Origin of the sequence: Pseudoxanthomonas sp. PXM01 (genome assembly GCF_014851815.1) — a bacterium.
In the GTDB taxonomy this organism is placed as follows: domain Bacteria; phylum Pseudomonadota; class Gammaproteobacteria; order Xanthomonadales; family Xanthomonadaceae; genus Pseudoxanthomonas_A.
This window is the reverse complement of record NZ_JACVAJ010000002.1, coordinates 1463659-1520211: the sequence shown is the minus strand read 5'-3', so window position 1 is coordinate 1520211 and position 56553 is coordinate 1463659. Positions and strand designations below refer to the sequence as shown.

51 protein-coding genes and 1 pseudogene (1 of these 52 only partly in view) are annotated in these 56553 nt (G+C 68.6%); 22 read left to right on the top strand and 30 right to left on the bottom strand.

Annotated elements, in window-relative coordinates:
* Positions 1 to 1228 precede the first annotated feature (1228 nt).
* From IB230_RS16545 to rpmB, 6 genes are all read right to left on the bottom strand, one after another.
* Positions 1229 to 1720, bottom strand: a complete 492-nt coding sequence (locus tag IB230_RS16545; RefSeq protein WP_192273871.1) for a hypothetical protein — start codon at positions 1718 to 1720, stop codon at positions 1229 to 1231.
* A gap of 28 nt (positions 1721 to 1748) precedes the next feature.
* On the bottom strand, positions 1749 to 5216 hold the full coding sequence (locus IB230_RS16540) for a PAS domain-containing hybrid sensor histidine kinase/response regulator (RefSeq protein ID WP_192273870.1): 3468 nt from the start codon (positions 5214 to 5216) through the stop codon (positions 1749 to 1751).
* A 63-nt stretch (positions 5217 to 5279) separates the two neighbouring features.
* On the bottom strand, positions 5280 to 6674 hold the full coding sequence (locus IB230_RS16535; RefSeq protein WP_192273869.1) for an FAD/NAD(P)-binding protein: 1395 nt from the start codon (positions 6672 to 6674) through the stop codon (positions 5280 to 5282).
* Between the two features lie 49 nt (positions 6675 to 6723).
* Entirely contained in the window at positions 6724 to 8142 is a 1419-nt protein-coding gene (gene cls, locus IB230_RS16530; RefSeq protein ID WP_192273868.1) for a cardiolipin synthase, read from the bottom strand.
* A 106-nt stretch (positions 8143 to 8248) separates the two neighbouring features.
* Positions 8249 to 8413: a 50S ribosomal protein L33 gene (gene rpmG, locus IB230_RS16525; protein ID WP_027070918.1), complete on the bottom strand. Its 165-nt coding sequence runs from the start codon at positions 8411 to 8413 to the stop codon at positions 8249 to 8251.
* Positions 8414 to 8426: 13 nt separating this feature from the next.
* Positions 8427 to 8663: a 50S ribosomal protein L28 gene (gene rpmB / locus IB230_RS16520; RefSeq protein WP_192273867.1), complete on the bottom strand. Its 237-nt coding sequence runs from the start codon at positions 8661 to 8663 to the stop codon at positions 8427 to 8429.
* Positions 8664 to 9022: 359 nt separating this feature from the next.
* Here rpmB and IB230_RS16515 point away from each other — a divergent pair, with 359 nt between their 5' ends.
* A complete protein-coding gene (locus IB230_RS16515) occupies positions 9023 to 9577 on the top strand; it encodes an ECF-type sigma factor (protein ID WP_192273866.1) in 555 nt (184 codons plus the stop codon).
* Positions 9574 to 12351 (top strand): serine/threonine-protein kinase, encoded by a 2778-nt coding sequence (locus tag IB230_RS16510; RefSeq protein WP_192273865.1) that lies wholly within the window; start codon positions 9574 to 9576, stop codon positions 12349 to 12351. Before IB230_RS16515 ends, IB230_RS16510 begins: the two co-directional genes overlap by 4 nt.
* 321 nt (positions 12352 to 12672) lie before the next feature.
* Here the strand turns inward: IB230_RS16510 and IB230_RS16505 are convergent, their stop codons facing one another.
* Positions 12673 to 12855 (bottom strand): hypothetical protein, encoded by a 183-nt coding sequence (locus IB230_RS16505; protein WP_192273864.1) that lies wholly within the window; start codon positions 12853 to 12855, stop codon positions 12673 to 12675.
* On the opposite strand from IB230_RS16505, the gene IB230_RS16500 reads away from it, so the two are divergent.
* A complete protein-coding gene (locus IB230_RS16500) occupies positions 12854 to 14788 on the top strand; it encodes a YadA-like family protein (protein WP_192273863.1) in 1935 nt (644 codons plus the stop codon). The genes IB230_RS16505 and IB230_RS16500 overlap by 2 nt on opposite strands.
* A gap of 84 nt (positions 14789 to 14872) precedes the next feature.
* Here IB230_RS16500 and IB230_RS16495 read toward each other — a convergent pair whose 3' ends face one another.
* The 5 genes from IB230_RS16495 to IB230_RS16475 all read right to left on the bottom strand — a co-directional run bounded on the left by IB230_RS16495 (position 14873) and on the right by IB230_RS16475 (position 19974).
* Positions 14873 to 16636: a DUF885 family protein gene (locus tag IB230_RS16495; protein ID WP_343227338.1), complete on the bottom strand. Its 1764-nt coding sequence runs from the start codon at positions 16634 to 16636 to the stop codon at positions 14873 to 14875.
* Positions 16637 to 16812: 176 nt separating this feature from the next.
* Entirely contained in the window at positions 16813 to 17709 is an 897-nt protein-coding gene (locus IB230_RS16490) for a ParB/RepB/Spo0J family partition protein (protein ID WP_192273861.1), read from the bottom strand.
* Positions 17709 to 18506 (bottom strand): AAA family ATPase, encoded by a 798-nt coding sequence (locus tag IB230_RS16485; protein WP_192273860.1) that lies wholly within the window; start codon positions 18504 to 18506, stop codon positions 17709 to 17711. Before IB230_RS16485 ends, IB230_RS16490 begins: the two co-directional genes overlap by 1 nt.
* Before the next feature lie 185 nt (positions 18507 to 18691).
* Positions 18692 to 19348, bottom strand: coding sequence for a 16S rRNA (guanine(527)-N(7))-methyltransferase RsmG (gene rsmG / locus IB230_RS16480; protein ID WP_192273859.1), 657 nt, complete (start codon positions 19346 to 19348; stop codon positions 18692 to 18694).
* Positions 19345 to 19974, bottom strand: a complete 630-nt coding sequence (locus IB230_RS16475) for a 4'-phosphopantetheinyl transferase superfamily protein (RefSeq protein WP_192273858.1) — start codon at positions 19972 to 19974, stop codon at positions 19345 to 19347. Before IB230_RS16475 ends, rsmG begins: the two co-directional genes overlap by 4 nt.
* Positions 19975 to 20149: 175 nt before the next feature.
* On the opposite strand from IB230_RS16475, the gene IB230_RS16470 reads away from it, so the two are divergent.
* Positions 20150 to 20407 carry a GlsB/YeaQ/YmgE family stress response membrane protein gene (locus IB230_RS16470; RefSeq protein ID WP_192273857.1) on the top strand — a complete coding sequence of 86 codons (258 nt, stop codon included), beginning with the start codon at positions 20150 to 20152 and terminating at the stop codon, positions 20405 to 20407.
* 116 nt (positions 20408 to 20523) lie between these two features.
* Here IB230_RS16470 and xth read toward each other — a convergent pair whose 3' ends face one another.
* The 4 genes from xth to IB230_RS16450 all read right to left on the bottom strand — a co-directional run bounded on the left by xth (position 20524) and on the right by IB230_RS16450 (position 24982).
* Positions 20524 to 21294: an exodeoxyribonuclease III gene (gene xth, locus IB230_RS16465; protein WP_192273856.1), complete on the bottom strand. Its 771-nt coding sequence runs from the start codon at positions 21292 to 21294 to the stop codon at positions 20524 to 20526.
* 28 nt (positions 21295 to 21322) lie between these two features.
* On the bottom strand, positions 21323 to 22882 hold the full coding sequence (locus tag IB230_RS16460; protein ID WP_192273855.1) for an MFS transporter: 1560 nt from the start codon (positions 22880 to 22882) through the stop codon (positions 21323 to 21325).
* 75 nt (positions 22883 to 22957) lie between these two features.
* The gene (locus tag IB230_RS16455) at positions 22958 to 23449 is read right to left on the bottom strand and encodes a hypothetical protein (protein WP_192273854.1); all 492 of its coding nucleotides are present in this window, start codon (positions 23447 to 23449) and stop codon (positions 22958 to 22960) included.
* A 6-nt stretch (positions 23450 to 23455) separates the two neighbouring features.
* Entirely contained in the window at positions 23456 to 24982 is a 1527-nt protein-coding gene (locus IB230_RS16450) for a coniferyl aldehyde dehydrogenase (RefSeq protein WP_192273853.1), read from the bottom strand.
* A 61-nt stretch (positions 24983 to 25043) separates the two neighbouring features.
* On the opposite strand from IB230_RS16450, the gene IB230_RS16445 reads away from it, so the two are divergent.
* Entirely contained in the window at positions 25044 to 25592 is a 549-nt protein-coding gene (locus tag IB230_RS16445; protein WP_192273974.1) for a gamma carbonic anhydrase family protein, read from the top strand.
* Between the two features lie 38 nt (positions 25593 to 25630).
* Positions 25631 to 26008 carry a VOC family protein gene (locus IB230_RS16440; protein WP_192273852.1) on the top strand — a complete coding sequence of 126 codons (378 nt, stop codon included), beginning with the start codon at positions 25631 to 25633 and terminating at the stop codon, positions 26006 to 26008.
* Between the two features lie 10 nt (positions 26009 to 26018).
* On the opposite strand, the gene IB230_RS16435 is transcribed toward IB230_RS16440, so the two are convergent.
* Positions 26019 to 26663 carry a Pr6Pr family membrane protein gene (locus tag IB230_RS16435; protein ID WP_192273851.1) on the bottom strand — a complete coding sequence of 215 codons (645 nt, stop codon included), beginning with the start codon at positions 26661 to 26663 and terminating at the stop codon, positions 26019 to 26021.
* Positions 26664 to 26673: 10 nt separating this feature from the next.
* Positions 26674 to 26958, bottom strand: a complete 285-nt coding sequence (locus IB230_RS16430; RefSeq protein WP_192273850.1) for a YkgJ family cysteine cluster protein — start codon at positions 26956 to 26958, stop codon at positions 26674 to 26676.
* A gap of 163 nt (positions 26959 to 27121) precedes the next feature.
* Between IB230_RS16430 and IB230_RS16425 the strand changes: the two genes are divergently transcribed.
* The 7 genes from IB230_RS16425 to IB230_RS16395 are packed head-to-tail and all read left to right on the top strand — an operon-like array spanning position 27122 to position 34875.
* The gene (locus IB230_RS16425; RefSeq protein WP_192273849.1) at positions 27122 to 27802 is read left to right on the top strand and encodes an RDD family protein; all 681 of its coding nucleotides are present in this window, start codon (positions 27122 to 27124) and stop codon (positions 27800 to 27802) included.
* Positions 27799 to 28797, top strand: coding sequence for a stage II sporulation protein M (locus tag IB230_RS16420; RefSeq protein ID WP_192273848.1), 999 nt, complete (start codon positions 27799 to 27801; stop codon positions 28795 to 28797). The genes IB230_RS16425 and IB230_RS16420 overlap by 4 nt, the downstream gene beginning before the upstream one ends.
* Positions 28787 to 30355 (top strand): DUF4129 domain-containing protein, encoded by a 1569-nt coding sequence (locus IB230_RS16415; protein ID WP_192273847.1) that lies wholly within the window; start codon positions 28787 to 28789, stop codon positions 30353 to 30355. Before IB230_RS16420 ends, IB230_RS16415 begins: the two co-directional genes overlap by 11 nt.
* Complete coding sequence (locus tag IB230_RS16410) at positions 30352 to 31551, top strand: DUF4350 domain-containing protein (RefSeq protein WP_192273846.1); 1200 nt, start codon at positions 30352 to 30354, stop codon at positions 31549 to 31551. The genes IB230_RS16415 and IB230_RS16410 overlap by 4 nt, the downstream gene beginning before the upstream one ends.
* Entirely contained in the window at positions 31548 to 32549 is a 1002-nt protein-coding gene (locus tag IB230_RS16405) for a MoxR family ATPase (protein ID WP_225589540.1), read from the top strand. Before IB230_RS16410 ends, IB230_RS16405 begins: the two co-directional genes overlap by 4 nt.
* On the top strand, positions 32546 to 33844 hold the full coding sequence (locus IB230_RS16400; protein ID WP_192273845.1) for a DUF58 domain-containing protein: 1299 nt from the start codon (positions 32546 to 32548) through the stop codon (positions 33842 to 33844). The genes IB230_RS16405 and IB230_RS16400 overlap by 4 nt, the downstream gene beginning before the upstream one ends.
* An 8-nt stretch (positions 33845 to 33852) precedes the next feature.
* Positions 33853 to 34875: a DUF4380 domain-containing protein gene (locus tag IB230_RS16395; RefSeq protein ID WP_192273844.1), complete on the top strand. Its 1023-nt coding sequence runs from the start codon at positions 33853 to 33855 to the stop codon at positions 34873 to 34875.
* A 10-nt stretch (positions 34876 to 34885) separates the two neighbouring features.
* On the opposite strand, the gene IB230_RS16390 is transcribed toward IB230_RS16395, so the two are convergent.
* The 4 genes from IB230_RS16390 to aroE all read right to left on the bottom strand — a co-directional run bounded on the left by IB230_RS16390 (position 34886) and on the right by aroE (position 37526).
* On the bottom strand, positions 34886 to 35659 hold the full coding sequence (locus tag IB230_RS16390) for a ThuA domain-containing protein (protein WP_192273843.1): 774 nt from the start codon (positions 35657 to 35659) through the stop codon (positions 34886 to 34888).
* A 79-nt stretch (positions 35660 to 35738) separates the two neighbouring features.
* Positions 35739 to 36089: a hypothetical protein gene (locus tag IB230_RS16385; protein ID WP_192273842.1), complete on the bottom strand. Its 351-nt coding sequence runs from the start codon at positions 36087 to 36089 to the stop codon at positions 35739 to 35741.
* 58 nt (positions 36090 to 36147) lie between these two features.
* Positions 36148 to 36672 (bottom strand): hypothetical protein, encoded by a 525-nt coding sequence (locus tag IB230_RS16380; RefSeq protein WP_192273841.1) that lies wholly within the window; start codon positions 36670 to 36672, stop codon positions 36148 to 36150.
* A gap of 5 nt (positions 36673 to 36677) precedes the next feature.
* Positions 36678 to 37526, bottom strand: coding sequence for a shikimate dehydrogenase (gene aroE, locus IB230_RS16375; RefSeq protein ID WP_192273840.1), 849 nt, complete (start codon positions 37524 to 37526; stop codon positions 36678 to 36680).
* A gap of 369 nt (positions 37527 to 37895) precedes the next feature.
* Between aroE and IB230_RS16370 the strand changes: the two genes are divergently transcribed.
* Positions 37896 to 38633, top strand: a complete 738-nt coding sequence (locus tag IB230_RS16370; RefSeq protein ID WP_192273839.1) for an outer membrane beta-barrel protein — start codon at positions 37896 to 37898, stop codon at positions 38631 to 38633.
* A 61-nt stretch (positions 38634 to 38694) separates the two neighbouring features.
* Here IB230_RS16370 and IB230_RS16365 read toward each other — a convergent pair whose 3' ends face one another.
* The 4 genes from IB230_RS16365 to IB230_RS16350 form a co-directional block, all read right to left on the bottom strand.
* Positions 38695 to 39153: an N-acetyltransferase gene (locus IB230_RS16365; RefSeq protein ID WP_192273838.1), complete on the bottom strand. Its 459-nt coding sequence runs from the start codon at positions 39151 to 39153 to the stop codon at positions 38695 to 38697.
* Between the two features lies 1 nt (position 39154).
* The gene (hemB, locus tag IB230_RS16360; protein WP_192273837.1) at positions 39155 to 40144 is read right to left on the bottom strand and encodes a porphobilinogen synthase; all 990 of its coding nucleotides are present in this window, start codon (positions 40142 to 40144) and stop codon (positions 39155 to 39157) included.
* Positions 40145 to 40241: 97 nt separating this feature from the next.
* A complete protein-coding gene (locus tag IB230_RS16355; protein WP_162338986.1) occupies positions 40242 to 40490 on the bottom strand; it encodes a hypothetical protein in 249 nt (82 codons plus the stop codon).
* 72 nt (positions 40491 to 40562) lie between these two features.
* A complete protein-coding gene (locus IB230_RS16350) occupies positions 40563 to 41588 on the bottom strand; it encodes a pteridine-dependent deoxygenase (protein WP_192273836.1) in 1026 nt (341 codons plus the stop codon).
* A gap of 132 nt (positions 41589 to 41720) precedes the next feature.
* Here IB230_RS16350 and IB230_RS16345 point away from each other — a divergent pair, with 132 nt between their 5' ends.
* The 3 genes and pseudogenes from IB230_RS16345 to IB230_RS19785 all read left to right on the top strand — a co-directional run bounded on the left by IB230_RS16345 (position 41721) and on the right by IB230_RS19785 (position 48209).
* A complete protein-coding gene (locus IB230_RS16345; RefSeq protein WP_192273835.1) occupies positions 41721 to 42191 on the top strand; it encodes a hypothetical protein in 471 nt (156 codons plus the stop codon).
* Positions 42192 to 45659: 3468 nt separating this feature from the next.
* A pseudogene (locus IB230_RS19790) lies at positions 45660 to 45776 on the top strand (energy transducer TonB); the annotation flags it as partial.
* Between the two features lie 33 nt (positions 45777 to 45809).
* Positions 45810 to 48209, top strand: a complete 2400-nt coding sequence (locus tag IB230_RS19785) for an alpha-2-macroglobulin family protein (protein WP_225589640.1) — start codon at positions 45810 to 45812, stop codon at positions 48207 to 48209.
* Between the two features lie 49 nt (positions 48210 to 48258).
* Here IB230_RS19785 and IB230_RS16335 read toward each other — a convergent pair whose 3' ends face one another.
* The 3 genes from IB230_RS16335 to IB230_RS16325 all read right to left on the bottom strand — a co-directional run bounded on the left by IB230_RS16335 (position 48259) and on the right by IB230_RS16325 (position 51729).
* The gene (locus IB230_RS16335; RefSeq protein ID WP_192273833.1) at positions 48259 to 48696 is read right to left on the bottom strand and encodes a cytochrome c oxidase assembly factor Coa1 family protein; all 438 of its coding nucleotides are present in this window, start codon (positions 48694 to 48696) and stop codon (positions 48259 to 48261) included.
* 25 nt (positions 48697 to 48721) lie between these two features.
* Positions 48722 to 50947, bottom strand: coding sequence for a S9 family peptidase (locus IB230_RS16330; RefSeq protein ID WP_192273832.1), 2226 nt, complete (start codon positions 50945 to 50947; stop codon positions 48722 to 48724).
* 65 nt (positions 50948 to 51012) lie between these two features.
* On the bottom strand, positions 51013 to 51729 hold the full coding sequence (locus IB230_RS16325; protein WP_192273831.1) for a glutathione binding-like protein: 717 nt from the start codon (positions 51727 to 51729) through the stop codon (positions 51013 to 51015).
* A 109-nt stretch (positions 51730 to 51838) separates the two neighbouring features.
* On the opposite strand from IB230_RS16325, the gene IB230_RS16320 reads away from it, so the two are divergent.
* The 4 genes from IB230_RS16320 to IB230_RS16305 all read left to right on the top strand — a co-directional run bounded on the left by IB230_RS16320 (position 51839) and on the right by IB230_RS16305 (position 55741).
* Positions 51839 to 52459, top strand: coding sequence for a TIGR00645 family protein (locus IB230_RS16320; protein ID WP_192273830.1), 621 nt, complete (start codon positions 51839 to 51841; stop codon positions 52457 to 52459).
* 3 nt (positions 52460 to 52462) lie between these two features.
* Positions 52463 to 52963, top strand: a complete 501-nt coding sequence (locus tag IB230_RS16315) for a GNAT family N-acetyltransferase (protein ID WP_343227337.1) — start codon at positions 52463 to 52465, stop codon at positions 52961 to 52963.
* Between the two features lie 49 nt (positions 52964 to 53012).
* On the top strand, positions 53013 to 55214 hold the full coding sequence (uvrD, locus tag IB230_RS16310; RefSeq protein ID WP_192273829.1) for a DNA helicase II: 2202 nt from the start codon (positions 53013 to 53015) through the stop codon (positions 55212 to 55214).
* A gap of 80 nt (positions 55215 to 55294) precedes the next feature.
* Positions 55295 to 55741 (top strand): universal stress protein, encoded by a 447-nt coding sequence (locus tag IB230_RS16305; protein ID WP_192273828.1) that lies wholly within the window; start codon positions 55295 to 55297, stop codon positions 55739 to 55741.
* Between the two features lie 10 nt (positions 55742 to 55751).
* Here IB230_RS16305 and IB230_RS16300 read toward each other — a convergent pair whose 3' ends face one another.
* Positions 55752 to 56048, bottom strand: coding sequence for a DUF2782 domain-containing protein (locus IB230_RS16300; protein ID WP_192273827.1), 297 nt, complete (start codon positions 56046 to 56048; stop codon positions 55752 to 55754).
* A gap of 106 nt (positions 56049 to 56154) precedes the next feature.
* On the opposite strand from IB230_RS16300, the gene polA reads away from it, so the two are divergent.
* On the top strand, positions 56155 to 56553 hold the 5' end (the start) of the coding sequence (gene polA, locus IB230_RS16295) for a DNA polymerase I (protein ID WP_192273826.1). It continues 2379 nt past the right edge of the window; 399 of the gene's 2778 nt are visible here — the first part of the coding sequence; it begins with the start codon at positions 56155 to 56157; the stop codon falls past the right edge of the window.

Sequence of the window (56553 nt, the reverse complement as noted above, 5' to 3'; positions counted from 1 at the left end):
AGAGACGATGGCGGGTGACTGCACTTGACCGGAGCGACTAATGACAAACGAGACCTGGGCTTTGCCAGAGAACTCGTTGTGCAGCCGAGGCGGCAGCTTTGGCGGAACGGTCGATGTAGGAGTAAGGCCAGAAGAACAGGCCGGATGCGGCTCGGCAGCAGCGGATGCACCAAGTGTGATGCCAAGAAGTAGGACTACCAGACTGCAGATTCTTCTCATGGCAGGTCTAACGCCTGAGTTAAGCCGACCCGCGAAGCGGGTTCGGCTTGAATGAATTGTTAGGGGGCATCTTGCGGCCGTCCTTGGAGGTTGTACAGCATGCCGCCAGATGGAGCAGATGGGTCGCTGATACCGGGTTGCAGAACGACATTGATGGTGCGACCACCGATCGTTGTTGCAGAGTGGAGCACCTTTACTCGCTTGGCCTCCAAGTACTCAACCCGGATCAGAGAACCGTTGGCCCAACGAACGTTGATGCCATATGCCTGGTCGCTCCGAGTAGCCCCATAGAGCTGAGCGAGGGACTTTGAGACATTGCAGTTACCGCCATGAGGGGCGAGGCATACGTCGTAGGAGAACGAGGTTGTGGTGCCACCATTCGACTCAATTACAACCGCGTCGATGGCGCCGTCCGGTGATATTGCTCGCGCCACGGCATAGTGCGAAGAATCTGCAGCAATGCAACCGACTAGCAGCGGAAGCAGTAGCACGCCGAGAAACCTCATCAAGTGCCCCCTAACGCCTAATAGACCCCAAACTGGGGTGATAACGCGGAGTATTCAGCTGGCACAGACAGGGCGTCAATGCTTTGGGGCCTTTCCAATCAGCAGCTTACCGTTTGCTTGTCTAGGAGGTTCGATTCGCGGCACCGGCAATATTCTGTGGAGATGCGGTGTCGGTTGGATATCAGGGCGTACTGGCGTGATAACGCGGTTCGCCGGCGGCTCCGGGAATGCGGAATGATCGCGGACGTTGGTGCCTGGATCGCAGCCGTTCGAAAGGAGGACGGCAAGCCGGCGGTCAGCCCGGTGCCGCGTGGTCGTTCAGATGCCGAGAGTGAGTGGGCCACCGACGTCCGACCAAGCCGCCGCCAGTCAGGGCGCAGCCACTGTTACGCCTTCAAGAAGGCTGGTGGCAACGCGGGATACGCGGCTCTGGTGAACGGGCGATGTTCCTGCTTCGCGTGCGCCGACAGGGAGATCCCGTTGAGGCGGGAGGCGTGTACCGACTATGGATGACGGGACGGATCAAACGCGACCGGGATGCCGTTGAACAGGCCGTTGGCATCGTAGAGATAGAGGTGACCCATCAGACGCTTCGAGTGCGAGGTGCTCCAGCCCGTCACCACGAGCCTGGCGTTGCCCGCGCCCAGCGGGAACGTGGCGATCATCAGGTCTTCGTGGAGGCTGACGTCGGCGGGTGTCGCCACGAGTGTCTGGCGTTTTCCGCCGCCGAGCTCCCGAACCAGCGTGACCGTTCCGTCCTTCCGGATCTCAAGGCGATCCCTTGGCGGCGTGCTGAAGAGCCGCACCAGCGACGCGGAAAAGCCCTGCGGTTCCGGACTGATCCATGCCCCGATCCTGTCGCGCGCATCGAGTGTCGCGGCGGATGCCAGGCAGGAGAGCGCATACAGCAGCAGGGCAAGAATGATCTTCATGGCGTCCGGCTTCCTCGCATAAATCCATGTTGCAAAAGGAACACTGAAACGTAGGTCACTCATCAAGCGGGTGTGAGGGGCGCCCCCCCGCTCACTCTGTCGTGGGTGACGGCGTAGGCAGATGATGCGCCGCCAGGAACGCACGCAACGACGCAGGCTTCACCGGCTTGGTGAGCAGCCGGTAACCGCGTTCGCGGGCTTCGCGCTTCAGCTCGTCGCGTCCGTCGGCGGTGAGCAGGGCGCCGGCAATGGGGCCGGGGCTGGCCGCACGCAGCGCGTCTAGCGTGGCCAGGCCGTCGAGCCGGTCATGCAGGTGGTAGTCGACCAGCATCACCGCCGGGCCTTCGGCGATCTTCTCCAGTGCCTCGTCCACCGTCGTGGCGGTGATGACGTCCACCTGCCAGCGACCGAGCAGCGCCTGCATGCCGTCGATGATCTCGCGGTCGTTGTCCACGCACAGCACGCGCAGGCCGGACAGCGACTCACTGGACAGCGTGCGGCGCGACGATGTGCGTCGTTCGCTGAGCGGAGCACCGCGCGGCACGACGATGGAGAACATGCTGCCGCGGTCCACCGTGCTGCGCGCATCCAGTTCGTGCTGCAGCAGGCGCGAGATGCGCTGGCAGATCGACAGGCCCAGGCCCAGCCCGCGCTCGCCCCAGTCGAACGGCTGCTGGTAGCGGTGGAACTCGTTGTAGATCTGCCGCATGTGATTCTCGGGGATGCCGGGACCGGTATCCCAGACCTGCAACGCAATGCGCTCGCCATGCGCACGCATGCCGATCACGATGCGGCCCTCGCGGGTGTACCGCAGCGCGTTGGCGAGGAAGTTCTGCAGCACACGGCGCAGCAGGCGGCGGTCGCTGCGCACCGGGATCGCGCGCGCGTGCACGTGCAGCTTCAGGCCGCGGCCGGCCGCCACGGGCGCGTACTGCGCGGCGAGCTCGCGCAGCAGTTCGCCCGCGTCGAAGTCGGTGATCTGCGTGTGCAGGCCGCCCGCGTCCAGGCGCGAGACGTCGAGCAAGCCGTCCAGCAGTTCTTCGGCGGCGCGTAGCGAGGCATCGACGCGCTCGGCGAGATGCTTGCGTTCCTGTGCCTGCTCGTCCGCACCCTGTTCGCTGTCGCGCAGCGCACTGACGAACAGGCGCGCCGCGTTGAGCGGCTGCAGCACGTCGTGGCTGATCGCCGCCAGGAAGCGCGTACGCGACTGTTGCGCATGCTCGGCGGCCTCGCTGCGCTCGGCGACGCGCTGCTCCAGTGTCTCGTTGGTTTCCAGCAGCTGCGCTTCGGCATGCTTGAAGTCGGTGATGTCGTTGTAGCTGGTGACGTAGCCACCGCCCGGCAGCGGCTGGCCGCGCATCTCGATCACCTGGCCGTCGGCGCGCACGCGTTCGAAGATGTGCGGCGAGCCCGCGCGCATGTAGCGGATGCGCTTGTTGATCTGCGCGTCGATGTCGCCGTCACCGAGTTCGCCACGCTCGGCGTTGTAGCGGATCAGATCGGCGACGGGACGTCCCACGTACAGCATGCCGTCGGGATAGCCGAACATCTGCTGGTAGCGGCGGTTCCATGCCACCAGGCGCATGTCCGGATCGACCACACTGACGCCGGCGCTGATGTTCTCCAGCGTGGTCGACAGGATTTCGCGGTTGAAGCGCAGTTCCTGGCCGGCCTGGTCGAGTACCGCGACCACTTCGCCCAGTTCCATGCCCGAGCCGCGCAGCACGCTGGTCAGCACGATGCGCGCGGAAGCGGCACCGATGGCGGCGGCAAGCAGGCGCTCGGTGAACTGCACCCAGGCGCGGTCGGCCGGCGCATGGGGCTGGAATTCGCGTTCGAGCACCTGCGCCTGTTCGGCGAACGCGCGACGCGCGTGCCGCTCGCCGACCACGCGCTCGGCCAGCGTGCGCAGGTCGCCGACGCGCACGCTGCCGGGCCATTCGCCCGCCACCAGTGCGGGACGTTGCGCGTACGGGTCGAGGAACGGCGCGGCACGCAGGCGTTCGTCGACGCCGGGGCGCGAGCGCGCCGACACGATCATCATCGCGCCCGTGTTGACCAGCAGCGACCAGAACGTGCCGTGCGTCAGCGTGTCCCAGCCGCTCAGGCCGAACAGCTGCTGCGGGCGCAGCCAGCGGATCCCGAACGGGCCGTCATGCAGCCACAGCAGGTCGAACCAGCCGGCCTGCGTCATCGTCGGCAGCAGCAGCGTGTAGATCCAGGTGGCGAAGCCGAGCACCATGCCGACCTCCACGCCGCGCCGGCTGGCACCGCGCCAGTACAGGCCGCCGATCAGGCCGGGCGCGAACTGCGCGACCGCGGCGAATGCCATCAGGCCGTACGACGCCAGCGTGCTGTCGTTGCTGCTGCTGCGGTAGTAGGAGTACGCCGTCAGCGCCAGCAGCAGGATCGCCACGCGACGGATCCACAGCACGCGCGAGGCGACGTCGGCTTCGGCATGGTGCTTGCCCCAGCCACGTCGCAGCAGCACCGGCATGATCAGGTCGTTGCTGACCATCGTGGCCAGCGCGATGCTCGCCACGATCACCATGCCGGTGGCGGCCGAGAAACCACCGACGTAGGCGATGATCGCCAGCGCAGTGCGCCCTTCCGCCAGCGGCAGCGCCAGCACGTAGCTGTCGTCGGCCACGCTGGTGCCGCCGAACAGCGATGCGCCCGCGGCCGCGACCGGTACCACCATCAGCGAGAACAGCGCCAGATAGCCGCCGAACAGCCAGCGCGCCTTGCGGATGTCGCCGACATCGCTGCATTCGACCACCGCCACGTGGAACTGGCGTGGCAGGCAGACGATGGCGAGGAAGCCCAGCAGGGTCTGCGCGATGAAGCCCACGGGGGGCGCGTTCTCGAACAGCGTGCGCGCCGAGTCGGTGACGCGGAAGGCGTTGTCGTCCAGCCACAGGTAGGCGAACACGCCCACGGCGATCATCGCCACCAGCTTGACCACCGATTCCAGCGAGATCGCCAGCATCATGCCGTGGTGGTGTTCGGTGGCATCGACCTGGCGGGTACCGAACAGCGCGGCGAACAGCGCCATCAGCAGCGCGACGTACAGCGCGGGATCGGTGAAGAAGCCGTGCGTGCTGTCGCCGCCGTCGCCGCTGAGCACGCTCAGGCTCATCGCCACCGCCTTGTACTGCAGCGCCAGGTACGGGACCACGCCGATCAGCGCGATCACCGTGACCAATGCCGCCAGCCGGCGCGAGCGGCCATAGCGGGAGGAGATGAAGTCGGCGATGGAGACGGTGTTCTCGCTGCGTGCGATCAGCGCCAGCCGCTCGATGATGCGCCAGCCGAACAGGAGCAACAGGACCGGGCCGAGGTAGATCGGCAGATAACCCAGGCCGTTGCGCACCGCGCTGCCGACCGCGCCGTAGAACGTCCACGACGAGCAGTACACCGCCAGCGCCAGGCTGTAGACCACCGGACGCAGCCAGGGGCGGTCGGGATACATCGGGCGGCGGTCGCCCCACCACGCCACGCCGAACAGCAGCGCGGCATAGCCGACCGACACCAACAGCAGGATCCAGCTGGAAACCAACGCCCTCTCCCGGCGCTCAGAACGCTGTCGAGTGTACCGGCTGCCGCGGGTCGCGGCGCCCGGTCAGGGCGTCGGGAACAGCAGCTCGTGCACGGCGGTCTCGGCCTGGCCGCGCAGTTCCGGAATGGCGATGCTTTCCCACACACAACCGATACGCAGGCTGCCGAGGATGAACACGCGCGGCTGCGCATTGCCGTCGGCATCGACCATGCGGCCATCGCGGGCCGCCTTCAGGCCGATGCCGTGCGGCCCCGGTTGCGCATGACCCTTGCCGAGCAGGTCGTGCAGCAGCGGGTTGCGCATGGTCTGCGCGCGCATCTCCACGCCGGTGGCGTTGACCACATAGTCGACATCGAATTCGTCGGTGCGGCCGTCGCGGGTATGCGTGGTCACGCGCAGGCCACGGCCCTCGTTCATCACGGTGTCCAGGCGGCCGCGATGCAGGCGCAACTGGCCGCGGTCGAGCAGGGCCTGCAGCGTGGCGTGCACTTCCGGCGCGATGCGGTGGCGGTGCACATCCCACTGGCGCACCACATGGCGCAGGAAGCGGCGCTGATCAGGCAGCGACATCGATTGCCACAGCGTCTGCCCGTGCGGGCGGATGCGTTCCATCGCGGCCTGCCACGGCAGACCGTCGGCGACGGCCTGCTTCGCTGCGTTGCGCAGGAAGCGCATGCGCGCGCGCAGGTCCATCGTCTGCAGTGGTGCGGGATCGAACGTCGCGGCAGCGCCATGGCAGTGCGGCAACGGCAGCAGCGCATGCCGGGACAGCACGTGGATGGTGCCCGTGTGGCCGTTGTCGGCCAGGCTGAGCACGGTGTCGACCATGCTGAGGCCGGAGCCGATGATGCAGAGCTCGGCATCGGCCGGCATCGCCTTCACCGCATCGAAGTCCCACGCCGCCAGCGAACGGCCGTCCGGCAGCTGAGGTGCGCCGCGTGCGGGCAATGGCTTCGGCGTGTTGCCGACGGCCAGCACCACGCCGCGTGCATCCAGCGGACCGTGCGCGGTCAGGTGCAGCGTCGAGCCGTCATCGCGCGCGTCGAGTTCTGCGACGGTGTCGTGCACGACCTGCAGCGAGGCCGGGCTGGCGGCGATCGCCTCCTGCAGCCGGGTGCGTAGGTACTCGCCGTAGCGGCGGCGTTCGATGAAAGCGTGCGCCAGCGTCTCGCGGTCAGGACCGCCGGGCGGCGTGGTGGCGACGACGTAGTCGAGGAAATCCGCGGGGCGGTCGTCGAACGCGCTCATGCGACCGGCGGGGACGTTCAGCACGTGCTCGCCATAGGTCGTCGCATAGGCCACGCCCTGGGCCAGCACGTCGCGGGGTTCGATCATCACGATGCGCAGCGGCGTGGTGGCACGGCGCAGTGCCTGCATCGCCGCCAGGACGCCACCGGCACCACCGCCGATGATCGCAAGGTCGCAGGGCGGCAGGGGTGTGTCGGTCGCGGCAGTCATGCCGCCATTGTAGGCGAACGGGCGTCGCCGTCCCTGCGGCGCGATGCCGCTACATCACTGAGTCCGCCAGTCGCGCGACGCCCTCACGGCTGCGCTGCCAGCCCGGCCGTCGCCGCCACGTGTCGCGATCCACCCTGTCGGAGTGCGCCAGGTAGTCGCTCTCGATCGCGCGGATCCGCGCGACCACGTCGGTGTCGTAGCAGACCAGACCGATCTCCGCGTTGAGCGCGAACGAACGGATATCCAGGTTGATCGAGCCCACGAGGGCGATGTCGTCGTCCACCGTCAGGTGCTTGGCGTGCAGAAAGTGTGGCCGGTACAGCGCGATCTTCACGCCGCAGGCGAGCAGTTCCTCGTAGTATGACTGCTGCGCCCACGCGGTCAGCGCCTGGTTGTTGGTGGCTGACAGCACCAGCTGCACGTCGACGCCGGACAGTGCGGCGATCCGCAGCGCGCTGAGCGTGGCGTCGTCGGGTACGAAGTAAGGCGTGGTCAGCACGACCTGGCGGCGTGCGAGGTGGATCAGTGCATTGACGGTGTCGCGTGCGTTTTCGAACGGATAGGCCGGCCCGCTGGGCAGCAGCTGGGCGGCGACGTCCTGCGTCTGCACGCTGAGGTCGGGTTGCACGTCGAGGCGTTCGCCGGTTTCGATGTACCAGTCGCTGGCGAACACGCCCTCCAGGTGCGACACCACCGGTCCCTGCACGCGGGCCACCAGTTCGCGGTTCGGGTGACCCGGTACGAACGCGGCGTCCGCCAGGTTCTGCGAACCGACGAAACCGATGCAATTGTCGATCACCGCCACCTTGCGATGGTTGCGCAGGTCCATGCGTCCGCTGCGCCGCCATTGCAGGCCGCCCGGCAGCATCGCATGCACCTGCACGCCCGCCGCGCGCAGGCGCGAGGCATAGGCGCGCAGGCCGCGCTTGGCGCCGACGGCATCGAGCAGCAGGCGGCAGGTTACGCCCCGCGCGGTGGCGCGGCATAGGGCGGCGGTGACGGCTTCGCCCACCGCGTCGTCGAACATCAGGTAGTACAGCAGGTGCACCTGCTGCGTGGCCGCGTCGATGTCATCGAGCAGCGCGCGCAGCGAGGCGTCGTAGTCGTCCAGCAGCGCGACCGCATTGCCGTGCGTGGGCATGAAGGCGCCCTGGCGTTCGATCAACGGGGCCATCTCGGCGGCGGCGCCATCGTGCGGTTTCCAGCGCAGCGCGCTGAGCGGACGCTGTTCCTCGCGGATCACGTCCGAGGCGCGCGCCTGCCGCTCGACGCGTTCGCGCGACAGCCACGGATGGCCGAGCAGCAGGTACAGCGGCAGGCCGAGCAGGGGCACGAAGCCGACCAGCAGCAGCCAGCTGCGCGCAGCGGCCGGCGTGGTGCGGCTGGGAATCCACCACAGCGCGGCCAGCCGGATCAGCCAGTCGACGATCAGCAGGGCGGTGCCGAAGGACCACTCCATGCGGCGCATCCGTCCAGGAAGGGGGTGCGGTGATTCTGGCGTCGCGGACGGGCAAAAGAAAACCCGCCGTGAGGCGGGTTTCTTGGAGGCGGTGGGCCGGGCTTTCGCCCTGGGCTCACTTGATCTTGCCTTCCTTGTAGATCACGTGCTTGCGCACGACCGGGTCGTACTTCTTGATTTCCATCTTGCCCGGGGTGTTCTTCTTGTTCTTGTCCGTCGTGTAGAAGTGGCCGGTGTTGGCCGAGGAGATCAGACGGATCTTGTCGCGCTTGGATGCCATGTGTAGTTACTCCTCAGACCTTTTCGCCGCGGGCGCGCAGCTCGGCCAGAACGGAGTCGATGCCGTTCTTGTCGATGGTGCGCAGCGCGTGCGCGGAAACTTTCAGCTTGACCCAGCGGTTTTCGCTGGCGACCCAGAAGCGGCGCTCGTGCAGGTTGGGCAGGAAACGACGACGGGTCTTGTTGTTGGCGTGGCTGACGTTGTTACCCGTCATCACACGCTTGCCGGTCACTTGGCATACGCGGGACATACGCACCTCGATAGATAATTGTGTCGCCCATAGCCCGGGAGACGGCGGCCCGGCGGCGGCCTGCGAACAGGTCGGACACCACGCGATACGGTAGGTAAACCGCTGCGGACACAAGCCGGAATCGCGTTTCCGGCCGCAGATCCGGCAGGGCCGGACGCAGCGAGCCGCGCATTATGCCGAGGTTTCCCTTGTCCTGCAAGCACTTAGGGGTTGGCGACGCCTGTGCCCCACGGGGGCGTCCCCGGGGCACCATGCCATGGGAGCCGCACGCCCCGACCGGGCCGAAGCCCGGACGTGGCGCCCCACGCGGCAGGGCATACTGCTTCGGCACATCGCGACCACGTGCCCAGGAGCCCGCCATGGATGATGTTCCCGCCCCCGGGCCGGCGCCCGGCCCCGCCGATGGGGCCGACTACCGCCAGCGGTTCGCCGAGCTGTACGCAGAACTCCAGCGCCTGGCCCGGCGTGAGCTGTCGGGCCAACGGCGTCACTCCCTGCATACCACGGTGCTGGTCCACGAGGCCTACCTGAAGCTGGACGGCCAGTCCCTGGACGTCAGCCAGCGTGGCCCGTTTCTGGCCCTGGCGGGCAAGGCCATGCGGCATGTGCTGGTCGACCACCTGCGGGCACGGGGCGCCGAGAAGCGCGGCGGCGACCAGATCCGGGTGACGCTGATGACGGACCTGCCGATGCAGGCCGGCGATGGCGAGGTGGATCTGCTGGATATCGAACAGGGGTTGGAGGCGCTGGAGGCCGTCGACCCCCGGCTGGTCACGGTGGTCGAATGCCGTTTCTACGTCGGCATGGAGTTCCAGGAGATCGCTGTCCATCTGGGGTTGACCGAACGCACGGTCTACCGCGACTGGCGCAAGGCCCGCGCCTTCCTGCTGATGCACCTGGGGGCTGCGGCATGAGCGCCCCGGATCCCCCACAACGCTGGCAGCGGGCGGCGGCCCTGTTCGACCGCGTGTGGGACCTGGAGCCCTCGGCGCGCGTGGCCGTGCTGCAGGCCGAATGCACCGGCGACCCCACGCTGCGTGAGGATGTGGAGCGCATGCTGGTCGTCGATGCCCAGGCGCATGCGTTCGACCAGGGGCCCCCGCAGGATGTGCTCGACGACGCGGTGGTCGACCGGCAGGACGATGAGCGCGACGTGGGGAGCCGGCTGGGTCCGTGGCGTCTGGAGTCGCTGCTGGGGCAGGGCGGCATGGGCACGGTCTACGCCGCGCGTCGCGACCATGACGACACCTGGCAGCGCGTGGCCCTCAAGCGCCTGCACCGGCGCTGGCAGGGCAGCCTGCAGGCACAGCGCTTCCTGCAGGAGCGCCGCATCCTGGCATCGCTGTCGCATCCGCACATCCCCGGCCTGGTCGACCACGGCCTGGCGGACGACGGCCGGCCCTGGTTTGCGCTGGAACTGGTGGAAGGGCAATCGCTGATCCGCTGGGCCGACGAACACCAGCTCGACCTGCGTGCGCGCCTGGACCTGTTGCGCCAGGTCTGCGCGGCCGTGCAGCACGCGCACGAACATTTCGTGGTGCACCGCGATTTGAAGCCGGAGAACATCCTGGTCGATGCCGAAGGCCACGCGAAGGTGCTGGACTTCGGTGTGGCCAAGCGCACCGACGACGGGGCCGGCGCGACGCGGACCGGCGTGTTCATCGGCTTCACCCCCGAATACGCGGCGCCGGAGCAGGTATCCGGCGGTGACATCAGTGCGGCGACCGACGTCTATGCCCTGGGCGTGATCCTGTACCAGTTGTTGTCCGGGCGCCTGCCGTACCACGTCGACCAGAGGGACCTGCATGCCACCGCCGAGGCGATCACGGGGCACGCCGCCGCGCGACTGGACCAGGCCATCACCACCGGAACGGTGGAGGAGGTGGATGCACGCCTGCGCCAGCGCAGCACCGATCTGCGCGCGTTCAAGCGTTTCGTGAAGGGCGACCTGTCGCGCATCGTGCAGACCGCGCTGGCCAAGGAGCCGCCGCGCCGGTACGCCAGCGTGCAGGCGTTCTCCAACGACCTGGAACGCTTTCTCAAGGGCCGCACCGTGTCGGTCGGCGGTGACACGGTCGCGTATCGCGCACGCAAGTTCATCGGCCGCAACCGCTGGGGCGTGGCGATGGGGGCGTTCGCGGTGTTCGCACTGGGTGCGGGAGTCGCGGGCATCCTGGTGCAGGCGGGGAAAGCCCGCGTCTCCGCAGCGCGGGCCGAGACAGAAGCCATGCGGGCGAACGAGGAGCGGGCACGGGCCGAATCGGAGACGCGGCATGCGCGCGTCAGTCGTGACTTCCTCGCGTCCCTGCTTGCGGAGGCGTCCCCGGAGAACAACCGTGGTGCCAAGACCACCGTACGGGAGGTGCTTGATCGCAGCAAGGAGCGCATCTCCACGGAGTTCGCAGGACAGCCGGAGATGCGCGTCGAGATGATGACGCTGATCGGAAAGACGTATTCCGACCTGAGTCTCTATCAGGATGGAATGGCGTTGCTGGAGGAGGCCGCGGCGACTGCCGATGCGAGCCGGGATATCGCGCCCGCCATTCGTGCGCGCGCATTGGCGGAGCACGCCTTCATCCTGCTTTCGCAAAGTCGGACGAAGGAAGCCGAGGCGCAAGCAGGAAAAGCCGTCGCATTGTTCGACCATGATCCGCCCGATGCGGGATTGATCGAAGCATTGGGTACCTTGGGATCTTCCCTCTACCTGCAGGGTAAATTCGAAGCTGCATTGGCGACGCAGCGAAGCGCGTCGGACATGACGGCCCGCACCAAGGGCAGGGATTCGGATGAATATGCCGAGTCGTTGCTGGAGTTGAGCTATTTTCTCGATGCGGCCGAAAAGCCGGAAGAAGCGGTGCAGGCAGCGCGCAATGCCCTGCGTATCCTTGAGCAGCGCCATCCCTCGGAGCTCGAGCCGGCGGTAAGCCGGGCACTCTGGGCGCTCGGCAACGTGCTGTCCTCGGCCGGCCGCGATGCCGAGGCGATTCCCTTGTTGCGCCGTGCGCAGGTCATGGTGGCGAAGATCTACGGCACGGATACGCTCAAGTACATGCGTTCGCTGCAACTGTTGGGCCGCGCGGAACTGGGTGCGGGAGAACTGGCTGCCGCTCGCCGTCATCTGGAGCAGGCATCGCGCCTGCTGGATGAACGGGCACCGGACCACCCCATTTCCGTCGTGCTGCAACGCTACCTGGGTGAAACGATGCTGCGCCAGGGCGACGCGCGGCAGGCAACGGGCGTGTTCCAGCGCGTGCTGGGCAGGCTGCAGCGGAATACCGCCAATGGCGTCAACCTGGGCGATAGCGTCACCACGCTGCTGGCGCGGGCGCGTCTTGCGGAAGGTGATCCGGCGGCGGCCAGGCAGCTGCTGGAGGCGCAGATCCCCGAACTTCGCCGCAGCGGCTCCAGGCAACTCGCACTCGCGCTGGTGGCACGTTCCGAACTTGCGCGTGCCGAGGGCGACATCGCACTCGCACGAAAGTCGATCACGGAAGCGCGAGAGTTTCTTCCCGCCAGCAGCGTGCCCCTTGCGCGCGCACGACTTTCACTGGAAGAGGCGCGCGTCTCCGACGCGCTGGGGGATGCGTCGGGTCGACGTGCAGCGGCGAACACGGCGCTGGAGCTGCTGGCCGCGACAACCGTGCCGTCAGCGCCCGAATTCGCGACGGCGGCTGCTCTGGCGCGTTGAGCCGTGCGCAAGGCCTAGGCTGCGAAGGCCAGGCTTGAGGTCGCTGCCAATGGATGCAGGTGCTGGAAGGCGAGGATGTGGCGAGTGCCGGGCAATTCGACCTGTTGCTGGTTGAGGTGTCTGGAAAGCCGTGCCGCCGGATTTGGTCCGGAGCGGCGCCAACAGCAAGGAATGGCGCTGGGCGGGAAAGGACGCCGCCGACAAGGGGGCGCCGCCGCTTAGGTCACCCGGCGCGATGACGGTCCTTGCCGACAAAGATGGCGTGGTGCCGTGGATCCGGGTGGGCACGGCCGTGCCCTGGCCGCACGTCTGCGACCTTGTTCAGCCGTGGACATCCGTCATTGATGAAGCGATGTCAGTCGCAGCCGCTCCATTCCGATCTCCCTGAAAGCCGGACGCTTCCGGCTTACCCGACAACAGAGAGAGAGCCTCGATGAAATCCTCGATTGCACGTTCGTCCCGACGCAGGTTGAAGCGATCCGCCATCTTCACGGCGTTGATCATGTTCCATGCAAGCGCTCCCGCATGGGCGGGCGTGGTGTGCGTGATGGAAGACCATTTCACGGGTGCGGAGTATCGCTACAACGATTCGGACGGTACCGGAAGCAGCGCGTGTGGTTACGAGAACAATCGTGAACTCACGGAGTCGGGCGGCAACATCCGCGCCGGTGACGAAAGCTCGGCCTTCGGAAACAACAACATGGCATCGGGCCGCCTCAGCAACACGTTCGGTCGCTTCAACCGGGCCAGCGGCACGGGGAGCAATGCGTTCGGCGGTTCGTATGACGAGAACATCGGCACCATCGGACGTATCTTCAACACCGCCAGCGGTGGCTACAGCAATGCCTTTGGCGTGGGCAACCAGGCGGAGGCCTGGTACTCGACGGCGGTCGGCTTCCGGAATGTGGCCGCGGGCGGGAGTGGTTCCACGGCTGTCGGCTATTCGAACCAGGTGACCGGCGGCTTCGGCACCGCACTCGGCTACTCCAATCGCGCGGGGCACCTGGGAGCTTCGGCGGTCGGTTACGAAAACACTGCCACAGGCCAGGGCAGCAGCGCGTTCGGCCACTTCAGCACTGCCAGCGGCACCAGCAGCGTGGCGATGGGATTCTTCGGGCGCGCCTCGGGTACGCGAAGCCTGGTGCTTGCGAGTTGGTATGACCAGGACGAGAACGATGGCGTAGGTTTCGCCGAGACGGGCAACGCATCAGGGATCAGCGCGGTTGCGATAGGTGCGGGCGTGAATGCGGCGGGCGACTACAGCGCCGCCTTCGGTGTCAATTCCATGGCCAATGCCGACTACAGCACGGCACTGGGCTTCGGCGCCGTGGCCGACCGCGAGTACACGATCTCCGTCGGCTCCGCCGCGCGCATGAACCAGATCGTCAATCTGGCCAACGGCACGCAGGACAACGATGCAGTGAACCTGTCGCAACTGCATCCGTTCGCAACCGCCCTGGGCGGTGGCGCCAGTTATTCCGGCGGTGTGTTCACCGCGCCCACCTACGTCATCCAGTCCAGCAACTACGGCAGCATCGGCTCCGCATTCACCGCAGTGGACAGTGCGCTGAGCGCCATCAACCAGCGCATCATCGACGCCGGCGGCGTGCAGGGCGAGCGTGGCTTCAGTGCGTACGACATCGCCACCCAGAACGGATTCGTCGGCAGCCAGAGCGAATGGCTGGCCTCGTTGCGCGGCGACACCGGCCCGCAAGGTCCCGTGGGCGGCGACGGTCCCACGGGCCCGACCGGCCCGCAAGGCCCCACGGGTCCGGAAGGTCCCTCAGGACCGCAGGGCCCGGAAGGTCCCCCGGGCGGTGGTCCGCGCAGCGTGATGTACGACAGCGACAGCGGTGATGTGCTGACGCTCACCGGCACGAGCGGCACCCGCATCGCCAACGTGGCCGACGGTGTGGAAGCCGGCGACGCGGTGAACCTGGGCCAGATGCAGGCCGGCGATGCGGCCACGCTGACGGCGGCCAACACGCATACCAACACCCGCGAAGCCGCCATCCGCACCGACATGGCCGCGGGCGATGCCGCCACGCTGCAGTCGGCGCAGGACCATGCCGATGCGGGCGATGTGCAAACCCTGGCCTCGGCCAATGCCTACACCGACCAGCGCTTCGCCGAGTTCTCCGGGCTGTCCGACAGTTTCGAGAACTTCCGCCACGAAACCGATCGCCGCTTCCAGCAACAGGATCGCCGCATCGACAAGCTGTCGGCCATGAGCGGCGCGTACGCCGGCATGGCGATGAACACCGCCGGTCTGGCAGGACGCAATCGCGTAGGAGTGGGTGTGGGCGCGCAGGGTGGAGAGAGGGCGCTCGCGGTGGGTTACCAGCGCGTCATCGGCAATCGTGCGAGCGTGTCGCTGGCGGGCGCGTTCAGCGGCGACGAGAAGAGCGTATCGGCGGGCGCAGGTTTCAGCTGGTAAAGCCCGCAGGATTTCCGGCCGGGTAAGCCGCGTACATGGAAGTACAGACGGGAGCGTTCGACGCTCCCGTCCTTCTTGGCTGCCTCAGGGCGCGGCCGCCGCGGGCTTGGCCGGGCCGGCCTTGCTCTCCGCGATGAAAGCGCGGATCTGGCTTTCCAGCACCGGCAGGGTCACCGAGCCCTGCTTCAACACGGCGTCGTGGAAGGCCTTCACGTCGAACTTGGGTCCCAGCGCCTGCTCTGCCTCGCCGCGCAGGCGGACGATGGCGATCTCGCCCAGCTTGTAGCTCAGTGCCTGGGCGGGCCAGGAAATGTAGCGGTCGACCTCGGTCGTCACCTCGTGCTCGGACAGGGCGGTGTGGTCGCGCAGGTAGGCCAGGGCCTGATCGCGGGTCCAGCCCTTGTGGTGCACGCCGGTGTCGATGACCAGGCGGGTGGCGCGCCACATCTCGTAGGTCAGCCGGCCGAAGTCCTCGTAGGGCGTCTCGTAGATGCCCATCTCCTTGCCCAGCTTCTCGGTGTACAGCGCCCAGCCCTCGCCGTAGGCCGAGATGTAGTTGTCGCGGCGGAACGCGGGCTGCTCGCCCTGTTCCTGCGCCAGCGCGGCCTGCAGCGAATGGCCGGGCGAGGACTCGTGCAGGGTCAGCGCCGGCAGGTTGTACAGCGGGCGCGAGGGCAGGTCGTAGGTGTTCAGCCAGTACGTGCCCAGGCCGCCGCGGCCCGCGGTCCAGAACGGCGCGATGTCGGCCGGGACCTCGACGATGGTGAAGCGTCCACGCGGCAGCGTGCCGATGTACTTGCCGACTTCGCCGTCGACGCGCTTGGAGATCCACGCGGCGCGGTCGAGCAGCTGCTGCGGCGTCTTGGCGTAGAACTGCGGATCGGTGCGCAGGAAGGTCAGGAATTCGGCGAACGATCCCTTGAAGCCGGTCTGCTTGATCACCTCCCGCATTTCGGCCTGGATGCGCGCGACTTCCTTCAGGCCGATCTGGTGGATCTGTTCGGCGCTGAGGTCGAGCGTGGTGTACTCGCGGATCTGCTGCGCATAGAACGCCTTGCCGCCGGGCATCGCTTCGGCCGCCAGCGTGGTGCGTGCCTGCGGTACGTACTCGCTGCGGAAGAACGTCAGCAGCGTGCCGAACGCGGGCACGACCTGCTGGCTGATGGCATCACGCACGTCCTTGCGCAGCGCTTCCTGCTCCGCGGCCGGGATGCTGGCCGGCATCTTCTTGTAGGGCGCGTAGAAGGTGGACTGTTCCGGATCCTTCAGGTCCGCCACCGCGGCGATCGACACGTCGCGCCCGTCCAGCACCGCGCGCGGCACGGTGAAGCCGCGCTTCAGGCCGCTGCGCATGTTGGCGATGTGCTGGTCGAAGTAGCGCGGTACGTCGCGCAGGCGCGCGGCATAAGCGCGATAGTCGTTCGCCGTCTTCATCGGGCGGCGCGCCATGAACGACAGGTTCGACCAGAACGAAGAGTCCGAATTGAACGGCATCTCGTAGGCGCCCAGACGCACTTCGTCAGCCAGGTTCTCCACCTGCGGGCGATAGATCGCCAGGTTGATGCGGTTCTCCGGCGAGAGCTTCGTGGCATCGATGCCATCAAGGTCTCTCAGGACCTGCTCCCACACCTTCAAGCGTGCCTGTTGCGCCTCGGCACCCACGTCGGGCAGCCGGCGCTTGTCGCCGCTGGTATCGGTGTCTTCGTCCGCCTGGCCAGTCTGTTCCTGTCGCCACTTCCATTCCTTCTCATACAAGGCCTGGAAGCGCTTGTCGGCATCGGAGGGAGCGAAGGCGAGCGCGTGCAGCGGGGCGCAGGCGAGCAGGAGGGCGGCAGTGCGGAGGTTCAAGGCGGACATCCGGTGGAAGCGGAATCCGGATGGTAATGCAGGGGCGATGTGCCCGTCCGGGCGGCTGCACTCGTCTTTGTGGGAGCGACGTAAGTCGCGATAGCGGTGAGGCCGACTCGCCGATAAACAAAAAGCTCGCGACTTACGTCGCTCCCACAACCAGCATTCTGCGCGGGTCAGGCCTTCGGGCGCAGGCGCTCGAGCACGCCGTCCAGCGTGTCCAGGTCGGTGTACTGGATGATCAGCTTGCCCTTGCCGCCGCGGCCATGGGCGATGGTGACGCGGGTGCCCAGGCTCTCGGACAGTTCGGTCTCCAGCGACGCGATATCCGGCTGCGGCGCGGCCTTCGTGGGCTTGGCCTTCTTTCCGGTGACCGGCACCTTGCCGGCGGCGAACTGCTGCGCACGGTGTTCGACTTCGCGCACCGACCAGCCCTGTTCGGCGGCGTCGGAGGCCAGCTTGCTGGCCAGGTCCGGCGACAGCGTCAGCAATGCACGGGCGTGGCCCATTTCCAGGCGGCGCGCTTCCAGCAGCGCTCGGATCGCCGGCGGCAGTTCCAGCAGGCGCAGCAGGTTGGAGACCGCGGCGCGCGAACGACCGACGGCTTCAGCCGCTTCGGCATGGGTCAGCGAGAATTCGTTGATCAATCGCTGCAGCGACTGCGCTTCTTCCAGCGGATTGAGGTCTTCGCGCTGGATGTTCTCGATCAACGCCATCGCGATGACGGTGCGGTCGTCCAGTTCGCGCACGACCACCGGCACTTCGGCCAGGCCGGCTTCCTGCGAGGCGCGCCAGCGGCGTTCGCCGGCGACGATCTCGAACTTGCCTGGCGACAGCTCGCGCACGACGATCGGCTGGATCACGCCCTGCGCCTTGATCGATTCCGCCAGCTCGGTCAGCTTGGAGGCATCCATCTGCATGCGCGGCTGGTACTTTCCCGGTTGCAGCTGCTGCACGGGCAGCGTGCGCAAGGCTTCGCCCGGCTGCGCTTCCGGCGGCGGCGTCTCGGCGGCCTTCGGGCCGAGCAGGGCTTCCAGTCCGCGACCCAGGCCGCGCTTCTTCGGGGCGCTCATCACGCGTGCTCCATGTGCTGCTGTTGCTTCTTGCGGTCGGCCGCGCGGCGCAGGATCTCGCCGGCCAGGCCCAGGTAGGCGACGCCGCCGCGCGAGGCGCGGTCGTAGCCCACGATGCTCTGGCCGTGGCTGGGCGCTTCGGCCACGCGCACGTTGCGCGGCACGATGGTGCGGAACACCTTGTCGCCGAAATGCGTGGTCAGTTCGCCGGAGACGGCGTTGGCCAGGTTGTTGCGGATGTCGAACATGGTGCGCAGCACGCCCTCGATCTCCAGGCCGGGATTCAGGCGCGCGCGCAGCGCATCGATGGTTTCCATCAGCGCCGACAGGCCTTCCAGCGCGTAGTACTCGCACTGCATCGGCACCAGCACCGAGTCGGCCGCGGTCAGCGCGTTGAGCGTCAGCAGCGACAGCGCCGGCGGGCAGTCGATGATGATGAAGTCGTAGTCGCCACGGATCGGCTGCAGCGCGCTCTTCAGGCGCTGCTCGCGACCGTCGGATTCCATCAGCTGGATCTCCGCCGCGGTCAGGTCGATGTTGCCCGGCATCAGGTCGAAGCCTTCGGCGGTGGTCACCACCGCGGCCTTGGCTTCCACCTCGCCCAGCAGCACGTCGCAGGTCGAGGCCTCGACCTCGCGCTTGTCCACGCCGCTGCCCATCGTGGCATTGCCCTGCGCATCCAGATCGACCAGCAGCACGCGTTGCGGCGCACGCGCCAGCGCGGCGGCCAGGTTGACGGCGGTGGTGGTCTTGCCGACTCCGCCTTTCTGGTTGGCGACGGCGATGATGCGGGCCATGCGAGGGCGCCTTATCGAATCCGGGGTGAGGGGGGATTATGCGGGGTCGGGAGCGGGCGTGCGAAATCATCCCAACGGATGCACGGCCCGCGTGCGGTCATCGGGTCGCGTTTCCGCGCGACGGTGTCGGCGAGCGCTCAGTCATATCAAGGAGTTACACGGCGCGCACCGGGGCGGTGCGCGGTTCAGTCGCGGCGGACGACGACCATGTGGCGCTCGCCGACCAGCCCGGGGACGGCCAGGGCGTCGATCGTGGCCACCGACCAGCCGGTGGGCAAGGCCGCGATCTCGTCGTCGGGACGGACGCCTTTCATCGCCAGCAGCGCGCCACCGGGCTTCAGCAGGTGACCGCCCACTTCGATGATGCCGGCCAGCACGTCGAGCGCGCGCGCGGTGAGCGCGTCGTAGGCCTGCGGTTCGTCCAGTGCCTCGGCGCGCGACTCGGCCACGCGCGCGTTGTCCAGCTTCAGCGTGCGCACCGCTTCGCGCAGGAAGCGCGCCTTCTTGCCGTTGCTCTCCACCAGCGTCACGCGCAGGCCCGGCTTGGCGATCGCCAGCGGAATGCCGGGCAGGCCCGGGCCCGTGCCGAGGTCGGCGAGCGCACCGCTGTGCGCCGCGAGATCGTCGACGAACGGATGCATCGCCAGCGAATCCAGCAGGTGGCGCGTGACCATCTCGCGCGGGTCACGGATGGCGGTGAGGTTGTAGGTCTTGTTCCAGCGGTCGAGCAGGGCCAGGTAGGCGAGCAGGCGCGGGGCCAGCGCGTTGGCATCGAGGCCCAGCGTGGCGAGACCAGAATGCAGCTCGTCGCGCAGTTCGGCAGGGAAGGCGGTGTCGTTCATGGCGTCATTATCGCAGGCCGCCACGCGGCGCCGCGCGGATGCCAGGCCAGTGCGGCGCGGTAGTCCGGGGCCGCGGCCCATTCGTGCAGGCGCCAGTCCTCGACGCGGCCAAGCGCAGGATCGCAGGCGACCAGGCGGGCACCCTCGTCATCGAGCCGGATATGGAACCGGTGCAGGCCGAAGGAAATGCCCTGCCCATGGGCCTTGAGCACCGCTTCCTTGGCGCACCACAGGCGCACGAACGCGAGCATGCGGGCGTCGTCGCCCTCGAGCGACCGCAGCCAGGCGGTCTCCTCGGGGTGGTAGAAGCGCTGGGCCAGTTCCATCGCCCGCGGGCGCGGACGCAACCGTTCCACGTCGACCCCCAGTTCGATGTTTTCGCCCAGCGCCAGCAGCAGCGCTTCGCCACTGTGACTCCAGCCGGTTTCCAGTGCGTGCAGCGGCGCGATGAAGTGCGGGCGTCCCTGGGCATCGCGGGTGATCGGCAACGCGTGCGGCGCCGTGTCCAGCACGCGCGACAGCTGCTCGCGTGCCGCCGGTTCGCCGCGTTGCCGTGGTGCGTGCGGCAGCAGCCACAGCGCGATGCCGTCCAGCCGCCAGTCGGCGGACGCGTCGCGCCAACTCACGTTCCGGTCTCCGTGGCGTGGTGCGGCACAGCGTGCATGCCGGCAAGGATGGCGCTATCAAACGCGGGCACGGACGCTTCCCCCATGCGGAATAACGACGGCTTCACGTCGTAGGTCGGAGATTCAAGCGTGCCCCGCGCCATGGGGTCCTGTCCATCGAGGGAGAAGCGAAGCAATGAATTTTCTCATCTATCTGATCGTGGGTGGCATCGCCGGTTGGCTGGCCAGCATCGTGATGAAGCGCGATGGCTCGCAAGGCATCATCCTGAATGTCGTGGTCGGCATCATCGGCGGGTTCCTCGGCGGCTGGCTGCTGCCGGCGCTGGGGCTCGGGCTGGGAGGCGGCTGGGTCGGCTTCCTGATCACCGCATTCATCGGTGCCGTGGTCCTGCTGCTCATCGTCAACCTGCTCTCGAGGGGCAGGGCGAGGTAACGGTTCCGCTGCGGCCGCGTGCGCGTTCGAGACGCACCCAGGGTCCGTGGCAATGCAAAGGCCCGGCAGCGATGCCGGGCCTTTGTTCATCCGGACGCACCGTCTGCGGCGACGGTTCAGCCGCCCAATCGCACCCAGGCAGGCGCGTGGTCGCTCGGACGTTCCCAGGTTCGCGGTTCGCGGTCGATGCCGGATTCCACTGCACTCGCCCGCAGCGCATCGGACACCAGCGTCAGGTCGATGCGCAGGCCCAGGTTGCGGCGCAGGCCACCCATCCGGTAGTCCCACCAGCTGTAGACGTTGGCTTCGTCGCTGTGCAGGCGGAACGCATCGTGCAGTCCCAGCGCGTACAGCCGCTGCAGCGCCGCGCGTTCGGCGGTGGAGGTCAGGATGTGGTCGTCGTTCCACACCTTCGGGTCGAACACGTCGCGGTCGTCCGGCGCGATATTGAAGTCGCCCATCATCACCAGTTTCGGATGCGCCTGCAGCTCGGCGGCGATCCAGTCGTGCACGGCGTCCAGCCAGCGCAGCTTGTAGGCGTACTTGTCGGTGCCGACGTCCTGGCCGTTGACCACGTACAGGTTGACGATGCGGACGTCGCCGACCGTCGCGGCGATCACGCGCTTCTGTTCGTCCTCGAAGCCGGGAATGCCGACCTGCACGTCGCCGATGGGTTCGCGCGACAGCAGCGCCACGCCGTTGTAGGTCTTCTGTCCGGCGAACACGCTGCGGTAGCCGGCTTCCGCCAGTGCGGTGTCGGGGAAGCGGTGGTCCTCCAGCTTCGTTTCCTGCAGGCCGACGACATCCGGCGCGAACGCGCCCAGCCACTGCGTAAGGTGCGGCAGGCGCACGTTGAGGGAATTGACGTTCCAGCTGGCGATCTTCATGGCGGGGATTCTAGGCGAGGACGGTCGATCAGGCATCCGCCATGCCGTCGGGCGCCGATGCGGCGTGGCCTTCGCCTTCACCGTCGCGCATCAGGTGGGCGGCCATCCAGGCGGCGACCAGCATCATCGCCATGCCGAACACCGCGATGGCGCGGATGGCATCGGTGAAGGCGGTACGCGCAGTGTCGGCGATGGTGGTTCCCGCCGCACCGCCGACTTCGCCGGCGACGGTGACCGCGCCGCCCAGGGTCGACAGCGCGCGCGTCGTGTCCGCATTGGGCAACGCCGCCGGCAGGGCGGGATCCAGCCACAGCCGGTACGCCAGCATGCCGAGGCTGCCGAGGATCGCGATGCCCAGCGCGCCGCTGAGTTCGGCACTCGTCTCCGCCAGTGCGGACGCGGCCCCGGCACGCTCCGGCGGCGCGGTGGTGATGATCAGCTCGTTGCCGACGGTGAACACGGGCGCCATGCCCAGGCTCATCGCCAGCATGCCGGCGATCAGGATCCACAGGCCGTAGGGCGGCACGACCAGCGCAGTGATGCCGAAGCCCACTGCGGCGAACAACAGGCCACGCACCATCACGCGCCGTGCGCCCCAGTGTCGCACCAGTCGCGGCGCCAGCAGCGAACCGACGGTGAAGCAGACCGACCACGGAATGGTCGCGATGCCGGCCTGCAACGGCGTCAGCCCGAGCACCAGCTGCAGGTACTGGGTCATGAAGATGTAGACGCCCATCATCGACAGGCCCGCCAGCGCATAGGCGACGATGGCGGCGGAGAATGCCGGCCGGTGGAACAGCGTGACGTCGAGGAAGGGATAGGCCAGATGCTTCTGCCGCCGCACGAACAGCGCGCCGAGCGCCATGCCCACCAGCAGCACGGCGATGCCGCGCGGATCGACGCCGTATTCGGCGATGCGCTTCAGGCCATAGACCACTGCCAGCACGGCGAGCAGCGATTGCACCATGCTGAGCGGGTCCAGCCTGCCGGCGTCGGGGTCGCGGTACTCCGGCAACAGCTTCGGACCCAGCACGAGCAGCAGCACCATCACCGGCACCGCCGCGAGGAACGCCGCACCCCACCACCACCATTGCAGCAGCAGGCCGCCGACCAGCGGGCCGATGGCGCCGCCGACCGAGAACGCGGCGATCCACACACCGATCGCGAACTGGCGTTCGTGCTCGTCATGGAACATGTTGGGGATCAGCGACATCGTCGACGGTGCCAGCGTGGCGCCGGCGATGCCGAGCAGGGCGCGCATGGCGATCAGCATTTCCGCACTGCGCGAGAACGCCGCCAGCACCGAGGCCACCGCGAAGGCCGCTGCACCGATCAGCAGCAGCTTGCGCCGCCCGATGCGGTCGCCCAGCGTGCCCATCGTCATCAGGAAGCCCGCCACCAGGAACCCGTACACGTCGACGATCCACAGCAGCTGGCTGGCACTCGGGTCGAGCTCGGCGCTGATCGCCGGCAGCGCCAGGTTCAGGACCGTCAGGTCCATCGCATAGACCATGCAGGGCAGGGCGATGATGGCCAGCCCGATCCATTCGCGGCGGGTGGCTTTGGCAGAGGCGGGCGTGGTCGGCATGGCGGTCCGTCGGTGGCGTGTCATACCGTTCGACGAACGGGCATGGCGTAGTTCGACGGAGGATACCGATCCGCGTCAGCTGCCTTCCAGGTCCACCCGGATGTGCGGGAAGTGCGTGGCCAGATCCTTCGCCCACTGCACGGCGTCATAGGGGACGCCCCGCTCGGACGGGAAGCGCAGCGGCGCACCGTCGTGGTCGTAGAGGAACACGCGGTCGTCGCTTTCGTCCGGGCGTTGCACGCGGATCCGCGCGATCCGGTCCAGCGTGATCGCATGTTCGCCAGGGGCGATCTCGTCGTCCCACCACCACAGCGTGCGCGCCTCCAGATCCAGCCGGCTGCCCCAGCGACGCACATGCACCAGCATCGCCAGCGCGGCGCCGGCAAACACGAACCCCATCACGAAGACCACCGGCACCAGCCACGGGGCGCACTCGCGTCCACTGGGGTCGCAGTTGCTGGCCGGGTCCACGGTCAGGCCGGCGTATACGAACATGCCGCCGACCAGCAACAGCATGTAGACGCGCAGGTCGGTGCGGGTGCTGTTGCGGCGGAGGAGCTTGCGCATGCGTGGCTAGCGGATGATGAAGTCGATGAACCGCGCGACCTTCGAGTACGGCGGCTTCAGCAGGTCGCTGCCGGCGCGGCGCGGTTGCCACAGCACCGGCAGCGCCTTGCTCATTGCGTCGAAACCGGCGCGGCCGTGGTAAGCCCCCATGCCGCTCGGCCCGACGCCGCCGAACGGCAGCGCGTTGATGCCGAAGTGCAGCACGGTGTCGTTGACGGTCACGCCGCCGGCCAGCGTGCTGCGCAGGATTTTCTCCACGCGTGCGCGGTCATGGCTGAAGGGGTACAGCGCCAGCGGCCGGTCATGTGCATTGACGTAGGCCACCGCTTCGTCCAGCGAATCGACCGTGCGGATCGGCAGGATGGGGCCGAAGATCTCGTCCTGCATCACCTTCGCGTCGTCGCCGGGTTCGATCACCACGGTGGGCGCGAACAGGCGCTGCGCGCGGTCGTGCTTCGTCGCCAGCGGGATGACCTCGTGGCCGCGCTGGCGTGCGTCGTCCAGGTACCCGTCCAGGCGCGCGAACTGGCCGTCGTTGATGATGCGGGTGAAGTCGCCGGCGTCGGACAGGTCGCCGTAGCGTTCGGCCACCTGCTCGCGCAACGCCTGCACCAGCGCATCGCGCCGGTTGCGTCCGACCAGCAACACGTAGTCCGGTGCGATGCAGGTCTGCCCGCCGTTGAACCACTTGCCGGTCGCCAGCCGCGCCGCGGCCTGCTCCACCGGGAAGTCGTCGCAGACGATCGCCGGCGACTTGCCACCCAGCTCGAGCGTCAGTGGCGTCAGGTTGGGTGCGGCGGCCGCCATCACCTTGCGGCCCACGGCAGTGGAGCCGGTGAACACCAGATGGTCGAATGGCAGCGCGGCGAACGCGCCCGCCACCTCGGCTCCCCCCGCGGCCACGCTGACGCGCTCCGGCGGAAACACCTCCGCCAGCAGCGAGCGCAGGAACGCGGTCGTGCGCGGCGTGTGCTCCGACGGTTTCAGGTAGACATGGTTGCCGGCGGCGATCGCGGTCGCCAGCGGAATCAGCGCCAGGTTGACCGGGTAGTTCCACGGTGCGATCACGCCGACCACGCCGACCGGCGCCTGGCGGATCTCCGCGCGCGCCGGCCAGAAGCGCCAGCCCACGCCGACGCGCTTCGGCTTCATCCAGCGGCGCAGATGCGAGGTGAGGTGGTCGATCTCGTTGAGCACCGTCATGCCGTCGGCGATCAGGGTCTCGTGGCGTGAGCGGTGGCCGAAATCGGCGGCGATGGTGTCGGCCATTTCCGGCAGCCGGCGCTTCAGGGTGTCGCGCAGGCGCTGCAGGTCGTCGCGGCGCTGGGCGTAGTCGGGCTTGCGTGCCTGCCAGGTGTCGCGCAACCGCTGCAGCACGGGGGCAAGGTCGCCGACCGGCGTATCGTCGTCGGGGGCACGGGTACCGTTGCCGGCGCGGGGCGCTGTGTCTGCCGTGGCGGCCGTGATCGCGGCGTTGGCGGCGGTGATGGCCGCATTCGCGGCGGTCGTGGCGGCATGCGGAAAGGTCGTCATGGGCCGAGTGTATGCCTTCGTTCCGGAGTGGGCGCACTACAATCCGGACATGGACCCGAATCTGACCGCCCTGCGCCCCTACCTTGACCGCTTTCCCGTCCTCGGGCCGCGGGTCTACGTCGATTCCGCCGCCACGATCATCGGGGATGTCGAGCTGGCCGAAGATGTCTCCATCTGGCCGGGCACCATCCTGCGCGGCGACGTCAACTACATCCGTGTCGGTGCACGGACCAACGTGCAGGACGGCACCATCGTCCATGTCAGCCACCACAGTCCGTTCAACAAGGCCGGCTATCCCACGCTGATCGGCGCCGACGTCACCATCGGCCACGGCACCATCATCCACGCGTGCACCATCGAGGACCTGTGCCTGATCGGCATGGGCGCCTGCATCCTCGACGGCGCGACGGTGAAGAAGTACGGCTTCCTCGGCGCCGGCGCGATCCTGGGTCCGGGCAAGGTGGTCGGCGAGGGCGAGCTGTGGCTCGGCAATCCCGCCCGCCTGGTGCGCACGCTGTCCGACAAGGAAATCGAGAGCCTGCATTACTCGGCCGCGCACTACGTGAAGCTGAAGGACCGTTACCTGCAGCCAACACCGCCTGCGGCATGATTGACGGCGGCGCATGCCGCGCCGCCTGGGAGGCCCGCATGGCCTGGAAACCGGAGGGCTACACCTCGGTGGCCCCGTACCTCGTGGTCGACGGCGCACAGCGCACGATCGATTTCCTCGTCACGGTGTTCGGCGCCGAGCCGCTGCGCATGCATCCGATGGGCGATCGCCTCGGCCACGGCGAAGTCCGCATCGACGATACGGTGGTGATGCTGGCCGATGGCATGGAAGGTTGGCCGCCCATCGCCAGCCACGTGCACCTCTACGTACCCGATGTCGATGCGACGTGGGAGCGCGCGCTCGCCGCGGGCGCCGAGGCCGTGCAGGCGCCGGAAGAGAAGGGCGATGGCGACCGTCGGGGCGGCTTCCGCGATGCCGGCGGCACGACCTGGTGGATTTCCACGCAGGTCGCGTGAGCGGCGGCCGTCAGCGCGCGGGCGACGCCGGCAGCCAGCGCTCCAGCGCGCGGAACGCGAACGCAGTGGCGAGTGCAGCGACCACGATGATCACGAGCGTGATGCCCACCTGTCCGTAGCCGAGCTTGTCGGCATTGAGGAACGGGTACGGATACCAGCCCGTGATCGCGCCGTGCACCATCGTGTAGGCCAGCCAGGCGACCGGCCAGACGAACGCCCAGCGGATCGTGCGCGCATCGATCCGTGGACGCGGGCCCAGCAACAGCCAGCCCACCAGCGTCCACACCGGAGAGAGCTGGTGGAAGCCGGCGTTGATCCAGGTACCGATGCCGCTGTGCTGCACCAGGTCGGACAGCAGGGTCGCGAACACCACGCCCGTCACCGCGATGCCCAGCAGCGCATCGAGCCGCAGCACCCGCCACACGGGACCGTCGCGATCGGGGCGGATCACCAGGCTGACGGCCGCGGCGAGCACCAGCAGGTTGCTCTGCACGGTGAAGTAGCTGAAGAACCGCAGCAGCTTCGTGGCCAGCGGGACCGGCGCGGCCGCCGCAGTCGTATTCACGTCCTGCCCGCCGCCGACCAGCAGCACGAGCTGCGCGATGACCGTCGCAGCGACCACAACGGCGAGGATCAGGTTCCAGGTCCGCTGCATGCGATGTCTCCTAGGGAGGGGAAAGCGTGGTCGGCGCGGTGGCATGTTCGAGGGCGGTCAGCAGCGCCATCGCGTCCTGCCGGCTGTTGCCGCACATGTCGGGCCCCGGCTTCAGTGTGCCGCAGAACGCGGGACGTTCGGGTTTGCCGAACAGCCGGCAGCGCAGGGCTTCGTCCAGTTGCACGCACGGCACGCCGGCCGGCTTGCCCTGTGGCATGCCGGGGATCGGCGAGGTGATCGACGGCGCAGTGCAGCAGGCCGCGCACCCCGATCGGCAGGAGAAGACGGTGTCCACGATGGCGCGAAGTGTAGGGCTTGGCTGGGCAACGATGGCGCGTCCGGCTAAAGTCGGCAGGCATGGGGAAGGCGCATGGACAGCGGAACAGTCGGGTTCCACCACATCGATCCGGTTGCGGCCGGCATACCGCCCTGGGGACGTTGCCCGTGGTGAGCGGCTGATGCTGGACACCTATCGCGAAGTCGTCACGCCCGAGGGCGTGGGCCTGCACCTGCCGGCGGCCGGCCCGGTACCGCGCGCGCTGGCATGGGGCATCGACCTGGGCATCCGTCTGGCCATCGTCTTCGTCATGGCGATGCTGCTGGCGCTGTTCGGCGAGGCCGGTGCCGGCCTGCACCTGATCGTGATGTTCCTGGTGTTCTGGGCGTACCCGATCGTGCTGGAGTCGGTCTGGCGCGGGCAGACCCCCGGCAAGAAGGCGCTCGGCCTGCGCGTCGTGTCGGCCGACGGTGCGCCGGTGGGCTGGCTGGCGGCGATCACCCGCAACCTGCTGCGCACGGTCGACATGCTGCCCTTCGGCTATGCCGCCGGCCTGGTCGCGTGCCTGGCCGATCCGCACGCGCGCCGCTTGGGCGACATGGTCGCCGGCACGCTGGTGGTCCACCTCGGGCGCGAGCGCGACCACACCCCCGCGCCGGTCAACACGGTGTTCGTGCCGCCGGCGCAGCTGCTGCCGGAGGAGCAGGGCGCGATCGTCGCGTTCGGCGAGCGCGCGCCGCAGCTGACCCCGTCGCGCCAGGAGGAACTGGCCAATCTCGCCCAGCCCATCACCGCCGCGCAGGGGCAGGCCGGCGTGCTGCGGCTATACGGCATGGCCAACTGGCTGCTGGGGCGGCGATGAGGCAGGAGCAGTTCGTCGCCCGCCACCAGGCCGAATGGCTCGCCTTCGAGTCGTGGCTGCACGCGCGCGGCGGGAATGCGCGACGCGCGCGCGGCGAGCGCAACACCGGCGAACTGACCGACGAGGACGTGCCCGCGCGCTACCGCCGCATCTGCCAGCACCTCGCCCTGGCGCGCCGGCGCGGCTACAGCCCGGTGGTCGTGGACCGCCTGCAGGCACTGATGCAGCAGGGCCATGGCGTGCTGTACCGCACACCGCCGCCGCGCTGGCAGCGTGCCCTGCGTTTCCTGCTGGCGGAATTCCCGCGGCTGGTGCGCAGCGAAGCAGGCTGCATGTGGGTGGCGGCGGTGGTGTTCGTGTTCCCGCTGGTGCTGATGTTCGTGCTGCTGCAGTTCCGGCCGGAGCTGGTTTACAGCATCGTCTCGCCCGAGCAGGTCGCGATGTGGGAACGCATGTACGACCCGAGCGACGAACGGCACGCGCTCGGCCGCGAAAGCGGGACCGACTGGCAGATGTTCGGCCACTACATCTGGAACAACATCGGCATCGGCCTGCGCACGTTCGCCGGTGGACTGCTGGCCGGCGTGGGCGCGCTGTTCGTGCTGATCGTCAACGGCATCAGCATCGGCACGGTGTTCGGGCACCTGCAGCAGATCGGTTCCGGCGATCCGCTGTGGCGCTTCGTCTGCGGGCACGCCCCGTTCGAACTGACCGCCATCGTGCTGGCCGGCGGGGCGGGCCTGCGACTCGGCCTGAGCCTGGTGGCGCCGGGCCGGCTGCGGCGCATCGATGCGCTGGCGAAGGCGGGCGCGAAGGGCGCGCGGCTGTGCCTGGGCGTGGCGTTCATGCTGCTGGTGGCGGCGTTCATCGAAGCGTTCTGGTCGTCGACCCAATCCATCCCCGCCGCCTTGAAGTACAGCGTGTCCGGCGTGCTGTGGACACTGGTGGCGTTGTGGCTGGGGATGGGCGGGCGCGGGGTGGCCGATGAGGATTGAGCAGCTGACGGTCCGCCTGCGCGCTCGCTCGGACTGGGAGGCCGTGGAACTGGGCATGGCGCTGGTGCGCCGGCACGCCGGGGCGATCTGGAAACCCTGGCTCTGGCTGACGCTGCCGGTGTTCGCACTGCTGAACCTCGGCGCGTGGTGGATCGACCAGTTCTGGTTGGCGGCCCTGCTGATGTGGTGGCTGAAGCCGGCCTTTGACCGCATCCCGCTGTACGTGATGTCGCGCGCGGTGTTCGGCAGCGTGCCCGGTACGCGCGAAACGCTCCGCGCGCAGCTCCACTGGGGCACACGCACGTTGCTGCACCTGCTCACGTGGCGTCGCCTCAGCCCGGTGCGCTCGCTGTACATGCCGATCGACCTGCTGGAGGGCGTGCAGGGCGACCGGCTGCGCCAGCGCCGCCGCGTGCTGGGCGGACAGGCCTACGGCACGGCGATCCTGCTGACCTGGATCTGCCTGGTGTTCCAGGGCGTGCTGGTGCTGGGCGGCATCCTCGCGGTGGTGATGTACCTGCCGCAGGACCTGCTGCCGGACAGCGTGCAGGCGGCGTTCCGCGTGGCGGCCATCGAATGGAACGGCTGGTTCAAGCTTGCCTGGAACGCGCTGCTGTGGGCGGCGATCAGCGTGATCGAGCCGTTCTACGTCGGTGCCGGCTTCGGCCTGTACCTCAACCGCCGCACGCAGATCGAGGCGTGGGACCTGGAGATCGTGTTCCGCAAGCTGCGCGCACGGCTGGCGGCCGCCGCACCGATGGCACTGGTGGCCGTGCTGTGGCTGGGCGGGATGGACATCGCCGCCGCGCAGGAACGCCATGGCGCGCCGCCGACGGCACCCGTGGCGCCGGCCGCCGCCGAAGAAGACGGCAAGGCGACGCCGCCGACGCTGCCCATCGTATTCGGCGACGAGCGTGTGGACGACCGCGCCTTCCGCGAGGCGGCCGACCGGGCCTACCGCGACCCGCTGCTGGACCGCAGGCAGGTGCAGTCCGGCTGGGAACGGCGCGATCCCCGCGACAGAAAAGCGAAGGAGGCGCCCGAGTTCGACCACGCCTGGTTGTCCGGTATCGGCAAGGTGATGGCCTTCATCGGTGAGTGGGGGCTGTGGCTGGTCGCCGGTGCACTGGTGCTGATACTGCTGGCGACCGCGCGCCACTGGTGGCCATGGATGCGCGGCATGGCGAGGCCCCCGCAGGCGCTTCCCGACGCACCGCAGTCCGGCGCGCTGGTGTTGCCCGAGGCGCTGCCCGACGACATCGCCACCGCTGCGCGCGCGCTGTGGCGCGACGGTCGTCGGCGCGATGCCTTGGCCCTGCTCTATCGCGCCAGCGTCGAGAGCATGAGCCAGCGCGTCGACATCGTGCTGCCGCCGGGCGCCACCGAGGCCGAATGCCTGCGTGCCTCGCGGCGTCTGCCGCAGGCCGAAGACCGCACCGTGTTCGCCCGTATCGTGCGCACCTGGCAGTACGCCGCTTATGCCGAACGTCTGCCGGGCGAGGACGAGTTCGACCTGCTGGTGGGTGACCTGCAGCAGCGCTACGGATGGGCGTCATGACGTACGCGCGACGCAACGGCCGGGTGGTGGGCGCGACACTGCTGGTCGCGCTGGTGCTGCTGACCCTGATAGGGCTGTGGTTCCGGCACACCTTCCATCGCGTCGAGAAGACGCTGTACCTGCCGCCCACCGGCGAGGCCGCCTACAACCCGTTGTACGCACTGGCGAAGACACTGGAAGCCGATGGCGTGAAGGTCAATGTGCGCCAGCGCCTGATGCTGGACGACCACCCGATGGCCAGCGGCGACACGCTGCTGCTGTTCAACGATCCGCGCGTGCTGTCGCCGTCCGACGCCGAGCGCCTGTTGGCGTGGGTGGAGGAAGGCGGCCACCTGCTGATCCGCACGCCGGCCTATTCGCCTGGCGATGCCACGACGGGGCCGGATGCGCCGCAGGCCGCGATGCTGGACCAGCTGTCGGCCTGGCTGGTGGACGAAACCCCCTCGTGCGAGGACTTCCAGGTGGAAGGGGAGGGCCATCACGTGGAGTTCTGCCGTGGCCGGCGCTTCGCCTTCGACGATACCGTGCCCGAACTGGCGTGGGGCGACCTGAAGCACGGCTATGTCTACGCCCGCGTGGCGGCGGGCAAGGGGCACGTCGACGTGCTGGCCGATTTCGACTTCCTGGCCAACACGGCCACGCGCGGCTTCATGGAGGAAGCGCTGGATGCGCCGCCCAGCGGCGGCCTGCGCGACGGTCCCCATCGCGCGCTGGCGCGACAGGTGCTGGCGCCCAACTACCGCCAGGGCACCATACACCTGGTCTATGCGGCGGAGATGCCGTCGTTGTGGCGCACGCTGTACCTTCAGGGCTGGATGGTGTGGGCGCCGCTGCTGCTAGCGCTGGCCGCCTGGTTGTGGATGCGCATGCAGCGCTTCGGACCACCGGTACCGTCGCCGGCCGGCGAACGCCGCTCGCTGCTCGAGCACGTACGCGCCAGCGGCGAACACCTCTACCGCTACGGCCGCGGCGTGATGCTGTACTCCGCGGTCCGGCAGGCGTTCCTTGCGCGCCTGCGCCGTCGCGATCCGGTCGCCGCCGCGCTCGCCGGCGAGGCGCAGGTCGCCGCCATCGCCGAGCGCACCGGCCAGCCGGCCGACCGCATCCGCACCGCCCTCAACGTTCCTGCCTCGCACGACCGGCAGGCCTTCCGCGACCGCATTTCCCTGCTGATCCAACTGAGAAACCGCCTATGAACGACGAGACCGCCGCCGCGCCGCCCGCGCTCCCGCCGACACCGACCAATGCGCTGTCCGAGCGCGTCGAGGCCGTGCGCGAGGAGGTCTCGCGCGCCTTCATCGGCCAGCCCGACGTGCTGGACCAGATCCTGATCGCGCTGCTCGCCGGCGGCCACGTGCTGATCGAGGGCGTGCCGGGACTCGGCAAGACGCTGCTGGTGCGCGCACTCGCGCAGGCGCTGGAGTTGACCTACGCGCGTGTGCAGTTCACGCCCGACCTGATGCCGAGCGATGTCAGCGGCCATGCCGTCTACGACCCGAAGACCGAGAGCTTCCAGATCCGCCGCGGTCCGGTGTTCACCAACATCCTGCTGGCCGACGAAATCAACCGCGCCCCGGCCAAGACCCAGTCCGCGCTGCTGGAAGTGATGCAGGAAGGCCAGGTCACGATCGAGGGCAAGTCGTTCCAGCTGTCGCCCCCCTTCATCGCGCTCGCCACCCAGAATCCGGTGGAGCAGGAGGGCACGTATCCGTTGCCGGAAGCGCAGCTGGACCGCTTCCTGCTGAAGGTGCTGATCGACTATCCGGCGCTGGAGGACGAGAAGCGCATGGTCGATGCCATCACCACCGGGCGCACCGCCGCCGACTTCGATCTCTCGCAGGTGAAGCGCGTGCTCGGCGCCGCCGACATCGCCGCGATGCAGCGCGAGACCGCCGCCGTGCGCGTGGATCCGGAAGTCGTCGACTACGCGGTCCGCATCGTCGCGGCTACCCGCAAGTGGCCCGGCATCGCACTGGGCGCCGGTCCGCGCGGCAGCATCGCCCTGGTGCGCGCGGCGCGTGCGCAGGCGGTGCTGCAGGGGCGCGACTTCGTCACCCCCGACGACGTGCGCGACATCGCCCGCCCGGCGCTGCGCCACCGCATCACCCTCGCGCCCGAACTGCAGATCGAAGGGCAGTCGCCGGACGACGCGCTGCGTGCGCTGCTGGCCAAGGTGGACGCTCCCCGCAAATGAGGCCGGCTCCGCTGCTCATTGCGCTGATCGCCTGCTGGGGACTGGCAGGCTTGGCCGTGCCGTTCCTCGGCTGGTCGCTGTGGCAATGGCAGCTGGTGGGCGCGGCCATGCTGGCGGTCGCGCTGCTGGACGGCTGGCGGCTGCGCGGGCGACCTACGCCGGACACCGTGCGCGAGGTGCCCGAGGCGCTGCCGCTGGGCATGGAACGCGATGTCGCGCTGGTGTTCGAGTCGCGGGTGAAGCAGCGGCTGGAGGTGTTCGACCTGCATCCGGGCGGCTGGGCCTCGTCGGGCCTGCCGCGCCGGCTGACGCTGGCCCCGATGTCGGCCACCCGCGTCACCTATCGGCTGCGCCCCGCGGCGCGCGGTGACGCGCACTTCGAGGGCGTGCAGTTGCGCCTGCGTTCCGCACTGGCGCTGTGGCGGCAGTCGCGCGTAGCCGGTGCGCCGCAGCGGGTACGCGTGTACCCGAACTTCGCGCCGCTGACGCGCTTCGCGTTGTTCAGTGCCGAACAGGCGTCGCGCCTCGTGGGCGCGCATCTGAAGCGGCGGCGCGGCGAAGGCACCGACTTCCACCAGATGCGCGAGTACCGCGTCGGCGACAGCCTGCGCCAGGTCGACTGGAAAGCCACTGCGCGCTCTCGCAAGCTGATCTCGCGCGAGTACCAGGACGAGAAGAACCAGCAACTGGTCATGCTGATCGATACCGGCCGCCGGATGATGGCGCGCGAGGACGAACTGGGCCACTTCGACCACGTGCTCAACGCATCGCTGGTGGTGTCCTATCTGGCGCTGCGGCAGGGCGACGGCGTAGGCCTGTTCGCCGCCGGTGGCGACAGCCGCTGGGTCGCGCCGCAACGTGGCATGGCGGCCATCGATACGCTGCTGCGCGCCAGCTACGACCTGCAGCCGCGCCCGGTCGCCACGGACTATCTGGCCGCCGCCACCGAGCTCAGCCTGCGCCAGCGCCGTCGGGCGCTGGTGATGCTGGTGACCAATGTGCGCGACGAGGACATCGACGACCTGTTGGCCGCGGTGCGCCTGCTGCAGAAGCGGCACCTGGTCTGCGTGGCCAGCCTGCGCGAGACCTCACTGGACGATGCCCTCGATGAGGAAGTGCATGACCTGCAGGGTGCGATCCATGCCGGCGCCGTCGCCCGCTACCGGGAGCAGCGCACGGCGGCGCACGATGCGCTGCGCAGCCATCGTGTGATGGTGCTGGATGTCACCAGCGACGAACTGCCGGGTGCGCTGGTGGAGCGCTACCTGGCGGTGAAGCGCGACGGCGTGCTGTAGTGGCGCGCATGCGCACGCTCGTCACGCCGCTCGTCCTCGTCGCGCTGTGCCTCGGTGCAGGGCCTGCGAACGCCACGGACGTCGAACGCATCCGGTTGCAGTCGACGGAGATCGTCGTCGAGATCACGCCGGCATTCGGCGGTCGTGTGCTGCATGCCGGGCGCGTCGATCGTCCCAACCTGATCAGGATCGGCGAACCCGTCGCGTCGCAGCCGACGCCAGCCGTCTCGGCGGACGCGGACGACATAGGCTATCTGGGGCATGACGTGTGGCTGGGGCCGCAGAGCGGCTGGTGGTCCGACCAGGACGCGAATCCATCGCGTCGCGCGGCGAAGGCGGTGTGGCCGCCGGACCCGTACCTGGCCTTCGCAGGGACGCGCGTGGTCGCGCGTTCGCCCGAGCGGCTGGTGCTGGAAGGCATCGACAGCCCCGTCACCGGGGTGCGGCTGCTGAAATCGTTCGCATTCGATCCGGCCGATCCGGCCACCCTCATCGTGACGGCGACCGCACGCAACATCCGTGGACGTCCCGTCGCGCGCGACCTGTGGTTCAACACGCGGACCTCTGCGGCGACGCGCGTCTACGTGCCGGTGGCCGATGCGCGTGACGTGCGTGTCGAAGGCGAGGACGGTGCGGTGCCTGTGTGGCGGATCGAGCGTGGCGTCTTCTCGTTCCAGCCCATGTCGCCGGATCTTCCGATGCGCCGCGGCAAGGTGTTCCTGCAGCCGTCGGCCGGCTGGATGGCGGGGTTCACCTACGGACAGGCCTTCGTGATCCGCTTCGACCACCAGCCGCGCGCCGCCATCCATCCCGAGCACGGCCAGGTCGAGCTGTATCTGGACCACGCCGACGACGTCCAGGCCGGCCTGCTGGAAATGGAAGTGCACGCGCCGTTCCGCATCCTCGCGGCCGGCGAGGCGATGCAGGCCCGGGAACGCTGGACCGTGCTGGCGTACGACGGACCCGAAACGCAGGATGCGCAGGTCGCGTTCCTGTGCGAACGCCTGGCGCTCTGCGGCGCGACCGACTGATCGTCGCGCATCAGCGCGATGCGTCGATGCCCTTGCCGGTCGCGGTCCACCACAGGCCGCCGTAGAGATGCGCCAGGTACGACGGGTCGTCGTACAGCGCCGGCGTGTGCCCCAGTGAGGTGACGAAGACGCGGCCGCCGTCGTAGGCGTGGTACCACGCGACGGGATGGTCCTTGCCCATGCCGCGCGCGGTCTGGCCAGGCCAGATGCGGGTCGGGTCGTAGCTGGTTTCGTCCACGCTGAGCACGGTGCGCAGGCCGCGCGTGACCGGGGCGTTGAACTCGTACCACTCGTCCGTCCACACCCAGCGCGACGGCAGGCCGAACGTCGCGGGGAACGCGGGATCCTCCACGCGTACGGTGGCGGTCTGCACCATCGGATGGATGCGGAACGTCCGCCCGATCAGGCGCTCGAACCAGGGCCAGTCGCCGGGCGGATTGAAGATCAGCGCGCGGTGCACGGCCATCACCCCGCCGCCGGCGCGCACATAGGCTTCCAGTTTGCCGCGCTGCTCGCCTTTCAGTTCGTCGCCTGGCGTGTTGAGCAGCACGATGGCGGCATAGGGCGACAGGTCGCCATCGAACGGTGTGCTGTTCCACGACCACGTCAGGTCGAAGCCATGCACCTGCGCCATCCGTTCGAACTGCGGCTTGGCGACCACGGCGTAGTCGTGGTGGTAGCGGTTGGGGATGGCGACCACCAGCACCTTGAACTGGCCCTGCGCGCACGCGGAGGAAGCCAGGGAGGCGAGGCAGAGGAGCGTCAGCAGCAGGAAGCGTTTCATCCCGCGATGCTAGCCCGCTCGCCTGTCGCCGGGTGCTGTCGCGCTATTCCGTTTTCAGCGGCGCCTATGCGGATATCGCCTAGGCCGTGCGCGTGGCCTGCATCGCCTTGCAGGCGCCCCACGCCAGCATCACCAGGCCGGCCGCGGAGACGACGCCGATCAGCATGCCGACGGCGCTGAACAGACCCATCATGCTGCTCACCGAGGCATAGCCGTCGGTGGCGCTGTTGATCACCCATGCCTGCCACACGCTCATCACGCCGCGCAGCAGGGTGGTCAGCAGCATCAGCGAAATGCCGGCCAGCGCCAGCTTGCGACCCGGCGCCGGCGGTGCCCACATCGCCAGCATTGCGGTGCCGGCCACGCAGGCCAGCAGTTCGGGCAGCTGGTAGCCGAGCATCGTCAGCAGTTGGGTGAAAAGTCCGTCCATGCATTTCCTCCAGGAATGTTTCGTCGCAGCCTAGCCTACTTGATGGCGCCGCTTCGCTTCACAGGGGCAAGAGGGTCAACCAGAGGAAACAACGCAGGCGGGGTGTATCTCCACTCGCGTCCAGGGCGAGCTTCTCGAGCTGCACATCGGCGACACGAAGGCCATGCTTGGCGAGATCCTGCCGATATCCGGTGACGATGCGCGAATCCGAAACCGCCTGCAGGAACGGGCGACGCAGCGCCAGCAACGCGGGATTGTCGTGGTTGCCGGAAGAGACAAGCGCTTCTTCAAGCTGCGATGGCGCCGAGGCGCGCAGGAGCAGGAAGAGCTCATGCTGGAAGTCGGCTTCCAGCATCCGTTCGTGCAGCACGAGGATATCCAGCTCAACACGGCTGGCGTCGGTCAGCGCGAGCAGTGCCTCATCAAGGCGCGGCGTGCCGACATCGGGTGCCGCGTCATAACGAAGGCTGGAGGTGGCCGGCAGGGCGGCCGACGGCGCGCGCACCTCGTGTATCCATCCCGCCTTGGCGTGCGGGGCCAGACCGAACATCAGGGCGACGCTTGAAGCGAGCCTGATGAGCATCGCGGTCAGTCCGCCGTCACCAGCACCTTGTCCTTGCCGCGCAGCGCGGCGTAGACGGCATCTGTTTCCGGTCGCACGCCATGCCATTGCTCGAAGGCTTCGGCGGCCTGCTCCACCAGCATGCCCAGCCCGTCCACGGCGTCGTGGCAGCCGGCAGCGCGCGCCCAGGCAAGGAACGGGATCGCCGCTTCGCCATAGTTGAGGTCGACCGCCAGCGTGCGTGGCGTGGCCAGCGTGAACGGCAGGGTGAACGCCCCCTGGTCCTGGCGTGCCGCCGAGGTCGCGTTGATGATCAGCGAGAAGTCACCGAGGTCGCGCAGGTCGTCCCAGTAGCGCGAGTGCGCGCGATCCGGTTCGCCCAGTGCATCGGCCAGCGCGTCGGCGCGGTCCGCCGTCCGGTTCACGATGATCAGTTCGCTGATGCCGGCGTCCAGCAGCGCGGGCGCCACGCCGCGCGCGGCGCCGCCGGCGCCGAGCAGCAGGCCGCGGCGTGCACGCAGGTCCAGCCCCTGGCGTCCCGTCAGATCGCGCACCAGCCCGGCGCCGTCCGTGTTGTCGCCATGCCACTGGCCGTCGTTGCGGGTCAGCGTGTTCACTGCGCCGGCACGCCGGGCGCGATCGCTCGCTTGCGCGCAGATCGCGAAGGCGGCTTCCTTCAATGGCAGGGTGACGTTGGCGCCCGCACCACCGTCGCCGGCGAAGCGGTCCAGCGTGGCGACGAAGTCGTGCGCCGCGGTGTCGATGGCCGTGTACTCCAGCGCGATGCCGACCTGCTGCGCGAAGGCGGCATGGATGCGGGGCGACAGCGAGTGGGCGACGGGGTGTCCGAAGACGGCGTAGCGATGGCTGGACATGGCGCGGAACCCCGTCGGAAAGAGTGAGTCGGATGCCGCAGCGAAGCGTCCGCACATGCGGATGCCCGCCACCGCCTTCGTCGCAGTCTACCGCGCGCCGGCGCCCGCTTGACAGGCGATGCACCGCGCTGCACTGTGCCGCCGCCGAAGGGGGTGTGCCAGGGAGCAAGGCGACAGGCGAGCGGGCTGGGGAGTCCGGCCGCCTTCCATCGAACTCTGCCACTGCGAGGACGCGCGTCGACCGGGAACGGAGCGACGCCGCGTCCATGCATGCGCGCCCGTCGGCGCTGCCATCCGTACCGCACCGATCCGCCCCGCCGGTACCGCAAGGACGCGGGGACGCCACCACCACCGAAAGGGGAGTTCACCATGAAGCCGTTGTTCCGCTACCTGCCGCTCGCGCTGGCGGCCTTTGCCCTGCATGCGCAGGCGCAGTCCGTCTCGCCCGCCTACGAGGCCTTCCGCAACAAGAGCGCCGCGCAGCCCGCGCCCACCCAGCCCGCGACGCCGGCGACCCAGCCGACTGCAGTCAGCCCCGCACCGCAGGCTCCGGCGCCCGCGCCGACCTATGCCGCGCCGGCGCCTTACGTTGCGCCTGCCACCGCCCCCGAAGATGAGGAGGATGGCGGCTTCTTCGTCGGCGTGCAGGCCGGCCAGGGTTGGATCTACGAAGACGTCGAACAGGACGCCGTGGCCGTGAGCGCCGGTTACCGCTGGCAGGCGGGTCCGTGGACGCAGGTCGGCGTGGAACTGTCGGGTGGCCGGCTGGACAGCACCGATTACCGTGGTGTCGAAGTGCCGAAGGCCACCTACAAGGCCATCGGTGCGAACGCCCGCTTCAACTTCGGCAACAGTCCGTGGTTCGCCACGGTGCGCGGCGGCTACTTCGACGCCAAGCAGGACGGATACTACGGTGAGCTCTCGACCGATGGCGGCTATGCGGGCGTGGCGATCGGTGTGGATATCAACCGCCACTTCAACATCCACCTGGGTTACACCGGTTTCGTCTACGCAGACGACTACAACGACTGCTATTACGACGATGACGACTATTGCGATTTCAGTCGTGCCGACACGGTGATGCTGGGCATCGAAGCCCGCTTCTGATGCAGGAACGAGAACGGGAGCCGACAGGCTCCCGTTCTCGTTGTGGTGCCGGCTTCTCCGGTCAGTCCGCCGGACGCCCCAGTTGCCGCACATAGACGTGCTGCGTCTTGGCCAGCGCGAAGCCGGCCGAGGGATAGAACGCATGCGCTTCCGGCCGCACGATGTTGGAGCGGACGAAGACATCGCCGCCGCCCCGCCCACGGATCCAGTCGCAGGCGGCATCCACCAGTTGCTGACCCAGGCCGAGGCGTCGCGCCCGTGGATCGACGATCAACGCCGTGATCTCGGCGCGGTGACCGAACTCGATCATCAGCCGCCACTCTGCGGCGACCATGCCCAGCAGGTCGCCACCATCGTCACGAGAGGCGGCGACCATCACCGCATGCGTGGGCGAACCCAGCAGGCTGGCCAGTCGCTGCGCCATGCCATCGCCGTCCACCGGATAGGCGAGCAGCGTGCACAGGCGCGCCAGTTCGTCCGCATCGTCATGCCGCGCATCGCGGATGACGACGGCCGTCATCTCAGCCGCTCCGCAGCCAGCGTGCCGCATCCAGCGCGAAGTAGGTCAGCACGCCGTCGGCGCCGGCGCGCTTGAACGCGGTCAGCGCTTCCAGCGCGCAGGCCTTCTCGTCCAGCCAGCCGTTCGCCGACGCGGCCTTGATCATCGCGTATTCGCCGCTCACCTGGTATGCGAACGTCGGCACGCCGAATTCGTCCTTCACCCGGCGGATCACGTCCAGGTACGGCAGGCCCGGCTTGACCATCACCATGTCGGCGCCTTCCTCCAGGTCCAGCGCGATCTCGTGCAGCGCTTCGTTCGAGTTCGCCGGATCCATCTGGTAGGTGAACTTGTTGCCCTTGCCGAGGTTGCCGGCGCTGCCCACCGCGCTGCGGAACGGGCCGTAGAACGCGCTGGCGTACTTGGCGGCGTACGACATGATGCGGGTGTTGATGTAGCCGGCATTCTCCAGTGCGGCGCGGATCGCGCCGATGCGGCCATCCATCATGTCGCTGGGCGAGAGGATGTCGACGCCCGCGGCGGCGTGAGCCAGCGACTGCTTCACCAGCGCCTCGATGGTCTCGTCGTTGAGGATGTAGCCGGTGTCGTCGATCAGGCCGTCCTGGCCGTGCGTGGTGTATGGATCCAATGCCTGGTCGCTCATCACGCCGAGTTCCGGGAAGCGCGCCTTCAGCGCACGGATCGCGCGCGGGATGATGCCGTCCTCGTCCCAGGCGATGCGGCCGTCGGCGGTCTTCGCCGCAGGATCGGGCACGCCGAACAGGTCCAGCACCGGCACGCCGAGTTCCAGCGCTTCTTCGCCCACGCGCAGCAGTTCGTCGATCGACAGGCGCTCCACGCCGGGCATCGACGCCACCGGCGCGCGACCCTTTTCCTCGTGCACGAATACAGGGTAGATCAGGTCGTTGGTGGTCAGCACGTGCTCGCGCATCAGGCGACGGGAGAAGTCGTCGCGGCGCATGCGGCGGGGGCGGATGTGGGGATAGGCCATCACGGGCTCCTGGCAGAGCGGCGAATGATACGCCGGTGGCCCGAGGGGCGGCCTGCGACAGGCGGTCGCAGCGTGGAACGCTGCGTCCGCGCCGGGATCAGATGAAGCCGCCGCCCAGCGACAGGCGGATGATGCCCACCACGATGACGATGCCGTTGAGCACCAGCCCCGCCTTGGCGCGACCGCGGTTTTCGGTGCGCGTGAACAGGATGCCGATGGCGGCGATGATCGCGCCGACGGCGGCGAACGGGATCAGGAACCAGTTGCCCCATCCGAGCAGCGGAATCAGGGCCAGCACCATCCACAGCATCGCCACGATGCCCCACAGCAGACTGATCAGTCCCATCGAACATCCTCCGCGATACGGCGCGCGACGCGGCGCCTCATGGAACCACTATGCGGACGTCCGGCAGGTGCTTCAAGCCACCACGCCGTGCATACCCTCGATCTCCACCAGCAATTCGCGCCGGCAGACGTCGGCATGCAGCATCAACCAGGGCACCCGCGTGCCGAGGCGCGCTTCCAGCTGCGCGGCGACCGCGTCGGCGTCGACGGCGTCGCTCACATAGACCTTCAGGCGCGAACTGGCGTCCATGTGCGGCGTCAGCGTCGGCGCATGCTCGCGCGCGGCGCCGAGCAGGCTGTCCAGGTTGGTCAGCGTTTCGTCCAGCTGCGCGCGCAACGAATCGGCGTGCTGCGACGCGTGGCCGACGATGCTGGCCGTGCCCGAGAGCAGCAGCGGCACGCGTGGCGAAGGCGGCAGCAGGGCACGCGCGAAGCTGGGCGATTGCGGGCCGTATTCGCGCGGGTAGCGGTAGGCGCTGACCTGGCGCGGATTTTCCAGCGGCAGGCCGGGTTCGCGCGCGGCCAGCCAGTACACCTGCAGCACGCGGCGTCCGTCGCGGCCTTTCGCGCCGATCGCGGTCGCGGCGGGCAGTACGCGGGTGTCGACGTCGCCGAGGCCCTGCACGCGGCCGACACAGAATTGCCGGTAGCGCTCGCCGTCGCCGTCGCCTTCGGTGATCGCGTCGAAGTAGTTCCAGATCCGCAGCAGGTGCGGATACCCGCTGTCGCGCCAGAAGGCCGCCATGGCCGCATAGGCATGCGCACTGGCATGCAGGATGCCGCCCTCGGATTCCTCCCACTCCACCACGCCGAACATCAGCGTCCCGTCGTGGCTGTAGCGCACCGCGCCGTCGCGGCCCGTCGTCACCGGTCCGGTCGCACGCCACACCTCGTAGGGTGCGGCGGCTTCACGCAGCGGCGACAGCGGCACGCGCAGGTAGCGCGGATCGTCGATCGCGGCCGTGGCGGGTGCCAGTGCGCCGAAGCCGAACACGGCCAGGGTTTCCGGCAGGCCCAGCAACGCCTGCGGCGTCGGGGCATGGATGTAGTCGACGGCCAGCCGCTGCGGTGCGGGTGGGTGGTCGGGGGCGAAGCTCATCGTGCAGGAAACGGGAACATGGTCTGGACGAAATGATAACCCGCCCACCCCGTCACGCCGGTCGCCCGCGGGCTGTGCCAACATTCAGGCCGTCCGGCGGAAGATCGCCGCAGGTCACCGGGAGAAGCCGTCATGACGTTCCGCATCGCCCCCGTCTTGGTCGCCGCACTGCTTGCCGCAGGCTGTGCCAGCAGTTCTAAGGTCATGCTGGGCCAGGCGCGCCCCGCGCTCGATCCCGCGCAGGTGCAGGTCTATCGCACGGCACCCGCCGGGTCGCTGGAGATCGCGCAGCTCGAGTCCAAGAGCGCGGTCGGCTTCGGCACCCAGGGCCAGACCGACGCCGCGGTGGCCCGCCTCAAGCGCGAAGCCGCCGCCCTCGGCGCCAACGGCATCGTGCTGCTGGGCGTGGGTTCCAGCGGCTCGCCGGTGGGTATGTCGGTGGGCGCGGGCAGCTACGGACGCCACTCGGGCGGCGGCCTCAGCATGGGCATCCCCACCACGCAGAAGCAGGCGGCCGGTGTGGCGATCTACGTGCCGCCGGGTACGCCGGTGGATCCGACCATCGTGGTGCCCGAGTCCGCGCCGGCGACGAAGAATCCCTGACCTGCGTCACCGGCCCTCCGGCCGGGTGGCGTTCGCGCGTGATCGCAGGCAGCATCGGGTCCGGAACGGACACCGATGGGGAGCGGCATGCGACACGCGCGCATTGCGGTATGGGGCTGGCTGTTGGGGATGGCGGGATGGTCCTTCGCGGCGCAAGCGGCGGATCCAACGGTCGACGCCGACTTTTCTTATGGCGGGTTGCAGCTGGAATTCGCAGCGCCCATGCGGGTCTGGGACAACCAGGTCCAGCGCGATGCCGTACGCACGACGCCCGCGCTGCCGCTGGCCTGCCACTGGAACGATGACGTCCTGCTGCTGTGCGCGATCGAGCCGCCCGCTGCGCCCCGCCCCGCCACCCGGTATCGCATCGAACTCGCTCCCGGCCTGTTGACCCAGCAGGGCAAGGCGATCCCGGCGCAGGTGCTGCATGTCGAAACCGAACGTCCGGCCCTGAGTGCCTACGTGGAAGGATGGGACGACGGCATGCCGCGTTTCAGCGTCACCGCGAACATGGCAATGACGGTTGCCGACGTGCAGGCGGTACTGCGCGTCAGGGTCGGCGAACGCGATGTGCCCTATTCGATCGACCGTCTTCCGCGATTCCGCTACGACGGCGGAGTGCACCGCTTCCAGGTCCGGCTGTCGGGCGAAGTCGCAGCCGACGCGCGTGTGAACCTGCACGTGGCGCCAGGGCTGCGGAGCGAGGCAGGCGACCTGCGGGGAACCCAGAACGAAATGCTGCTGAGCGCGCTCCCCAACGAATCCTTCCGCGTGCGCCAGCTGTCGTGCCGGCAGCGCGACGAGGTGCGCACGCTCGAGGGTCCGGTCGCGCATGCGGCGCTCGCGTGCCTGCCGGGTGAGCCGGTCCAGGTGGTGTTGTCCCGGATGCCGGATGCCGCATCACGGGAGCGGTTCGCGGCACGCCTGCCTGCCGGCGTGACCGTGACGCGCTGGCATGAAGGCAGCCCCTACTACGTGAGAGGGCGTGGCCGGTACGAGGCACTCGCGCCGGGAGCGATCGCGCAGTTGACCGTCGCCCCTGCCAACACGCGGCTCTCGCTGGCGTGGCAGGACATGACCACGACGGAGGGCGCTTCGCTGGTTCCGCTCACCCTCGACGTGCGCACCACCGATGCGCAGCCCAGTCTGAAGGCGTCGGGCGAGCGTGTCCTGCTCGATGCACGTGCGCTGCCGGCGTCGCGGCTGGAAGGCATCAACGCGACGGGTACGCCGTTGCACGTCACCGCACTCGGCACGGCGTTGCAGGCGGATGACGCACGCGTGCCGGCCGCAGCTTCCAACACCCGCGTCGCGGTGACCTCGCCGGTCGACGACCTCGCCTTGCGCGAAGGAGGATGGACGCGCTGGGAGGTCCAGTCCGCCGACGCCCGGCGCTCGCCCTACCTGCGTCGTCAGGCCGGGGTGGAGTTCGCCGCACCCGCGTTCGATCTGGTCGCGTTGACCGGCGAGCGCGAGGTGATCGCCTGGGCGCAGGCATGGTCGGAGGACGGGGGGATCGCTGGCGCACGCGTGGAGCTTCTGCTGCAGGGGTCACCTGAAGCGTCGGTGCGCACGCTGGCGGAAGCCCGCACCGATCGGGATGGCGTCGCGCGGCTTGCGCTGCCGGTGGGCCATGTCCTGCCCGATGCCTTGGATGGCGAGTACCCGCGCTGGTGGCTGCGTGCGACGCGCGGCAACGGCGCGCGGGCCGAGCGCGCGGTATTGCCGCTCGGTGCGAGCCAGCGCTACGGCTTGAGGCTGGGCGCCTCGGCGCGCCGTCACCTGTGGGGTGTCAGCGACCGTCCGCTGTACACCGCCGGTGCGACGGTGCAGTACCAACTGTGGCAACGCGAACGCGTCGCTGGCCGGCTGCAGCGCATCGCGCAGCCGGCGCCGCTCGAGCTGGCCCTGGTCGCGATGGAGGAGTCGAAGACCGTCCTGCGATGGCAGGCCACGCCGGATGCCCAGGGCGTCATCCATGCCAAACTGGCATTGCCCGTACACCTGACCGACGGCACGTACTGCATCGGACTGCCCGATGCCGATGAAGAGAACGGCGCCTGCTTCTTCGTCGGCACCTATCGCGCGCAGGACCTGTGGGCGCGTACGGATACCGAGGAACGTGTGTTGCGCGAGGGCGATACGTTCGCGTTCGAGGTCGAGGCGGGTTACTACTCCGGTGGCCCGGCGGCCGGCATGCCGCTCGAACGGGTCAGCACGTTGCTGACCGGCCTGCCGCTGGGCGAGGCGTATCCACGCTATGCCGACTACACCTTCGTCGATGTCGTGTCCGGCGCGGGACGCGGCGGCGTGACGCTGGCGCCGCCCGCCACGCGTGTCCGCACCGATGCCGATGGCAAGGCACGGGTTTCGCTGCCGGTGGCGTTCCCGGGAGGAAGCGAGCCGCATCTCGAGCCACCTGCCTTCGGCATGCTGCAGGCGGTGGTGGAGATCAAGCCCAGCGAACGCGAAGGCACCGTCAGCAACGCCGCCAAGGCACGCTACGCCCGGCACGCGCGCTACGTGGGCCTGCGTAGCGAGCCGTACTGGTGGGATGCGGACACGCCTCTCCACCTGCAGGCAGTCGTCATAGACGCGGACGGCAACGGCATCGATGCCGCGCCCGTCGAAGTGCAGGTCGATTACCTGGGGCAGGACTGGAGAGCATCCGAGGACGCCGTGGGCGAGCGTGTGGCGACCTGCGCGCTGATCGCAGGACAGCGCTCCACGTGCGACGTACCCCGTACACGCAGCGGCCGTTATCGCCTGTTGGCCCGCAGCGGCGATGCCGCGCCCGCAACGATGACGCAGTACGTCTGGGCCGGCGATGCCGTCGCCGCCGCATCGCGCGAGATCAGCCTGGTGACGGGACGTGGCGAGCCGCTTCCCGGCGGACCGGTCAACGTGGTGCTGACGCAACCGCAATCGCGGGCGACCGCGCTGTTCGTGTTCCGCCAGCATGGCGCGCTGGTTGGCCACCACGTGGCCGAGGTACGTGCCGGCACGCAGGAGATCGCATTGCGCTTGCCGCCCAACACGCAGGGACCGCTCAGCATCGGCGTGCACATCCGCGACCGCGATGATGCCGTCGACGCGGCGCCCGGCTATCGCGCGCCGTTGCCGCTGCGCAGTGCCAGTGTCGACGTCACCGTCGCCCGTCCGAAAGCCGCGCCGGCCGTGAGCGTGTCGCTGCGGGCGGACGATGCGCGTCCCGGGCAACCGGCGCGGTTGGTGCTGACCAATACCGGCGATCGGCCGCGGCAGGTCGCCGTGGCGGTAACCGATGACGCCCTGCGTGCGATGGCGGGGCAGTGGCTGGCGTATGCGGATCCTCTCGGCACCCACTGGCTGGGGCGTGAGCAGGAATATGGATCTTCGTGGCCAATAGGCTTTTACCAATGGCGCAGCAATGGCTGGACATGGGCACTGCCGTGGCCGCGCACAGAAGCTGAAAGCAGTGAAGCGCCACCGCCCGGCACGTCATCACTGCCTCCACCGCCCGAAGCGCCTCCCGTGGACGTTTGGGAGCCGCGGCCGTCCGACATCGTCACCCCGCCTTCGCCGTCGGCACCCCCTGCGCCACCGCCACCCCCCGCGCCGGCCGTTGCGCTCGATCGAATGGGCGGATTTGCTGAAACCGGCAATGCCACGCTCGACAGGATCGAAGTCACCGGTTCGCGCATCGATCCGGCCGATATCTTTCAGGCCGGTGAGCGTCCGGCGACGGATGTGCGACCGCGCGAGCAGGGCAGCGCGCAGTCGCCGCTGGCGCGCGTGCGCACGCGCTTCGCCGATACGGCGTTCTGGCAGGCCGGCATCGTGCTCGCGCCGGGAGAGTCGCGCAGTTTCGAGGTGGCGTTGCCCGACAATCTCACGCGCTGGCGCGCGGTCGCATGGAGCGGAGATGCCGATGACGGGTTCGAGCAGGTCGACGCTGCACTGGAAGTCGGCCTGCCTGTGGAAGCGCGGCTGCAGGTGCCGGTGCGCCTTTATCCGGGCGACCGGGCGCGGCTCGCCGCGCACCTGCGGCAGTCGGGTGATGTCGCGCTCCCGGTGCAGGCGCGCATCGCACTGCAGGGCAACGGCGTCGCACAGGCCGATGCCGGGGAGCACGCGCTGACGCTGGCCGCCCGCGGCCAGACCGGCATCGCGACCACTATCCAGCCCTCTGCGGTGGGGGCGTTGCAGGTTGTGGCGTCGGTGGAGGCCGCGACCGGACGGGACGCCATCGCCGCACCGGTCGAGGTGGCCTCGCCGCTGGTCGCCGCGCGCCGCGTGCAGGCCGGCTGGCTGGACGACGCACCGGTCGTGCTGAAGATGCCGGCGCTGCCTACCGACGCCCGCGATCCCCGTCTGGCGGTGGAGGCCAGCCGTGGCGGCGCAGGACTGGTCGAGCGCTGGACGCGCGACCTGCATGCCTATCCGCACCGGTGCTGGGAACAGATCCTCAGCCGTGCGGTGGGCGCGGCGCTGGCCACCGAACGTGGCGATACCGCCGCCTGGCCGGACGCCGCCGCGGTGGTGCAGGAAGCGCTGGACAACGCGGCCGTCTTCCAGGACGAGGACGGGGGCATGCGCTTCTTCGCCGACGAGGCCGGCATGGACGACGGCGGTTTCGGCACGCGCGGCCAGGTTGCACTGACTGCGTACACGCTGCAGGCCTTCGCATGGCTGCGCCAACGCGGATATGCCGTGCCGGAGCAGGTGGCGCGTGGGGCGCACGACTTCCTCGACCGTCAACGCCTGCCCGCACCGGAAGACGAGGCCCCGCGTCGCCGGATCGCGGCCCCCGTTGGCGCGGATGCCGCAACGCAGCTCGAGTACGACGCTGCCGAAGCCGCAGCGGCGGCGGCCGCCGCCGCGGATGCCGCCGCCAGGGCGGCCGATGCGACCGTGGCGCGATCCCGCGGCCTCGTGCCCGGGGACCACAACGACACCGCGCTCGCCGTCGCGGCCGTGCGCACCGACCGGACCAGCGTGGACGGTCTGTGGCGGGTCTGGGGCGGGCTCGCGTTGCCGGCGCGCATCGCCGGCCTGCGTGCGCTGGCCGCCGCGCAACATCCTGCGACGCCCGACGCACTGGCATCGGTGCTGGCGCACTTCCCGGCGCGTGGCCTTGCCCGGCAGATCGACCGCGACGACGGCTGGGCGCGCTGGATGGGCTCGCGCCTGCGCGAGCAGTGCGCGCTGCTCGGCGTCCTCAACGACCATCCCGCGCTCGCCGACAGGCAGGTGCGCGATGGGCTGCTGCGGGGACTGGTGGACCTGTACGCCGGCGGCGCAGCCAGTGTCGACACCCAGACCGGTGCGTACTGCCTGGTGGCCCTGGATGGCGCGACGGCATCAGAGCCGGCACATCCCGCCACCGTGCAGGCGGCCGTCGCCGGACAGCGGACCACGCTGTCGCTGTCGGTGGGCGAGGTACGGGCGCGCTGGGCCGTGCCGCAGGACGCGGTGGACGACGCCACGCTGACGCTCGCCCAGGCGCCGGGCCAGCGCGCCTGGCTGGGCTATGTGGCCGAGGTCGATTACCACGAGGACGCTGCGCGCGCGCAGGCGTCCGCCGTCGGTCTGTCGCTCGCCCGACGCTACGAGGTCCTGCGTGCCGGCGCCTGGCAGGCACTGGGTACGCATCCCGTGCAGGAAGGCGACTGGATCCGCGTGACCCTGACGGTGCAGACCACCTCGGCACGGCATTTCGTGGCGTTGACCGATGACGTGCCCGGCGGCCTGCGGCCGACCGATCTCGCACTGTCCGCCGTGGCCGGGCTCGACCTCAAGCAGGTGTCCTCGATCGGCAGCCCGGTGTTCCGGACACGCCGGTTGGACCCGCGTGCGCCGAAGTTCTACGCCGAATACCTGCCGGCGGGGCGGCACGACGTGCACTATTTCGCGCGGGTGGCGAACGCGGGCGATTACCTGGCCGCGCCCGCCAAGGCGGAGTTGATGTACGGCAACGCCAGCCACGCACGCACGGCGTCGGATCGCCTTGCCGTCGTACCGTCGCCTTCACCGTGAACCGGACGCACGGTGGCCCTTGGGCCGCCGTGCGCGGGGCGCTGCGGCTTCAGCGATCGGTGGCGGGCGAGGATGCGTCCGTCAGCACGATCCGCTCGCCGCCCTCGACGTTCACCGCCAACGTCTCGTAGCGCCACTCCCCGGCCTTCTTCTCCGCCACCACGTACAGCGTGCCGTCCGCACGCGCACCGTCCAGCGGAATCGCCAGGTCGGCTTCGCCGCTGGCGCCATCGACGCCGATATTGCCCTGCACGAACCAGCCGGCGCGGATCGGCTCCCCGAGTGCGGCCACCACCGCGGGATCGGCCTGGGCACGCGTGATGGCGTGCTGGTAAGGCGTCGAGGATTTGAGGGCGCCGAAGATCAGCGCCACGATGCCGAACACGAACGCGGCGAACAGCGCCAACAGCAGCGCCGCCAGCACAGGCACGAACCACTTCCAGTTGCGTTGCCACCAGTTGGGTTGAGCGGGGACATGCGTCGACATCGCGGTGCTCCTGGTGGGTGCGGAATCAGGGCGTCAGGCAGCGGGCGAAGAAATCCTCGGTCAGCCGGTAACGGTGCAGCAGGTCGCTGCCGCGCAGGCCGTGCTTGGCGCCCGGGTAGGTCATCAGCTCGAACGGCGTGCCACGCTTCTGCAGGTCACTCATCAGCTTGGTCGAGTTGGTGAACAGCACGTTGTCGTCGGCCATGCCGTGGATCAGCAACAGCTTGGAGCGCAGGCCGTCCAAGTGGGTGAACACGCTGGCTTCGCGGTAACCCGCTTCATTCGCCTTGGGAAGGTCCATGTAGCGCTCGGTGTAGTGGGTGTCGTACAGCGCCCAGTCGGTGACCGGTGCGCCTGACACGCCACAGGCATAGGCCTCGCTGTGCTTGGCCAGCAGCATCAGCGTCATGTAGCCGCCGTTGGACCAGCCGTGCACGCCGATGCGTGCCGGATCGACGAAGGATTGCGACTTCAGCCACGCCACGCCACGCAGCTGGTCGTCGACTTCCACCGTGCCCTGCTTGCCGTACAGCACACCGCCGAAGGCCGCGCCACGGCGCGGCGTGCCGCGGTTGTCGAGCGAGAACACGACGTAGCCCTGCTGCGCCAGGTACTGGTTGAAGAAGGCATCGCTGCGGCCGGGCCAGGCGCGGGTGACGGTCTGCGCGGCGGGGCCGCCGTAGACGAATACCACGACGGGATACTTCTTCTTCGGGTCGAAGCCGGCCGGCTTGATCAGGCTGTAGTGCAGCGGCGTGGTGCCGTCGGCGGCGGTCAGCGTGCCGAAGGTGGTCGGCTGGTGCGCGGCGAGGTACTTGGCATAAGGATGCCCGGCGTCGGCGGCGTCGTTCTTGAGCAGCGTCGCCAGCTTCGTGCCATCGGCCTTGAACAGTTCGATCTGCGGCAGCACGGTGTCGCTGGACCAGCTGTCGACGAAGACGCTGGCGTTGCGGGCGAAGCTGGTGGCATGCACGCCAGCGGCTTGCGTCAGACGGCGCGGCTCGCCACCGGACAGCGGAACGGCATAGACATGGGTTTCGGTCGCACCGTCGCGCGTGCCGCTGACGTAGGCCAGCCCCGCACCTTCATCGATCGCCAACACGCCATCGACCACCCATTCGCCCTGCGTCAGCAGCGTCACCGTCTTGCCGTCTTCCGACGCGACATACAAGTGCTCGAAACCGCTGCGCTCCGACGACCACAGGAAGCGTCCGTCCTTCAGGAAGCGCAGGTCGTTGTGCAGCGGTACCCACGTCTTCGAGCTTTCGGTCACCAGCGTGCGCTGCTTGCCGGTGGCCAGCGTGGTTTCGATCAGCTCGAGCGTCTTCTGGTCGCGCGACTGGCGCTGGAAGGTCAGGCGCTGCGGGTCGCGCCAGTCCACACGGGCCAGGTAGATGTCCTTTTCGGCGCCGAGTTCGATCCAGCGCGGCTTCGCGCCCGCCTTCGGCGCAATCACGCCTAGCTGCACCAGCACGTTGGCGTCGCCGGCGGCCGGATAGCGCTGCTCGATCACTTCGGTGCGGTCGGGATAGACCTCGTAGCGCTTCTGGATCGGCACCGGCGTTTCGTCGATGCGCGCGAAGGCGATGGCCGAATCGTCCGGGGCCCACCAGTAGCCGGTGTGGCGGTCCATTTCCTCGTCGGCGACGAACTCGGCCACCCCGTTGCCGATGGTGTCGCTGCCGTCACGGGTCAGCTGCGTTTCCTTGCCGTCGGCAAGGGCGATGACCCAGAGGTTGCGGTCACGGATGAAGCTGACGAAGCCGCCCTTCGGCGAGATCTTCGGGTCGGTGGCGAAACCGCCGCCGTTCGTGAGTTTGCGTACCGCGTCCTTGCCGGATTTGGCGAGGTCGTAGAAGTACAGCTCGCCACCGAGCGGGAACAGCAGCGCCTTGCCGTCGGGCGACCACTGGTAATCGACGATGCCCGACAGCGCCGCGATGCGCTGGCGCTCGCGGCGTGCCTTCTCCTCGTCGCTCAGTACTTCGTCGCCCGGCAACACCACCGACGAGTCCACCAGCAGGCGGGTCTGCCCGCTGGCGATGTCGTATTCCCACAGATCCAGCCGGTTGCGGTCGCTGTCCTTGCCGCGCAGGAAGGTCACCCGCGACCCGTCCGGTGCCACCTGCGGCCTGGTCAGCGTGGGGCCGGTCAGCGGCGCGCTGCCGGTGATGGCTTCCAGCGTGAGTTTTTCGGCGTGGGCGGGCAGGGCGGTGGCGAGGGTCATCAGGGCGAACAGGGCAAGGCGCATCGGATTTCTCGGGCGGCGGGGCCGGTCAGCCCCGGATTATGCCCGCGAACGCCCGGACGGGTTCCTCAGGCCTTCGGACCACCCTGGCCGAACAGGAGCTTGCGCTCCTCATCGGTCAACGGCTTGCCGGCATCGGGATTCACCTGCGACTTCAGCGCATACGCGCGCTGCACGGCTGGGCGCGCGGCGATGGCAGCCTGCCAGCGCTGCAGGTGCGGATACGGCGCAAGGTCCAGCGGCGCCTTGTCGTAGGCGTTGATCCACGGATGGATCGCCATGTCGGCGATGCTGTAATCGTCGCCGGCAACGAACGCATGCTTCGCCAGCTGCGTGTCCAGCACGCCGAGCAGGCGCTGCACTTCGCGGGTATAGCGGTCGATGGCGTAGGGGATCTTTTCTGGCGCATACACGGTGAAGTGGCCGTACTGCCCGCTCATCGGGCCCAGGCCCCCCATCTGCCACATCAGCCACTGGTTCACGGCCACTTTCTGGCGCGTGTCGGTACCGAAGAAGCGGCCGGCCTTGTTGGCCAAATACAGCAGGATGGCGCCGGACTCGAACACGCTGATCGGCTCGCCGCCGTCGGCGGGGGCGTGGTCGATGATGGCCGGCATCTTGTTGTTGGGCGAGAAGGCGAGGTACTCCGGCTTGAACTGGTCGCCCTTGCCGATGTTCACCGGGACGATGCGGTAGTCGAGCTTCGCGCCCGCTTCCGCCAGTTCTTCCAGCAGCAGCGTGATCTTGTGGCCGTTGGGGGTGGGCCAGTAATAGAGGTCGATCATGGCGGTTTCCGCAGGAGGGGGAGGCCTGCGAGTCTAGCGGTCGGGACAGACTTGGCAGCGTCAAATCCGGCCGGTACCCTGCGCCATCCTTGGAAATGACTGTTCCCCCATGACGCCGCCGCCCAGCCACCGCCCTGCTTTCCTGCCCAACCTGATCTTCGCGTCGCGCTGGCTGCAGCTGCCGCTCTACCTGGGCCTGATCGTGGCGCAGTGCGTCTACGTGTTCCTGTTCGGCAAGGAGCTGTGGCATCTGATCCATCGCGCGCCGGGACTTGGCGAGCAGGAGATCATGCTCATCGTGCTGGGCCTGATCGACGTGGTGATGATCTCCAACCTGCTGGTCATGGTGATCGTCGGCGGTTACGAGACCTTCGTGTCGCGCCTGCGCCTGGAAGGCCATCCCGACCAGCCCGAGTGGTTGAGCCACGTCAACGCCTCCGTGCTGAAGGTGAAGCTGGCGATGGCGATCATCGGCATCTCGTCCATCCATCTGCTGAAGACCTTCATCGCCGCCGGCGCCCTGAACGGCTTGCCGTTCTGCTCGCCCGCGCAGCTTGCACAGATGAAGGCCGAGATGGCGATCACCAGCACGCAGTGCACCCAGCTGACGCCGGACGGCGTGCTGTGGCAGACGATCATCCACTGCGTCTTCATCCTGTCCGCCATCGGCATCGCGTGGACAGACAAGCTGATGAATGGCGGTGTCCCCGCGAAGCACGCCGCACACTGATCCGTGTCGGCCGAACCCCTTATCCGCGACGCGAACGAGGGCGACTACGCCGCCATCGTCGCGCTGAACACGGCCGAGGTCCGGCACACCAGCCCGATGGATGAGGACAGGCTGCGCCAGCTGGCGTCCCTGTCCGCCTACCACCGCGTGGCGACGCTGGATGGTCGCGTGGTGGCCTTCCTGCTGGCGATGCGGGCCGGCGCGGACTACCGCAACGACAACTTCGGCTGGTTTGCCGAGCGCCACCCGGACTTCCTGTATGTGGACCGCATCGTCGTCGATGCGTCCGTACAGGGGCATCGGCTGGGCTCGCGCCTGTATGCGGACCTGTTCGCCTTCGCCCGTGAACAAGGCATCCCGCGCATCACCTGCGAGTTCAACGTGGTGCCGCCGAACGAGCCCTCGCGCCTGTTCCATGCGCGGCATGGCTTCGCCGAAGCCGGCCGGCAGTGGCTTGATGGCGGGCGCAAGCAGGTGTCCATGCAGGTCGCCGAGCTCGCCTGAACGCACCGCGTCTCAGGGCGTGGGCCGCTACAGGCCGTAAAATGGGCGGATGGATGTTTCCTACCTGCTCGACGATCTGAATCCCGCCCAGCGCGACGCCGTTTCCGCCGAACCCGGGCATTACCTGGTCCTGGCCGGCGCCGGTTCCGGCAAGACCCGCGTGCTGACCCACCGCATCGCCTGGCTCAACGAAGTCCACGGCGTGCCCACCCACGGCATCCTCGCGGTGACCTTCACCAACAAGGCCGCCGGCGAGATGCGCGCCCGTGCCGATACGCAGCTGCGCAACGGCTCCCGCGGCATGTGGATCGGCACGTTCCATGGCCTGGCGCACCGCCTGCTGCGCCTGCACTGGCAGGAGGCGAAACTGCCGGAGACGTTCCAGGTGCTGGACAGCGACGACCAGCAGCGGCTGGTCAAGCGCGTGGTACAGGCGATGGAGCTGGACGAAGGCAAGTACCCGCCCAAGCAGCTCACCTGGTGGATCAACGAGCAGAAGGACGAAGGCCGCCGGCCCGACCACATCCAGCCGGCGCCGAATGACGACTGGCTGGACGTGCGCCGGCAGGTCTATGCCGGTTACCAGGAGCGCTGCGACCGCGCCGGCCTGGTCGATTTCGCCGAGTTGCTGCTGCGTGCGCATGAGCTGCTGCGCGATACGCCGGCGCTGCTGGCGCACTACCGCACACGCTTCCGGCAGATCCTGGTGGACGAGTTCCAGGACACCAATGCCATCCAGTACGCCTTCATCCGTGTGCTGGCGGGCGACACCGGGCATGTCTTCGTGGTGGGCGACGACGACCAGAGCATCTACGGCTGGCGCGGCGCGAAGGTCGAGAACATGCAGCAGTTCCTGCGCGACTATCCGTCGGCACGGACCATCCGGCTGGAACAGAACTACCGGTCCAGCGCCAACATCCTGGGCGCCGCCAACGCGGTGATCGCGCACAACCCCGCACGCATCGGCAAGCAGTTGTGGACCGACACCGGCGACGGCGAGCCGATCGACCTGTACGCCGCCTACAACGAGATGGACGAAGCGCGCTTCGTCGTCGAACGCATCCGCCAGTGGGTGCGCGACGGCGGCAGCCTGGGCGATGCCGCCATCCTCTACCGCAGCAACGCACAGTCCCGCGCCTTCGAAGAAGCCTTGCTGTCCGAACAGGTGCCGTACCGCGTCTACGGTGGCATGCGCTTCTTCGAGCGCGCCGAGATCAAGGATGCGCTGGCCTACCTGCGCCTGATGGCGAACCGCGCCGACGACGCCGCGTTCGAGCGCGTGGTCAACACGCCCACGCGCGGCATCGGCGAACGCACGCTGGACGAAGTCCGCCGGCTGGCCCGCGGCACACGCGTCTCGCTGTGGGGTGCGGCATCGTTGGCGGCGCAGGGCAGCGAGTTGGCGGGACGTGCGCGCAACGCATTGGCGGTCTTCGCTGCGTTGGTGGACCAGCTTGCGGAAGAAACCGCCGAGATGACGCTGGCCGAGCGCGTCGACCATGTGCTCGCCCGCTCCGGCCTGCGCGAGCACTGGGCGCGCGAAAGCCGCGGTGGTCTCGACTCAGAGTCGCGCACCGAGAACCTCGACGAACTGGTATCGGTCGCCTCGCGCTTCGTGCGCCGCGAAGACATCGCGGCCGAAGAGGATGGCCAGGAAGGCATGAGCGAACTGGTCGCCTTCCTGTCCTATGCCGCGCTGGAGGCCGGTGAAGGCCAGGTCGAGGCCGGTGAGGACGGCGTGCAGCTGATGACGCTGCATTCGGCCAAGGGGCTGGAGTTCCCGCTGGTGTTCCTGGCGGGCCTGGAAGAGGGGCTGTTCCCCAGTAACCGTTCGCTGGACGAAAGCGGGCGACTGGAAGAGGAGCGCCGTCTCGCCTACGTGGGCATCACCCGCGCGCGCGCGAAGCTGGTGCTCAGCTACGCCGAGGCGCGTCGCCTGCACGGGCAGGACATGTACGGCATCCCGTCGCGCTTCCTGCGCGAGATTCCGGCCAATCTGCTCAATGAAGTGCGTCCGCGGGTGCAGGTCAGCCGGCCGGCCTCCGGCTTCGCCACCCGCGTGACGCCGGGTCACGCGAGCCTGGAAACGCCGGGCCTCAAGCTGGGCCAGACCGTCACCCATGCGAAGTTCGGTCATGGCGTGGTCACGGATTACGAGGGCAGTGGCGCGCATGCGCGTGTGCAGGTCAACTTCGACAGCGAAGGCAGCAAGTGGCTGGTACTGGCGTACGCGAACCTTCAGGCGGTGTAGTCGTCGCGATTGATCCAGATCACGGCGTCCTACGCCGGCAGCGCGTGTAATGCCCTCATCCCATCACCATGAGGTGCGGCATGTACCGGCATATCCTGATCGCGACCGATGGCTCGGAAAGGGCCGGAAAGGGCGTTGCGCAAGGCTTCGCGCTGGCCCGGCAGCTACAGGCGAAGACGACCGTGCTGACGGTCAGTGAGCCCATCAATACCGGCTTCGACGATGCTTTGGGCTGGAGTGCGGTCGCGACTTCGTTGCCGGATTTCCAGAACGCGCGTGACGAAGCGGCGCGCAAGGTGCTCGACGGCGTCACCGCGCAGGCGCAACACGCGGGTGTGGAACCCCAGCTGCTGCATGTCGCCGACCGCTACGCGGCGGAGGCGATTGTCGATACCGCCGAGCAGCAGGGCTGCGATCTGATCGTCATGGCCTCGCACGGACGGCGCGCGCTCGGCCGCCTGCTGCTGGGCAGCCAGACCAGCGAGGTGCTGGCCCGCTGCGGCGTGCCGGTGCTGGTGATCCGCTGAGCGCGGGGTCTCACCAGCCGTAGAGCTTCCAGTACACCGGCGAGATGTCGCTGTTGTCCTTGCTCTTGTCCAGGCGACCGTCGCCGTCGGAATCGTAGAGGTAGTAGGGCGCGCCACGCGCCGGCGTGACCTTGACCATGCGCAGGTTGCCCGCCACGCGGTATTCCTCGATCGTGTCGCCGTTCTTCTCCGTGCGCACCGCCACCTGGGCGTTGGCCAGATCCACGTCGGCGGGGTTGCTGCCGCCGGTCGAGGCGCAGCCGGCCACGGCCAACAGGCAGGACAACGGCAGGGCAAGGGTCGTCATGCGGTTCATCGTGGCGTCCGGTCGGGGGAGTGACGGGTCGATTATGCGCCGAATGCGGGCAAGCGCGCGTGACGCCGCGCCCGGATGCGCGGCGTAGAATGCCGGCATGACACGACTCGTTCTGATCGACGGCTACAACTATCTTTATCGCGCCTATCACGCCATCAAGGCACAAGGCCGCGAGTTGACCGCACCGGACGGTTTCCCCACCGGCGCGCTGTTCGGCGTCGCGAACATGCTGCGTGCCTACCTGAAGGAGCGACCCGATTACGCCGCCTTCGTGGTCGATGCCCCAGGCAAGACGTTCCGCGACGAGTTGTATCCTGAGTACAAAGCCAATCGCCCTCCCATGCCGGATGACCTGCGCATGCAGGTGGAGCCATTGCTGGAGATCGTCGCGGCCCTCGGATTTCCGATTCTCCGTGTGCCGGGCGTCGAGGCCGATGACGTGATCGGCACGCTCGCGCTGCAGGGCGCGGCGCAGGGCATCGAGGTGACGGTTTCG

Coding starts and splice junctions, on each gene's coding strand:
- IB230_RS16400 (WP_192273845.1), top strand. CDS start 32,546: ATGAGGCCGGCTCCGCTGCTCATTGCGCTGATCGCCTGCTGGGGACTG.
- IB230_RS16460 (WP_192273855.1), bottom strand. CDS start 22,882: ATGCCGACCACGCCCGCCTCTGCCAAAGCCACCCGCCGCGAATGGATC.
- uvrD (WP_192273829.1), top strand. CDS start 53,013: ATGGATGTTTCCTACCTGCTCGACGATCTGAATCCCGCCCAGCGCGAC.
- IB230_RS16490 (WP_192273861.1), bottom strand. CDS start 17,709: ATGAGCGCCCCGAAGAAGCGCGGCCTGGGTCGCGGACTGGAAGCCCTG.
- IB230_RS16535 (WP_192273869.1), bottom strand. CDS start 6,674: ATGACTGCCGCGACCGACACACCCCTGCCGCCCTGCGACCTTGCGATC.
- IB230_RS16325 (WP_192273831.1), bottom strand. CDS start 51,729: ATGATCGACCTCTATTACTGGCCCACCCCCAACGGCCACAAGATCACG.
- IB230_RS16505 (WP_192273864.1), bottom strand. CDS start 12,855: ATGATCAACGCCGTGAAGATGGCGGATCGCTTCAACCTGCGTCGGGAC.
- aroE (WP_192273840.1), bottom strand. CDS start 37,526: ATGTCCAGCCATCGCTACGCCGTCTTCGGACACCCCGTCGCCCACTCG.
- IB230_RS16330 (WP_192273832.1), bottom strand. CDS start 50,947: ATGCGCCTTGCCCTGTTCGCCCTGATGACCCTCGCCACCGCCCTGCCC.
- IB230_RS16305 (WP_192273828.1), top strand. CDS start 55,295: ATGTACCGGCATATCCTGATCGCGACCGATGGCTCGGAAAGGGCCGGA.
- rpmB (WP_192273867.1), bottom strand. CDS start 8,663: ATGTCCCGCGTATGCCAAGTGACCGGCAAGCGTGTGATGACGGGTAAC.
- rpmG (WP_027070918.1), bottom strand. CDS start 8,413: ATGGCATCCAAGCGCGACAAGATCCGTCTGATCTCCTCGGCCAACACC.
- xth (WP_192273856.1), bottom strand. CDS start 21,294: ATGAAGATCGCCAGCTGGAACGTCAATTCCCTCAACGTGCGCCTGCCG.
- IB230_RS16410 (WP_192273846.1), top strand. CDS start 30,352: ATGACGTACGCGCGACGCAACGGCCGGGTGGTGGGCGCGACACTGCTG.
- IB230_RS16320 (WP_192273830.1), top strand. CDS start 51,839: ATGACGCCGCCGCCCAGCCACCGCCCTGCTTTCCTGCCCAACCTGATC.
- IB230_RS16300 (WP_192273827.1), bottom strand. CDS start 56,048: ATGACGACCCTTGCCCTGCCGTTGTCCTGCCTGTTGGCCGTGGCCGGC.
- IB230_RS16510 (WP_192273865.1), top strand. CDS start 9,574: ATGAGCGCCCCGGATCCCCCACAACGCTGGCAGCGGGCGGCGGCCCTG.
- IB230_RS16440 (WP_192273852.1), top strand. CDS start 25,631: ATGGCCTGGAAACCGGAGGGCTACACCTCGGTGGCCCCGTACCTCGTG.
- rsmG (WP_192273859.1), bottom strand. CDS start 19,348: ATGAACGACACCGCCTTCCCTGCCGAACTGCGCGACGAGCTGCATTCT.
- IB230_RS16380 (WP_192273841.1), bottom strand. CDS start 36,672: ATGCTCATCAGGCTCGCTTCAAGCGTCGCCCTGATGTTCGGTCTGGCC.
- cls (WP_192273868.1), bottom strand. CDS start 8,142: ATGCGCCGCATGGAGTGGTCCTTCGGCACCGCCCTGCTGATCGTCGAC.
- IB230_RS16365 (WP_192273838.1), bottom strand. CDS start 39,153: ATGACGGCCGTCGTCATCCGCGATGCGCGGCATGACGATGCGGACGAA.
- IB230_RS16415 (WP_192273847.1), top strand. CDS start 28,787: ATGAGGATTGAGCAGCTGACGGTCCGCCTGCGCGCTCGCTCGGACTGG.
- IB230_RS16455 (WP_192273854.1), bottom strand. CDS start 23,449: ATGCGCAAGCTCCTCCGCCGCAACAGCACCCGCACCGACCTGCGCGTC.
- IB230_RS16390 (WP_192273843.1), bottom strand. CDS start 35,659: ATGAAACGCTTCCTGCTGCTGACGCTCCTCTGCCTCGCCTCCCTGGCT.
- IB230_RS16500 (WP_192273863.1), top strand. CDS start 12,854: ATGTTCCATGCAAGCGCTCCCGCATGGGCGGGCGTGGTGTGCGTGATG.
- IB230_RS16405 (WP_225589540.1), top strand. CDS start 31,548: ATGAACGACGAGACCGCCGCCGCGCCGCCCGCGCTCCCGCCGACACCG.
- hemB (WP_192273837.1), bottom strand. CDS start 40,144: ATGGCCTATCCCCACATCCGCCCCCGCCGCATGCGCCGCGACGACTTC.
- IB230_RS16450 (WP_192273853.1), bottom strand. CDS start 24,982: ATGACGACCTTTCCGCATGCCGCCACGACCGCCGCGAATGCGGCCATC.
- IB230_RS16345 (WP_192273835.1), top strand. CDS start 41,721: ATGACGTTCCGCATCGCCCCCGTCTTGGTCGCCGCACTGCTTGCCGCA.
- IB230_RS16385 (WP_192273842.1), bottom strand. CDS start 36,089: ATGGACGGACTTTTCACCCAACTGCTGACGATGCTCGGCTACCAGCTG.
- IB230_RS16435 (WP_192273851.1), bottom strand. CDS start 26,663: ATGCAGCGGACCTGGAACCTGATCCTCGCCGTTGTGGTCGCTGCGACG.
- IB230_RS16515 (WP_192273866.1), top strand. CDS start 9,023: ATGGATGATGTTCCCGCCCCCGGGCCGGCGCCCGGCCCCGCCGATGGG.
- IB230_RS19785 (WP_225589640.1), top strand. CDS start 45,810: ATGGGCGGATTTGCTGAAACCGGCAATGCCACGCTCGACAGGATCGAA.
- IB230_RS16425 (WP_192273849.1), top strand. CDS start 27,122: ATGCTGGACACCTATCGCGAAGTCGTCACGCCCGAGGGCGTGGGCCTG.
- IB230_RS16395 (WP_192273844.1), top strand. CDS start 33,853: ATGCGCACGCTCGTCACGCCGCTCGTCCTCGTCGCGCTGTGCCTCGGT.
- IB230_RS16370 (WP_192273839.1), top strand. CDS start 37,896: ATGAAGCCGTTGTTCCGCTACCTGCCGCTCGCGCTGGCGGCCTTTGCC.
- IB230_RS16485 (WP_192273860.1), bottom strand. CDS start 18,506: ATGGCCCGCATCATCGCCGTCGCCAACCAGAAAGGCGGAGTCGGCAAG.
- IB230_RS16470 (WP_192273857.1), top strand. CDS start 20,150: ATGAATTTTCTCATCTATCTGATCGTGGGTGGCATCGCCGGTTGGCTG.
- IB230_RS16545 (WP_192273871.1), bottom strand. CDS start 1,720: ATGAGTGACCTACGTTTCAGTGTTCCTTTTGCAACATGGATTTATGCG.
- IB230_RS16420 (WP_192273848.1), top strand. CDS start 27,799: ATGAGGCAGGAGCAGTTCGTCGCCCGCCACCAGGCCGAATGGCTCGCC.
- IB230_RS16350 (WP_192273836.1), bottom strand. CDS start 41,588: ATGAGCTTCGCCCCCGACCACCCACCCGCACCGCAGCGGCTGGCCGTC.
- IB230_RS16335 (WP_192273833.1), bottom strand. CDS start 48,696: ATGTCGACGCATGTCCCCGCTCAACCCAACTGGTGGCAACGCAACTGG.
- IB230_RS16355 (WP_162338986.1), bottom strand. CDS start 40,490: ATGGGACTGATCAGTCTGCTGTGGGGCATCGTGGCGATGCTGTGGATG.